The sequence below is a fragment of the Microcoleus sp. POL10_C6 genome, from assembly GCF_036701585.1.
In the GTDB taxonomy this organism is placed as follows: Bacteria; Cyanobacteriota; Cyanobacteriia; order Cyanobacteriales; family Microcoleaceae; genus Microcoleus.
The window spans coordinates 57349-100496 of record NZ_JAUBRB010000025.1 but is presented as its reverse complement, the minus strand read 5'-3'; the positions used below and the strand labels follow the sequence as shown (position 1 = coordinate 100496).

At 45.5% G+C, this 43148-nt stretch carries 26 protein-coding genes (1 of these 26 running past the window's edge); 16 read left to right on the top strand and 10 right to left on the bottom strand.

Translation table 11 applies throughout. The features are described 5' to 3' along the window. On the bottom strand, positions 1–2924 hold a 2924-nt coding region (locus QUA34_RS16185), incomplete at its 3' end, for a DUF4347 domain-containing protein (protein ID WP_333388193.1). Positions 2925–3837: 913 nt separating this feature from the next. Then, the gene (locus tag QUA34_RS16180) at positions 3838–4635 is read right to left on the bottom strand and encodes a cation diffusion facilitator family transporter (RefSeq protein ID WP_333388190.1); all 798 of its coding nucleotides are present in this window, start codon (positions 4633–4635) and stop codon (positions 3838–3840) included. Positions 4636–4690: 55 nt separating this feature from the next. On the opposite strand from QUA34_RS16180, the gene hpsU reads away from it, so the two are divergent. Then, the gene (hpsU, locus tag QUA34_RS16175; protein ID WP_333388187.1) at positions 4691–5368 is read left to right on the top strand and encodes a hormogonium polysaccharide biosynthesis acetyltransferase HpsU; all 678 of its coding nucleotides are present in this window, start codon (positions 4691–4693) and stop codon (positions 5366–5368) included. Between the two features lie 19 nt (positions 5369–5387). Here hpsU and QUA34_RS16170 read toward each other — a convergent pair whose 3' ends face one another. Together QUA34_RS16170 and QUA34_RS16165 are read right to left on the bottom strand one after the other, a co-directional pair. Further along, the gene (locus QUA34_RS16170; protein ID WP_333328854.1) at positions 5388–6716 is read right to left on the bottom strand and encodes a response regulator; all 1329 of its coding nucleotides are present in this window, start codon (positions 6714–6716) and stop codon (positions 5388–5390) included. Between the two features lie 5 nt (positions 6717–6721). Beyond that, positions 6722–11575, bottom strand: a complete 4854-nt coding sequence (locus QUA34_RS16165) for a PAS domain S-box protein (RefSeq protein WP_333388184.1) — start codon at positions 11573–11575, stop codon at positions 6722–6724. A 280-nt stretch (positions 11576–11855) separates the two neighbouring features. On the opposite strand from QUA34_RS16165, the gene QUA34_RS16160 reads away from it, so the two are divergent. The 3 genes from QUA34_RS16160 (at position 11856) to QUA34_RS16150 (ending at position 15204) form a co-directional block, all read left to right on the top strand. Next, entirely contained in the window at positions 11856–11990 is a 135-nt protein-coding gene (locus QUA34_RS16160) for a hypothetical protein (protein ID WP_333328859.1), read from the top strand. A gap of 567 nt (positions 11991–12557) precedes the next feature. After that, complete coding sequence (locus tag QUA34_RS16155; protein ID WP_333328862.1) at positions 12558–14069, top strand: mechanosensitive ion channel domain-containing protein; 1512 nt, start codon at positions 12558–12560, stop codon at positions 14067–14069. Positions 14070–14079: 10 nt separating this feature from the next. Continuing rightward, positions 14080–15204 carry a flagellar assembly protein H gene (locus QUA34_RS16150; RefSeq protein WP_333388179.1) on the top strand — a complete coding sequence of 375 codons (1125 nt, stop codon included), beginning with the start codon at positions 14080–14082 and terminating at the stop codon, positions 15202–15204. An 89-nt stretch (positions 15205–15293) separates the two neighbouring features. Here the strand turns inward: QUA34_RS16150 and QUA34_RS16145 are convergent, their stop codons facing one another. Then, positions 15294–15902 (bottom strand): TetR/AcrR family transcriptional regulator, encoded by a 609-nt coding sequence (locus QUA34_RS16145; protein ID WP_333388177.1) that lies wholly within the window; start codon positions 15900–15902, stop codon positions 15294–15296. Between the two features lie 115 nt (positions 15903–16017). On the opposite strand from QUA34_RS16145, the gene QUA34_RS16140 reads away from it, so the two are divergent. The 3 genes from QUA34_RS16140 (at position 16018) to QUA34_RS16130 (ending at position 19775) form a co-directional block, all read left to right on the top strand. After that, positions 16018–17445, top strand: a complete 1428-nt coding sequence (locus QUA34_RS16140) for an HlyD family efflux transporter periplasmic adaptor subunit (protein ID WP_333388175.1) — start codon at positions 16018–16020, stop codon at positions 17443–17445. Positions 17446–17617: 172 nt separating this feature from the next. Next, positions 17618–18802 (top strand): ABC transporter permease DevC, encoded by a 1185-nt coding sequence (gene devC / locus QUA34_RS16135; RefSeq protein WP_333388173.1) that lies wholly within the window; start codon positions 17618–17620, stop codon positions 18800–18802. A gap of 256 nt (positions 18803–19058) precedes the next feature. Continuing rightward, entirely contained in the window at positions 19059–19775 is a 717-nt protein-coding gene (locus tag QUA34_RS16130; RefSeq protein ID WP_333388171.1) for a DevA family ABC transporter ATP-binding protein, read from the top strand. Positions 19776–20039: 264 nt separating this feature from the next. On the opposite strand, the gene QUA34_RS16125 is transcribed toward QUA34_RS16130, so the two are convergent. Further along, the gene (locus QUA34_RS16125; RefSeq protein WP_333388169.1) at positions 20040–23714 is read right to left on the bottom strand and encodes a DUF4347 domain-containing protein; all 3675 of its coding nucleotides are present in this window, start codon (positions 23712–23714) and stop codon (positions 20040–20042) included. A 536-nt stretch (positions 23715–24250) separates the two neighbouring features. On the opposite strand from QUA34_RS16125, the gene QUA34_RS16120 reads away from it, so the two are divergent. From QUA34_RS16120 to QUA34_RS16110, 3 genes are read left to right on the top strand one after another with little or no spacing between them, the layout of a single operon-like run. Further along, positions 24251–24379, top strand: coding sequence for a DUF4915 domain-containing protein (locus tag QUA34_RS16120; RefSeq protein WP_333328881.1), 129 nt, complete (start codon positions 24251–24253; stop codon positions 24377–24379). A gap of 31 nt (positions 24380–24410) precedes the next feature. Further along, on the top strand, positions 24411–24542 hold the full coding sequence (locus tag QUA34_RS16115; RefSeq protein WP_333328884.1) for a hypothetical protein: 132 nt from the start codon (positions 24411–24413) through the stop codon (positions 24540–24542). Between the two features lie 41 nt (positions 24543–24583). Then, positions 24584–25300, top strand: a complete 717-nt coding sequence (locus QUA34_RS16110) for a DevA family ABC transporter ATP-binding protein (RefSeq protein WP_333328887.1) — start codon at positions 24584–24586, stop codon at positions 25298–25300. 116 nt (positions 25301–25416) lie between these two features. Here QUA34_RS16110 and QUA34_RS16105 read toward each other — a convergent pair whose 3' ends face one another. Further along, positions 25417–26433, bottom strand: a complete 1017-nt coding sequence (locus QUA34_RS16105) for a glycoside hydrolase family 104 protein (protein ID WP_333388166.1) — start codon at positions 26431–26433, stop codon at positions 25417–25419. 404 nt (positions 26434–26837) lie between these two features. Then, positions 26838–27746 (bottom strand): YihY/virulence factor BrkB family protein, encoded by a 909-nt coding sequence (locus QUA34_RS16100; RefSeq protein ID WP_333328893.1) that lies wholly within the window; start codon positions 27744–27746, stop codon positions 26838–26840. 111 nt (positions 27747–27857) lie between these two features. Here QUA34_RS16100 and QUA34_RS16095 point away from each other — a divergent pair, with 111 nt between their 5' ends. Both QUA34_RS16095 and QUA34_RS16090 read left to right on the top strand, forming a co-directional pair. Next, positions 27858–28943: a hypothetical protein gene (locus QUA34_RS16095; protein ID WP_333328896.1), complete on the top strand. Its 1086-nt coding sequence runs from the start codon at positions 27858–27860 to the stop codon at positions 28941–28943. A 365-nt stretch (positions 28944–29308) separates the two neighbouring features. After that, positions 29309–30202, top strand: coding sequence for a CNNM domain-containing protein (locus QUA34_RS16090; RefSeq protein ID WP_333388162.1), 894 nt, complete (start codon positions 29309–29311; stop codon positions 30200–30202). A gap of 147 nt (positions 30203–30349) precedes the next feature. Here QUA34_RS16090 and QUA34_RS16085 read toward each other — a convergent pair whose 3' ends face one another. Next, the gene (locus QUA34_RS16085; protein WP_333388160.1) at positions 30350–38836 is read right to left on the bottom strand and encodes a glycosyltransferase; all 8487 of its coding nucleotides are present in this window, start codon (positions 38834–38836) and stop codon (positions 30350–30352) included. A 115-nt stretch (positions 38837–38951) separates the two neighbouring features. Next, complete coding sequence (locus tag QUA34_RS16080) at positions 38952–39248, bottom strand: hypothetical protein (protein WP_333328904.1); 297 nt, start codon at positions 39246–39248, stop codon at positions 38952–38954. A gap of 415 nt (positions 39249–39663) precedes the next feature. Between QUA34_RS16080 and ftsH3 the strand changes: the two genes are divergently transcribed. The 4 genes from ftsH3 to QUA34_RS16060 all read left to right on the top strand — a co-directional run. Further along, positions 39664–41502, top strand: coding sequence for an ATP-dependent zinc metalloprotease FtsH3 (gene ftsH3, locus QUA34_RS16075; RefSeq protein ID WP_006633639.1), 1839 nt, complete (start codon positions 39664–39666; stop codon positions 41500–41502). Positions 41503–41649: 147 nt separating this feature from the next. Then, positions 41650–42012, top strand: coding sequence for a nuclear transport factor 2 family protein (locus tag QUA34_RS16070; RefSeq protein WP_333388157.1), 363 nt, complete (start codon positions 41650–41652; stop codon positions 42010–42012). Between the two features lie 240 nt (positions 42013–42252). Beyond that, positions 42253–42891, top strand: a complete 639-nt coding sequence (locus QUA34_RS16065) for a bifunctional 4-hydroxy-2-oxoglutarate aldolase/2-dehydro-3-deoxy-phosphogluconate aldolase (RefSeq protein WP_333388154.1) — start codon at positions 42253–42255, stop codon at positions 42889–42891. 108 nt (positions 42892–42999) lie between these two features. Continuing rightward, positions 43000–43148 carry the 5' end (the start) of a L,D-transpeptidase gene (locus tag QUA34_RS16060; protein ID WP_333084709.1) on the top strand. 373 nt of this gene lie beyond the right edge of the window, so the window shows 149 of its 522 coding nt (coding positions 1–149); it begins with the start codon at positions 43000–43002; the stop codon falls past the right edge of the window.

Sequence of the window (43148 nt, the reverse complement as noted above, 5' to 3'; positions counted from 1 at the left end):
ATGGTGACATCGGCTGTTGGTTGCGTATTTAACTTGACTGTGAATGTAGCAGTTCCACCCGCTTCTGTGGTAGTTAAAGGTGTCGTGGGTGTGATGGTTACTCCCGCAGTATCATTGTCAGTAATCGTCACACTTTGGTTAGTAGTAGTTCCTAATGCTATCCCTGTTGACGGCTTGCTAATTGTTAAAGTAGCTGTTTCCGTACCTTCGATAAAATTATCATCATTAACTGTGACAGTTACTTGCCCCGTACTACTCCCATCTGCTATAGTTATTTGAGCGGGAATAGTACCAGTAAAATCAGCAGCACTAGCAGTACCAGTTAATGCTAAATCAAGGGTTTGAGCGCCGACGACATTACCTTCGGCAGTGGCGGTAAAGGTAATAGCTGTTGTCCCGGCTTCGTTGGCAGTAGTTGTGCTGGCAGTGAGGTTAACTTTCGGTACGGGAATGGTAATATTAAATGATGTGGCTGGGCTGGAAGTGTCAACACCATTATTCGCTATGCCACCGTTATCTTGGAGTTGCACGTTAACGGTGGCGGTACCGGGTTTACCACTGGGAGTGTAGGTCAGTGTGCCATTGGTTGCTACACTTGGTTGAGTTGTAAATAAGGTGTTGTCGTTGTTAGTAACGGTGTATTTGCTAACTGTTTGAGTGGCTTCATTGGCGGGACCGAAGATAACAGTATTTGCCCAGTTGCTAACTGTTTGAATTGTGTTTGTCCAAGCTGTTAGGGTTTGATTTCCTAAGTTACTGAAACTGGGTTTATCATTGACGGGGTTAACGGTGATGGTGAAGGTTTGGGTAGTCGAGGTAGCGACGCCGGGGGTGCCGCCGCTGTCTTGGACTCTGACATCGAAGGTGGAGGTGCCGAAGGCGTCAGGGGCGGGTGTGTAAGTGAGGTTGCCACTGGCATTTACGGCAGGTAATGTGGCAAATAAGCTCGGGGTGCCGATGTTGCTGACGGTGTAGGTGGCAGTTTGGCTGACTTCGTTGGCTGCGCCGGGGTTGAATGTAGCCCAAGTCGTTAATGTTTGCGCCCCGCTGTCTTCGTTGATGGAGGCTGGGTTGGTGGCGGTGAAACTGGGAATGTCGTTGACAGGGGTGACGGTAATGGCTGCGGTGTCGGTGGCGGTGCTGAAAGCAGTCGAGCCCCCGTTGGTAGTGGTGTTGACAGTCCCACCATTAGCACCCGCCATTTGATCCCAGGCGCGGAAGGTGATAGCGTTGGTGACCGGGCCGTTGTAGTTAGCGCTTGGTTGGAAGTAAATACGGGTATTGGCATCGGCGGCGAGTAGGCGAGCGTTGGTATCGGATACTGCGCCCAAGGGATTCCAAGTAGTACCGCCATTTATGGTGTAGTACCAAGTGCCGTTGGTTGTATTGGCGGCGGTGATGGCTACACCTGCTACTGCGCCAGCGTCGGCGTCGGTGATGTTATTTTGCCCCGTGCCGATGGCAGCAATAGAAGAGATGAGGGTACCGACAGCGCCTGTAGGAGTACCGGAGTCTTCTGGGATGTTGTTGAGGGTGACCACCGTATCGGTGAGGGTGGGGGCGGTAGTAGGGTTGAGCGTCTCGTAAATGAGATTGCCGATTTCGTGAATATTTGTCTGACCTCCCGTTGACGCGGCAAAGCCAAATTTAAAAGTAGTTGGTACAGCCCCATTGCTAGCAGTAATGTCGAAGGGAGCGATAATGGTTTCACCCGCATCAGTAAAGTTGCCGTTGTTGTTCAAATCCATCGCTACCGACAGGCGATTTGGCTGGGCGGCATTGCTGGGTGTTAATTGAATTTGAACTCTTCTTCTGGCATTATTGCGATTTGTCTCCAAGGGTTTATCTATGCCACCCGAGACAGGTGCGGAGGTTATATATTGGTAATCATTTGATGCCTTGCCTCGAATTCCCACACGATCCGGATATTGAGTCGATGGTAATCCGGTTGAATGTTCGAGGATCGAAGAGAAACCGCCATAGGCATCAAATCCGATTCCTACATAGCCTCCTACCAAACCGGGTTGGTTGTTGGCTGTGTTGCGGGCATAGCCAAGGCTGCTACCACTAGCTCCGGCTTGGGTGGGGCTGGCATTACCGTCAATGAGGAAGAAACTCAATCCATCCGCACCACTTCCAATGGATGCATTGTAGGCAAACAAGTCAAAGGTAGCTTTTACCCCTGCTGTTGAAGAAATAGGCTGGTTGTAGATAACGAATCCAGCTTGATTGGGAGCATTTGAAGTTAATCGTAACACTCCACTGCCGGGAGCATCAGTACCTATATTCGGCAGTGAAGTGCTGGTACCGGAAGCGGTCAAACCAGGGTTAGCCGATGAGCCTGTCTTCCCGTAGATCCAAAGACTGCTAACGCTTGATCCACTAAAGCTTTCGTTCACAAACTCACCTAGGACAAAACTGTAATCCCGCATCACTTCTGGGGAAAATGTTAAGGTGGCTTGAATTTTACCTATGATAAAATCAAGGTTCCAGTCACCTCCTAATTTGGCATTGCCTGTGAGAGTAGTGGATGCGGCAACGTTGGCTTTCGTTAATTGACTCAGGCGTTTAACAAAAGCTTTTCCTTGCTCAGTTTGGGCAACGTTACAGCCGTAGAGGAGAAGATCTGCATTTAGTTTTAAGGCTTTGCCCCATTTTTGTAGGGTGGCTGCATGGCTTTCTAGGGTTGTTTTGTCCAGGGGTGAGTTACCCAGAAATAGGGTGCCGTCGCTACCGTGAGAAACTATATGAACTGCTTCAATATCTTTTTGCTCTGCCAAGGCGTTTGTAATTTGGTCGATCGCGCTGGAATTTTCATTTAAAATCACAATTTGAGCGGGATCGATGCCTTGGATCAGGCTTTGATAATCCTGTACAGAGGAGTCAACGAAAATAATTTGCTTGTTCATGTTTGGTACGTTCATAATTGCTGAAATCCTTGAGATCTATTGTTTACATTCAAGTCTGGTCGGGGTTTCAACCCCCACCTCGCTTAAGTCCTCGCTATGAGGACTGAATAATTTATTAGTCCTATTGCTCAAATAAATCGGGCTGTAAAATTGTTAGCCAGTTCCGCTGGAGCATTAAATAAATAATCTGGAAACATCAAAGGCATTGCGCCGAATTAGTAGCTCGATGCTGTCCATAATCCAAGCGAGGTTTCTGACACAGCAGATAACTTTGGCTTCGGGAAATAGTTCCAGAATTAATGCCAATTTGCTGCATCACAGGCGATTGGTGTCGGAGATCACTTCTCGATCAGTTGGCGGGTGGTAATAAGCTGTGCCTGTTTTTGTTCAGGGGAAATGAACACGGAAAACTCATTGTCTTCGCTCACTTTCCAGCATTCGATCGACTTGCGCCCCCAATAGGGGAAGTCATAGCGCTGTAAAACCGGAGATTTTGTCGTAGTAGTGCAGCCAGTAAAGTAGAGCCTGAGCGGGGTAGTCCTGATATGAAGTAGGCTTTCACTGGCCTGGCGTGGGAATGAACGCCTATAGCTTAGATGCAATTTTAATGTATCCCCCTAAAGACATATCTTTTATAGCATATGTTGATTTAACATTTCGCAACACAACATCCAGGTTTACGATCTCTTTACAATCTAGACATCGTGGGTTGGCTTTCCCTATCTCTAATCATTGCTTCGGGCCCCTGCCTCTGTAAAGTCGGAAAAGTCGGATCGTAAAGTCGGAAAAGTCGGATCTTTGTCTTGGTGATGAGTAGATAATAAGGTTTACGATATCTTTACAATCTAGATATCGCTGGGTTAATTACTTAGCTATTTTAACCGCAGATATCAGGGGATATATGCGGATATACGCAGATGAAGAGATGTTATTTGATGAGTTCTTCGAGGGATGGGAAAAGCAATTTTTCGGCGCTCACTTTTTCGCAATCACAACCTTGTTGAATTGCGGATATTGCTGATACTTTTCCTCGCAGCAATTGAATGCTTTCGATTAGTAATGGTAGAGTTAATAAAATTATTGATGCCGACACCAGCAAGCTAATTAAGCCGTCAGCCCAATTCCAGTGCAGCCACGCTACGGCGATCGCAGCTAAAATTACTCCCACCGACGAAAATATGTCGGCGACTGCGTGCAGAAACGCGCTTTTGAGATTCAAGTCACCGTGACAGCAGGAATGCAAACAACAAGCATTAATCGAGTTGATGCTTAAACCGACTATGGCGGTAATTAACATCGGGAGCCCTTCTACTTCGGGGGTTGGGGACTGCAAACGGGCGATCGACTCTGCTGCAATCCACAGGGCGATCGCCACTAAACTGATACTATTAATTAAAGCAGCAATGATTTCTCCTCGTTCAGGAATTGACGATTGTGCGATCGCACAATCTACGGATTTACTTTTGCGTTTGACTGAGGAGTACCAAGTCGCTGTCAAAGTTATTGCTAAAGCTGCTACATCTGAAAAAACGTGACCCGCATCTGCTAATAGGGACAAACTATGAGAATTAAGTGCAGCGATTAACTCTGCTACAAAAAAGCTGCTAAGCAATACCAATGCTGTTTGTAAAAGTCGCACTTTGCCAATTCTGGGATTTATATTCTCGCATTGTGCGGTATCCTTGGCGTTTTCAGAGTCAAAATTTTCCTTAACTAGAAATGTCATGCAGCAGCCCTTAAGGTTAAACTCGATTTTAAATTAAACATTAAATTAACTATCAATGACCGATTATATACCAAATCCGCACCAAGATCCGGAAAATTCGATCGCAAATTCCCCAAATTCGGGAATAAACGATCGTCCAATTAGCGACAATCACGCAAATATTTTAACAGGGGAATCTTTGGTTGATTTGCGGAAGTACGATCAATCAAAGTTTGATCGAGGAAAGCCTACTTGGCTAATTTTGCTTTGGTGGTTCGTCCAGGCGATCGCATTTCCTCTCACTCCACACCCTTTTAACGGCATCAGAAGCGGCTTGCTGCGGTTATTTGGAGCGAAAATAGGTTGTGGTGTGATCATTCGCCCCACGGCTCGTTTTACCTATCCTTGGAAAATTGCAATCGGAGACTACAGTTGGATCGGAGATGATGTTGTATTGTACAGTCTCGATCGAATTGCGATCGGCAAACACTGCGTCATTTCTCAAAAAAGCTACCTCTGCACCGGCACTCATGACCTTCAAGACCCAGCCTTTGGCTTAATCACAGCACCTGTGGTCATTAATAACGGCGTTTGGATTGCCGCCGACTGCTTCGTTGGCCCTGGTGTAGAAATCGGTGCCAACGCCTTAATCGGAGCTCGCAGTAGCGTATTTAAACATATGCCCGCTAGCTTTGTTTGCACGGGAACACCTTGTCGTCCCCGCTATCGGCGAGAAATTAACCAAAGTTCATAAGAGACATTGCATCGGGAAACTAAGCAGCTTGAATAGCTTGTGGCCGAATTGGAATTTCAATGACGAATTCTATTCCCTTTCCTTCTGTAGGCTGGCAGTATAATCTGCCCCCATGCTTTTCAACGATAATTTGGTAACTGATAGATAACCCCAACCCAGTTCCCTTACCGATAGGTTTGGTGGTAAAAAAAGGGTCAAATAGTTTCGGTTGTAAACTTTCGCAAACTCCCCGACCGTTGTCACTAATATGAATAGCAACCCAATTCTCGTGAATTACTTTTGTAGAAATTTGAATGCGGTTCGGGTGTTGTTTGATTTCTGCAAACGAACGCTGCTGATTAGATTCATCCAAAGCATCAATGGCATTGGAAATAATATTCATGAACACTTGATTTAATTGTCCGGCATGGCATTCTACTGGTGGAATGTGACCGTAATTTTTTATTATTTCAATCTCAGGATGCTCTGGTTTTGATTTTAAACGATGATGCAGGATGGTGAGTGTACTATCAATTCCTTCATGAATATTTACTGCTTTCACGTCTGCCTCATCTAGGCGAGAAAAGATTCGCATAGACTTGACAATCTCCTGAATGCGCTGCGTTCCTAAGTTGATTGAGTTAAGAACTTTTATAAAATCTTCCTCCACAAATTCTAGTTCTATTTCATCCATAGCTGCTTGAATTCGAGGGGTGGGATTTACATAATCTTCTTGATAGATGTGTATAATTTTTAGTAAGTTATGAGCGTACTCTTGGGCATAACCCAGATTGCCAGAGATGAAATTTATAGGGTTATTTATTTCATGAGCAATCCCAGCCGCCATTTGCCCTAACCCGGACATTTTTTCGCTTTGGATTAACTTAAGTTGCATTTGTTGTAAATCCTCGTAGGCTTGGCTGACTTCTCTAACTTTTTCCTCCAATAAGATGTTTTTTTCTTCTAATTTATCAGCAAGAACATGAAGCTTTAAATGCAGCTTGACGCGAGCTAATACTTCCTCCTGTTGGAAAGGTTTGGTAATATAATCTACAGCCCCAAGCTGAAACCCTTCAACTTTATTTGCCGTATCCGAGAGCGCAGTCATAAATATAATGGGAATCTGTTTAGTTTCTGGATTAGCCTGTAATCGACGACAGGTTTCAAATCCATCAATCTCTGGCATCATGACATCTAACAAGATTAGATCTGGGAGAGCATATTTGACTCGCTCTAGTGCCATCTTTCCAGATTTCGCGACCCGAACTTCAAATCCTTCCTGACTTAAGGCATCAGATAAGACACCCAAGTTGGCTGAATTGTCATCAACTATAAGAATTGTACCATTTGCTTTAATCTCTGAATTCATAAACCTTACTTGTAGGACTGAATAAACGTTAAAATCTCTTCGTCTTGAAAGTCCTTTGCCATCTGATGCAATCTTTTAGCAAAGGGAATATATTGGGGATCTATTTCTTCAAGTAATACCGCCTGCTTAACTATTTCTAGGAAATTTCCTTTCATAGCCAGTTCGTATAGAATTTCCATTTCTTTAGCTGGCGGCGCAATTAGCTCATCGGTGTCTGAGCCGATCGCCAGGGGATCTTCATTAGCTTCATAAACCCATTCTAAATCAAGATACTGTTGTAATTTTTGCAGGAGTTCCGTGGCTTGAACAGGTTTGGGAATAAAAGTGTTGCCTCCTGCTTCTAAACTTCTGTATTGATCGGCTTCAAATACGCTGGCAGAAGAGACAATAATGATGATGTCTTTGAAGTTGTCCGATTCTCTAACCCGCTTAATTAGCTCGAAGCCATCTAGTTCGGGCATTAGTAAGTCGGTAACGATTAAATCTGGCTGTACCTCCAGAATTTTTTCCCAGCCTTCCTGCCCATCGTTTGCTTCAGACACCTCAAAGCCGAGCGGACTGAGCAAATTGCTAACTACCGAACGGTTAGCCCATTTGTCATCAATAACCACAATCTTAGGTTGGCGGTCTTTGATGCCGATAATTTGGCCGCGATGGTCAATTTGAGAAGTTTTCACCCATTCATCGGCTTGAGATAGATTGACATCAAACCAGAAAATACTGCCAACATTCATCTCACTTTGAACCTGAATGGTACTGCCCATTAGTTCTACAATCCTTTGGCTAATTGCCAGTCCTAATCCCGTACCTTCCGTCTGCCGCCTGCGATCTCCTACCTGCTCGAAGGGCTGAAAGATAGCTTGGAGTTGATCTTGGGCAATGCCGGTACCTGTATCGCGTATTTCAAAGCGAATTTTTTCTTCTGTGGCAAAGCTGACTATAAAAGTAACAGTACCCTCATCCGTAAATTTAATAGCGTTACTTAAAAGATTAATTAACACTTGTCGCAAGCGTTTTTCATCCGCACGAATACCGATCGGGAGTTCGGGACTTGATGGAAAATGAAACTGAATTCCCTTTAGTTCAGCTCGGATACGACACATTTCTGCGACACCTTGCAGGAACGCCGGGAAATGAAAATCCGTAGGCATGAGTTCCACTTTCTGTGCTTCAATCTTCGACAAGTCGAGAATATCATTGATTAAGGTCAGTAAATGGGAACCGCACTGATAAATAACATCAATGCGCGATCGCTCTTCTTGATTCAAGGATTTGGAACGCTGAAGAATCTGGGCGTATCCCATGATGCCATTAAGGGGAGTCCGCAACTCGTGGCTCATATTGGCAAGGAATTCACTTTTAGCGCGACTTGCTGCTTCGGCTGCTTCCTTAGCTTTTGCCATTAGGAATTCTGCTTGTTTGCGATCGTGGATATCGCTGCAAGTGCCAACCCACTCCCGGATGCTGTCATCTTCATTCAGAATGGGTACGCCTCTAACTTGAAAATAACGATAGTTTCCATCCGCTGCGCGGATTTGGTATTCTATGTCATACAGGGTTTTCGTTTGCGCTGCTTCCATCCACACCTGAGCGGTTCGTTCGCGATCGTCCGGGTGAATTGCATCTAACCAGCCCAAACCAATTACCTCAGCTTCGGTTTGTCCGGTGTAAGCTCTCCAACTCGGTAGATCCGGGCATCTTCCTTCACCATCCGCTGTCCATACAATTTGGGACGTAGCAGCGATTAGCGAACGATAGCGTTCTTCGCTTTGTTTTATAGCATCTTCGGCTTGTTTGCGATCGTGGATATCGGTGCAAGTGCCAACCCACTCCCGGATGCTGCCATCTTCATTCAGAATAGGTACGCCCCTACCTTGGAAATAACGATAGTTTCCATCCGCTCCCCGGATTCGATATTCTATGTCATACAGGCTTTTCGTTTGCACTGCTTCCATCCACGCCTGAGCGGTTGATTCGCGATCGTCCGGGTGAATTGCATCTAACCAGCCAAAACCAACCACCTCCTCTACGGTTTGTCCAGTGTAAGCTCTCAGAGTCGGCATATCCGGGCATCGCCCCTCAGAATCCCCTGTCCAGACAATTTGGGACGTAGCAAGGATTAGCGAGCGATAGCGTTCTTCGCTTTGTTTGATCGCATCTTCCGCTTGTTTGCGATCGGTAATATCTCGCACCACAGATAACGCATACAGCTTGTCATCCTGCCAATAGGGGGTTGCTGTAACTTCCACATCAATGCACTTGTTATCCTTGTGGACATCAATGGCATGACAGAAGAACTGCTTACCTGCCTTCACAGTTTCTAAGAAGTCCACAAATAGGTGGTAACTATCTGGGTGTATGAAGCCTCCAGGTGGTAGTTGAGCGAACTCCTCATAAGTGTAGCCGTGGATTCTGGCTTGCGCCGGATTGATGGCGACTACTTTTCCGGTTTCTAGTTCTGTGATGATAATGCCATCGTTCACCGACTCAAAAATACTGCGATACTGAGTTTCTTTATGTCGCAACGCTTCTTCCGCTTGTTTGCGATCGGTAATATCTCGCGTTGTGGCGATGAGGCCGAGGATATTGCCATTAGCATCCCGCCAAGGAGCTTTTGTAGTTAAAAAGGTCCTAGGGGTTTCATCATGAGAGATATCTTCCTCGTAACTCTCAGTGATTCCTGTTGCCATGATTTGACGATCTTTTGCCATCATTTCACGGGCAGCGTTAGGCAGTAATTCCCAATCATCTTTGCCGATGATTTCCTCACTTGGCTTGCCCAAGAAGTTTGCCAAATTGGAGTTAATGGCAACATAACGCCCTTCTCGATCTTTAACGACAATGAAGTCGGGTGTACTTTCCAAAATAGAGTTTAGCAGTGCATTACGATCGCGCAGAGCTTCTTCAGCTTGTTTGCGATCGGTAATATCTCGTGCTATGGCGATCATGCCGAGAATATTGCCCTGAGCGTCCCGCCAAGGGGCTTTTGTCGTTAAAAAAGAAGTGGTGATCTTACCATTAGAAACATCTTCTTCGTAGGTTTCAGTAGTGCCTGCTTCCATGATCTCGCGGTCTTTTGCCATTATTGGAACGGCAGCAGCAGGGGGAAGGAGTTCCGAATCATCTTTACCCAGGATCTCCTCAATGGGTTTACCGTAAAAGGAGGTTGCCCCATTGGAATTAAGGGCAACATATCGGCCTTCCCGGTCTTTAACAACTATTATGTCTGGCGTACTTTCCAAGATAGAGCTCAGCAAGACGTTGCGATCGCGCAGCACAGCTTGCTGTTCGCGCAGAGCTTCTTCAGCTTGTTTGCGATCGGTAATATCTGTATTAGCTCCAATCCATTCGCGAATTGAACCATCCGCGTTCAGAATTGGTACACCACGACAACTCATGTACCGATATTCGCCGTCATACCGGCGCATACGTAATTCATCTTCATAGAGCGAGCGATTGGCCACGGCAGCCGACCATATACTACCAACATGAGCGCGATCATCTGGGTGCATGGCATCTAGCCAGCCCCATCCTTTATACTCCTCAAATGTCTGTCCTGTAAATGCACCTAAAGTAGGTTGTTCGCTGGCTAATTCGCCATCAGCATTACCGATCCAAATAATTTGAGCGGTAGCTTCGATTAAAGAACGAAATCGTTCTTCATTTTGTTTGAGGACATCTTCTGCGTTTTTGCGATCGCGAATATCCCGCGTAATAGTGGCAATCCCTACCGGTTCATTAGTCTCTGGATGTCTAATCAAAAATAGGGTGTAATCTACCAGGATGGGTTGACCTGTCTGGAAATGTCTGAAGCGAAAATCACTCCGCCAACTTCCCTCTTGCATTATTGCCGGCATAATAAACTGCTGTACGAAGTCCAAATCTTCTGCCATGAAGAAGTCGGTCATGTGTTTGGTTCGGGCTTCCTCCAAACTACTGAGTCCCACCAAATCCAGACCCGCCTGATTCACTAGCATCGGGCGACCATCCATTGAGGCCACGCCAATAAAGTCACGGCTATTCTCGATCGTTGTAGCGAGCAATTGCCGTTCTTCCTCTGCTTTTTTGCGATCGCGAATATCCCGCACAATAGTGGAAATAAACTCGACTTCACCCGCTGCGGTTTTGTGAACGATCAAAACCTGGGAGACTGGAATTTCTTCCCCATCGCGTGACAAAAACAGGGTTTCACCTGCCCAACTACCCTCTCGCAAGGCGCTGGGAATTATTTCGTTGTGGAACTTTGCTTTTGCCGAGGGAGCTAATGCAGAATCTATAGTAAACGGAGCTCGTGCTTCCTGTGGGGACATCCCCAGCATTTCCTGTCCGGCTTGGTTGAGATAGACGCTATGCCCAGCCGCATCCACAACTCCTACTAAGTCGGAAGTTGCTTCCAAAATTGCCGTCAGTCGTGCCTGCTTTTGTTCTGCCCGCTTGCGATCGGTAATTTCAATCACAAGGGCACCAACACCAAAAACCAGGTCATTTTCGTCCCGCAAAGGATAGTAAGATGCTTGCCAGTAGCGCAGGATGCCCGGTTGTCTCGGAGTTTCACCCACTACTTCATAGTCGAGAATTGGCTTGCCCGTATCCAGAATTTCTTGCAAAATTGGTCCCAGAGTCGCAGCCAATTCTGGCAGCACTTCACACAGCGACCTACCAATATGATCTGCCACACAAATGCCATTGAGCTCTGCCATAGCTTCGTTAATTTGGACGTACCGGAGTTGGCGGTCTAAAATCATCAGTCCGGCATTCGCTGCAGCAAAAAAAGCCTCGAAGTGAGCCTGTCGCAATACCTGTGCTGTTGTGTTCTCTTGCTGGGGCGGTTGGTTTTTATGTGGTGGGAATGTGCTCATGTTGGCTCGTGCATTTCAGCTATAATTTTAGAACTTCTTTCCAAATACGGGTTCGTAAGGTTTTCCTTTTTTCCTATTTGGGTACTGAATAAAACGTTCAGTAGGGCGACAATTAGGCTTTCAATCGGCGATATATGTATCCCTGGCGACAATATTTCCGTTAATTCTTCGGATGTATCGCCAAGCAGTTCTATTGCTCATCAATTCTATTCCTAATCAATCCTATGGGTAGTACATTGGTGACAACATAAGCTAGGGAAGTGTTTGTCAATCAGCAATTATGCTCAGCATTTACTCAGATTTGGGGGGAAACTTAGATGTGGGCGATCGAGCAATCATGGCGATCGCCATATTGATGACCACCTACCCCCAAATCGCCAATTTTCCACTCCTCAACAAGCAGTATTTTCAGTAAAATTACGGATTGACAAATGCGATTAAATTATAGTTTGTCCCCCATGTCAGTAGAATGCCAAGTATTCTTGGAACGTTATCAATTTTAGCTAGATGCGTTAAATTTTCACTTAGATATACACAAGAGGGACGCAACTGGCAGAGTAATAGCAATATCTCTCCCACCAGTCAAAATCATTGTAATACTTGGATATTTGACTTGTCCACTTAAATAGTCATTGAATAATCCCTGCTTAAGTTGATAACGGGACTTCACAAAAAAATAGTGGAGAGTATGATAAACTCGAATCGAGTTAATGTTGACTAAAGTTAGTAGAGCGATCGCTTTAACAATAGATGAGTCGGCTCTCTGATCGCGAAAAAGTGGCACACTAACCACAGGCCTGCGAAGACCAGGTATCCGAAAAATTGGCAAGAGGGATAACTGCGTATTATGAGGAACCACATCTCTATCTAACGACTTCACTTTTTTACTCTAAAAACAGGTTAAAATTTATGATAACGATCTCAGTATTGTATTTTGACATTGGGTACTGAGAACTTTATTTTTTACTACTTTCCTTAAAAAATGACCACACAAAAAACCTTCTTCCCTGAATTTAAATTGAATACAATCCCCGAAGAAGTATTGACACAGATATCGCAAATATTTACAGCTACCCTATTTAAAATAGGTGAAAATCCAGTATCGTTGCAGTCACTGGTGGAACTGATTGTATTGTTTATGGCTATCCTTGTCATAGCACGCTCTTTTACAAACTTTCTTAAGGAACGCTTGCTAGTCAGACTGGGAATTGACGAGGGAAACCGGGAAGCGATCGCAGTAATTATTGGGTATTTGATAGTAGCTTTGGGGGTGATAGTCGCCATCCAAAGCATCGGTTTCAACCTCGCTTCTTTTGCAGTAGTTGCGGGGGGATTGGGAGTCGGAATTGGCTTCGGAATCCAAGATTTAACAACTAATTTTGTCAGCGGCTTAACGCTGCTTTTAGACAGACCTGTGAAAGTCGGAGACTTTGTGGAATTAGAAGGATTAATGGGAATCGTCAAAAAAATCTCGATTCGATCTACCATCCTCCAAACCACTGAGGACTCAAGCGTCATAGTTCCCAACAGCAAAATGATTAGCAACAAAATTGTTAACTGGAGTTACGAAAACTCCCTACTCTGTCTGCGAGTTCCCGTAGAAGTAGCCGAGAATAGTAACCCGCTGTTAGTGACAGAAACTCTGTTAAATATTGCTTACAAAGAAGCAGGAGTTTTGTACGAACCGAATCCGAAAGTATTGTTTGTCGAGTTTGGTGATGATAGTTTTAAATTTGAACTTTTAGTTTGGACGGACAAGCCGACTGAAAGAGAAATAATTAAAAGTTCTTTAAATTTTGCAATTGAATACAATTTCCGCCACCAAAAGATAGAATTTCCGTTCAATGACAGAGAAATTTATTTGCAAAACCCCGAAGTTCTGTTGTCAATGTTCAACAAAAAAGAAACTGCAATTGACCTCCCGAACAGTTACTCGGAAAATGAGCCAAAACCGCCAATTTTTGCAGAGAAACTGAAAAAGCCATCGTCGCTTAGCTGTTTGCTACGAGAGGTAGAATACTTTGAAAATCTGACTGATCTTGAATTGCGGCAATTGATTGAAGTTGGATACCGCAAACGGCTGCGATCGCAAGAATATTTGTTTCACGAAAACGACCCCGGAGATGCTTTTTACATGATTCTTTCAGGTTCAGTAGAAGTTTTTGTAGAAGCTATTGACAAACATCTGAATAACCTCGGTACTGGTCAGTTTTTCGGGGAACTTTCTTTGATGTTGGGAATCCCCAGAACTGCTTCGGTGAGAGCTTTGGAAGAAACAATTTTGTTTGCCATCAATAAAGAAGGTTTCCAAAAAGTTTTAACGGAACGACCGGATTTATCTGAACAGATTATTCAAGAAATAGTCAAACACAAAGAAGAACTCCACGAGAGACAGCAATTATTGCGAGAAATGGAATTGGTAGATGCAGCAGAAGAGGAGGAAAATCCTGTAGAATGGGTGAGAAAACGGCTAAAAAATCTATTTAGCGTTTGAAATAATTTCTATGACGCGATTTATTCACGATCTCTTTGCCAAAGAATTTCTGGAAGAGTTGCTGTCCCCGATTGAAACGGTGAATATCGGCTGCGATGTGGCTTCCGAAGTTCGAGAAATCGATGTTTACTTCACTCCCAGCACCGCAATTCCCGAATACTCAGAAACCCTGGGATTGTTGGGAAAAAGGGCAAGCACAACTGCAATTTTTGAACCGTTTCGCAATCCGGCAAACGTCAGCGAAATTTGTAGCTGTCTGGGCAAGTTATTGGACGTGCGAGGTGAATTGGAGCGAAAATTTAGGAGAGAAAATACTCGCTATGATGATACTCAGTTACCCAAACTGTGGATTTTGATGCCCACAGCATCGAAAGCATTGGTAGATAGCTTTAATGCGATACCAGACACAGAGAATTGGATGCAGGGAATTTATTTTTTGGGTGAATGTTTGCGAACTGCAATTGTGGCGATTCACCAGTTGCCAGAAACTCCAGAAACCCTGTGGTTGAGGATTTTGGGCAAAGGGGGAGTGCAGCAAAGGGCTATTTCCCAATTGAGCGCTTTAGCAACAGACGATCCGTTGCGGACGATCGCGCTAGAATTGCTGTATCGGTTACAGTCAAATTTAGTAACCGATGCGCCACAAGAATTAGAGCCAGAAGAGCGGGAGTTAATTATGGCCATTGCACCACTTTTTCAACAACAAATACAAGCAGCACAGCAACAAGCTAGAGAAGAAGGACTAGAACGAGGACTAGAACAAGGACTAGAACGAGGCAGACAAGAACAACAGCGCTTAATTTTAGAAAACTTTCTGCGAGTTAGATTTGGAGAATTAAGCCCCAAAATGACTGTTTTTCTATCTCCAATATCCAAGTTGGCGGCGACAGAATTTACAGTGCTGTTGCTGGCAATCTCAATGCTGACAGTTGATGAAACAGGGCGCGAAGCAGCGGTTAAATTGTTAGCTGAAAGTGCGTTGCAAATCCGATCGCCTGAATTGGGCGCTATTCTGCCTACAGCCGTTACTAATTTATTGGCATTGCCTGTGGCAGAATTGACATTGTTTGTAGAACAACTGCCACAGTTATCGGCGGAGGAATTGAGGGACAGGTTAGGAAAAACACCTGACTAAAACCTGCGATCGCAGCCATAAAGGGATCTCGCTCTTTATGGCATTTAAATCATTCTCAAATAAAATTCCTAGATTCTGTCGATCGCACTTTAAGAATTAGACTGCGGGGATAAAATCAAGTGCAGCAGACCGTCGATCAGTCGATCGCGCTCCATTGGGATAATCTCTTTACCGTGCATCATATGCTGCATTAACTGAAAATATACCAAAGCTCCGATAAAAATCCGCGCAGTTGCCTCGGGATCGGGCAATTTTAACTCTGGATGCGAGGCCAAATATTCCGCTAGCCGCTCGATACCCGGTTTAGCTAAGTTTTTCACAAAAGTCTGCGCTAGCTGGGGAAAACGCCCTGATTCGGCAATCACTAACCTCACAAAATTGAGATATTCTGGTTCCTGGGTCGCCTGATCCAATATAGTTGTGGCAGCGAATCGCAGCGCTACGGCCGGCTCTTCATCCAGAACTGTAAAATGGACTTTTTCTCGCGCCAGCCGCTGTACCAAAGCCGCGAATAATCCTTCTTTATCTGCAAAATAACTGTAAACCGTGGCTTTGGAAACTCCGCCCGTCTTCGCTACCTTGTCCATACTCGTCCCCGCGTAGCCGTGGGCTAAAAATTCTTGCATCGCACCTTGCAGGATTTGCTCGCTCTTGTCCCCTCCTGCTGCGTCTGCTTCGATCGGTTTTGTCCTTGCCATACCTTGCTTCTGTAATTTTTATTTGGGCTCTTGACATCATTATACTAAACGGTTTAGTATTAGAAGATATCGGAACTAAACCGTTTAGTTTTATTTTCTCACAAAGAGGTATGTCATGGTACACCAACCAACAGCGGACGGCTTATCCTCAAATCCATCCCTAGTTAAACAACTCCTAGTGGTGGCAGCAGTAGCAACCTTGGGGGCAGCAGGAACCACCGGCTACACGATCTGGCGATCGCGCATACCCGACCCCAATGCAGTAGCCGCAGCAGCAGCCGTCGCAGCATCCCAATTAAGGACTGTTACAGCCTTGGGACGACTGGAACCCAGAGGAGAAGTAATTAAAATCTCCGCCTCCGGTGCCGCGGAAGGAAACCGGATCGATCGACTTTTGGTGAAAGAGGGAGACACAGTGAAAACAGGCCAGGCGATCGCAATTTTGGATAGTCGCGATCGCCTGCAAGCAGCCCTCGACCAAGCTCAAGAACAAGTGCGCGTCGCCGAAGCAAATCTAGCAAAAGTGAAAGCAGGAGCCAAAAACGGCGAAATTCAAGCCCAGAAAGCCACTATTGCCCGCTTACAAGCCGATCGCAGCAACGAAATCACAGCGCAACAGGCGATCGTTGCCCGTCTAGAAATCGATCGCAGCACCGAAATTGCAGCGCAACAAGCCACAATTGCCCGCATCAGGGCCGAACAACAAGGTGAAATTCAAACTCAACAAGCCACAATTGCCCGTCTACAAGCCGAACTCCGCAACGCCATAAGCGAGGATCAGCGCTACTCCCAACTCTATGAACAGGGAGCAATTTCCGCCTCAACTAGCGACAGCAAAAGCCTCGCCGCCGAAACAGCCCAACAGCAAATCAACGAAGGAAAGGCAAAACTGAATCAAATTCGCCAATCCCGCCAACAACAAATTAACGAAGCCCAAGCCAAACTAAATCAAATTCAACAATCCCGCCAACAGCAGATTAACGAAGCGCAAGCCAAACTCAGCCAAGTTGAGCAATCTCGACAACAGCAAATCGACGAAGCCAAAGCAAATCTCGATCGCATCGCCGAAGTGCGTCCCGTTGATATAGCAGCAGCCGCCGCCGAAGTCAGTTCCGCTGCTTCAGCAGCCAAACAAGCCAAAGCCAATCTGGATCTAGCTTACATCCGTGCTCCCAGAGACGCCCAAGTCCTGAAAATTCACACGCATCCGGGGGAAAGGGTAGGAAACGACGGCATTGTCGAACTCGGACAAACTCGCGAGATGCTGGCTGTTGCGGAAATCTACGAAAGCGATGTGGACAAAGTACGCCTCGGGCAAACCGCCAAAATTACTAGCGATGCTTTGACCGGCGAATTGCGGGGAACTGTCGAACATATTGGTTTGCAAGTGCAGCGGCAAAACATTGTTAACACCGATCCTTCTGCGAATATTGATAGTCGAATTGTGGAAGTAAAAGTGCGTTTGGATGAAGCTTCCAGCCAGAAAGTAGCGGGATTCACCAATTTGCAAGTCAAAGTGGCGATCGGGGAAATTAAAAATTAAGTAAAAAATGTTACTTGTTCCCGGTAAACAACTCTCTCCTTCTTCCTTTCTCTTCCTTCGTGTCCTTCGCGTCTTCGCGGTTCAATAATTACAGATTCTTGCAGTACGAAGAGAGTAAACCATCAGCCCTATCTCTTCAATCCCAAATCCCAAATCCAAAATCTAAAATCCTATGCTTGGACTCATCCAACCCTTACAACAATTAAGACGCAGAACTTCCCTCGGATGGCTGCAACTGAGTCACGACAAAGGGCGAATGCTCGTTGCAGTAGCAGGAATTGCCTTTGCTGACGTTTTGATGTTCATGCAGCTAGGCTTCCAAAATGCGCTTTACACCAGCAATACCCGGCTGCACCAAAGCTTGGAAACAGACTTAGTTTTGATTCACCCCCAAGCGCGAAATTTGATTAATTTGTCTTCCTTCCCCAGGCGCAGATTGTATCAAGCAATGAACGTACCGGGAGTGAAATCAGCCGAGCCGCTTTACGTGAAAATTGCTAACTGGAAAAATCCCGAAACTCGGCGCGAAACGTCGCTGATGGTGGTGGGTTTCAATCCCAACCACCCGGCGTTTGCGCTTCCAGAAGTTAACCAAAATTTGAGCGCGATTAAATTGCCGGATACTGTGTTGTTCGATCGAGCTTCTAGGGGAGATTACCAAGGAACGATCGCGCAACTCGATCAAGGAAAGTCTGTTAAAGCTGAGGTCGAGCGGCGCAAGATTACCGTCAGCGGTTTATTCACAGTTGGAGCATCTTTTGCCGCCGACGGTATTTTGATGACTAGCGATCAAAATTACCTGCGCCTGTTTGCGAGACAAAACGCCGCGAGTGTTAATGCCGGATTAATTCAACTGCAAGCGGGTGCTGACCCCGTGGAAGTTCAACAAGTTTTAAAAGCATATTTACCGCCGGATGTCAAGGTATTAACCAAACAAGAATTTATCGATTTTGAGAAAAACTATTGGGCGAAGAATACTGCGATCGGCTTTGTGTTTAATTTAGGCGTGGCGATGGGTTTTGTAGTGGGTGTGATTATTGTTTATCAAGTTCTCTCAACCGATGTCAGCGACCACATGGGAGAATACGCTACTTTCAAAGCGATGGGCTACCGCAATGTTTATTTACTCGGCATCGTTTTTGAACAAGCTCTAATTCTTTCCGTCCTCGGTTTTTTGCCGGGAGTAGGAGTTTCTCTCGGACTCTACTCTTTAACTCGCAAAGCTACAAATTTACCCCTTTATATGACGCTGCTGAGAGCATTTATAGTATTGCTTTTGAACGTGATTATGTGCACTATTTCGGGAGCAATTGCCACTCGCAAACTGCAAGCAGCCGATCCAGCAGATATGTTTTAAGGGGAAATGAAGAAGACAGTCAGAAGGGAGTAAAATCCCGGTTATAAAACCCTTTATCAGACTGGCTGGTTGAAACCTTTCCTACACAAATAAAGTCCGCCTCTACAGACTAAACAATAAAGGGAGTATAAAATCCCGATGGTATAAATTCCTGACTGTAAACATATTTTTTGTGATCTTTCTGTTTTTTATTTCTCGGCATTTTCTGCAACTAAAGCGATTAGTTCTTTAATCTAAAACCAGAAACTAATAAGTTATGAATTCTACTACTCTCGACCCCACAACCAACGCATTACAGATTCCTGTACCTATAATTTCCGCACACCAACTCGACCACTACTTCGGTCAAGGTCAACTGCGAAAACAGGTACTTTTTGACATTAATCTCGACATTAATGCAGGTGAAATTGTGCTAATGACGGGGCCTTCCGGTTCGGGAAAAACTACGCTTTTAACTTTGATTGGCGGACTGAGATCCGGTCAATCGGGAAGTCTCAAAATTATCGGTCAAGAGATGTGCCATGCGAGTTCAGATAAATTGGTAAAGGCGCGACGGAAAATTGGTTATATTTTTCAGGCGCACAACTTACACCGCAGTTTGACGGCGCTGCAAAACGTGCAGATGGGTTTGGAAGTTCACGGGAATTTATCGCGTTCCCAAATGCGCGATCGCTCTGCAAAAATGCTAGAGTTAGTAGGGCTGGAACAGCGGCTTAACTATTATCCAGATGATTTGTCGGGAGGACAGAAACAAAGAGTTGCGATCGCCCGCGCTTTGGTCAGTCCACCACAAATTGTTCTAGCTGACGAACCGACAGCCGCCCTGGACAGCAAATCCGGTCGCGAAGTGGTGAATTTGATGCAGCAACTAGCCAAAGAACAGGGTTGTACTATTTTGTTAGTAACCCACGATAACCGTATTTTGGATATTGCCGATCGCATCCTTCACATGGAAGATGGAAAATTAGCCTAATTTTTAAATTTCCCCAGAATAGACATCACCCATAACTCCCCCATTTTCAATTTTGGATGTCAAAATTTAAAGCCGAAAACTTGCCGATATTTTAATATTCGCACTCACTACAATCCTAACACCTCACTCCTCCCCTGTCAAGAGGTTTTTGATAATTGCTCCCTGATTATTTTGAGTGATTGCTAACTGGCTAAAGCTCAAACCTCCGGTTAGTGCGATCGCCTCCATGTGATGGCCTAGCCTATAGTTTCTTCCCCAGCAATTTTACAAGAAAGAGCTACTCTTAAAAGCAGTTGGATTCACATTATAAACCAATCCCAAGTAGTCATTCCCAGATTTAATCGCCGTTGCAGTTAGAGGCATCACCCCATCTACGATGACATTAACCGACTCAAAGGTTAGTTGACTGAAATTGGCACCAATCAACTTGATTTTATCGTCGGCAGTAGAGAAGTCAGTAATCACATCAGCTTGAGATGGGTCAGTAGCCGTATATTGTAAGACAAAGGTATCAGGCCCCAAGCCACCGGTGAGTACATCGAAACCTTGATCGCCCCATAACTTATCATCCCCATTCCCACCAATCAAGACATCATTTCCCTTCCCCCCGTGTAAGAGATCATGATCATTGCCACCAATGAGAGTATCATTGTCATTATTTCCACTCAAGAAGTCATCCGCATTACCACCAGAAAATTGGTCCGATCCTTTACCCCCAAAAAATTGATCGTTCCCATTACCACCATCAATGGTATCAGCGCCTCTGTTACCATGAATCGTATCATTACCGTCACTTCCCGTCAAGTTATCATTACCTGATAACGCGAATATCGGTTTGCCAAAGGCTGATTGTGGGATACTGGTATCATCATCATCAGTCAGTAGATTGTTGCCATCTACTTCTTGATTTTGTGGTAAATTAGTTGGTTCACCGCGATCGATATTACTGACTGATGGCGTGTTAATGGCGATCGTTATGGGTGTCGGTGTCGGTGTTTCTGTGGGAGTTGGTGTCGGTGTTGGTGTTTCCGTTGGTGTCGGTATCGGTGTTTCCGTTGGTGTTGGTGTTTCCGTTGGTGGTGTCGGTGTTTCTGTGGGAGTTGGTGTCGGTGTTGGTGTTTCCGTTGGTGTTGGTGTTTCCGTTGGTGTTGTCGGTGTTTCTGTGGGAGTTGGTGTCACCGTTGGTGTCGGTGTTACCGGTGGAATTGGTATGGGCGTTGGTGGGAAAACCGGCACCGCAATATTAACGTTAAAACTCCCTAAACTGGTAGCCGCATTGAAATTGCCAAGACTATCTTTAACTTGACTTGCTTGCAACTCAACAGTATAAGTTCCATTGTCAGTATTATCCCAACTTCCCCGAGGCGGAATAAACGAATAAGTTGCTGTCCGAGGCGTACCATTACTATTAGTATCGGCACTGACAAATTTGGCAGGAATGTCACCGCCAGACCAATTTATCAAAATATCAGAACTGTCCAAACTTGTAACATCGACAGCATTATTATCGCTGAAAGTAACTGTCAAACTTTGACTGGTTCCTCCGGCTGTCGTAATATCAGCAACAGGATTTATGGTGACGGTGGGTGCAACGGCATCGACTAATACGCCTGTGGTGCTACCGACGCTATTTAAAGTTAGGATCGCGTTGGCCTTGGTGGCATTTTGAATGGTAGCATCCGTGGGTAAAGTTAAGGCCGTACCAACTGTGATGCCGTCGGTATCTAGGTTGCCAGAAGCAACAGTATAGCGGAAGGTATGGGTGGTGGCAGAGGCTCCTGTACCATTGAGGGTAGCGTTGAGGGTGCCGCCAGTATCTAGAGTAATCGGTAAGTTGGCACCGCCAGTGATGGTTACGGGTTCGTTGAAGGTAACGGTAAAGTCCAGGTTTTCTCCAACTCCATAGGTGTTATTGGTGGGTGCGCTGACACTGGTGATGGTGGGGGCGGGGTTGACGGTAATATTGGCAGTTTCGTCAGCCACGCTGAATACGCTGGATGTGCTGTTATTGGTTAAGTCTGCTCCTGTGTCTGCGGTGCCGCCGTTGGTGCCGGTGATTTGGTCCCAGGCTTTGAAGGTAAAGGCGTTAGTGACAGTACCATTGTAGCTGGCATTGGGGACAAAGCGGATTTTGGTATTGGCATCGGAGGCTAGGAGACGTGCATTGATGGGCGAGGCGGTAAATGTATTCCAAGTTGTGCCATCAGTGGTGTATTGCCAAGTGCCGTTAGTTGTGTCCACGCTGGTGATCGCGATGCCTTGTTTGGCATCGGTGTCACTGTCGGTGATTTTTGTTCCCCCCAGATTCGCGATCATTGTGCTAATTAGTGTGCCGGTACTGGCGCTGTCTCCTTGGTTTTGGGCGGTGAGGGTGGGGGTGCCACTGGTATCTAATAGGGGGGAGTCGTTGACGAGGACGTTGATGGTGATGGGAGTGCTGACACCGCTACTGTCTTTGGCGGTGTAGGTGAAGGTGTCTACGCCGTTGAAATTGGCGTTAGGGGTGTAGAGGATGTTTTTTTTCGGGTCGATCGCGATCGCATTGATGACAGAACACCCAAACGGGTTAGCTGTGGCGTTAAAGGTAGTATCAACCGCCCCAGTAGTCGGGTTGAACTTCGCAACCTTGGCAGATAGGCTCATGAAAGACCAGCCACCAACTATGGAGTTGTCACTGCTATCGAAAGCGATCGCATTGAATTGAACACCCACATTGGGGTTAAAGGTAGTATCAGTCGCCCCAGTAGTTGGGTTTAACTTCGCACTTCGGAAGGGAGGATGACCGGCGTGTAACCCCCCGGAAAGCCAGCCACCGACAATGAGGTTGCCACTGCTATGGAGGGCGATCGCCGTGACAATCCAAAAACCCGCATCATTGGGGTTAAAGGTAGTATCAGCAGCCCCAGTAGTGGGGTCTAACTTGGCAATGTGGTTGCGAGTTTGGTCACCGATGGTGGTGAAGTCGCCACCGACATAGGGGTTGCCACTGCTATCGATGGCGATCGCCCGGACCCAACCACTCGCATTGGGGTTAAAGGTAGTATCAGCAGCCCCAGTAATCGGGTCTAACTTGGCAATGTGGTTGCGAGTTTGGCCACCGATGGTGGTGAACTCGCCACCGACATAGGGGTTGCCACTGCTATCGATGGCGATCGCGTTGACAGAAGGAGAATTATTACCATCCGCATTCGGGTTAAAGCTAGTATCAACAGTCCCATCAGAGTTTAACTTCGCAATGGAGTTGCGAGTTTGACCGCCGATGCGGGTGAAACTGCCACCGACATAGATCGAATCACCAATAATCGCGGTGCCGTGGCTAGGGCCGGTGACAATACTATCAACACTGAGTCTGCCGGTTCCCGTGTCGTTCGCTAAAACATCGATCGCGGTGGAAGTAGGGATAGCAGTAACATTGATGGCTTTGCTATCTGCGGTGCCAGTGAGTCCGGCTAAAGTGTAGTCATAATTGGGAAAATTCAGGGGTTGGGTTTCAATTTCCCCAAATTTCACTTCTAACTCCCCGTCGCCGCCAAAGGCCGCAGAACCTGTTAAGTCGTTAGAAGCTGCTACATCTGCGCCTGTTATTTCGCTGAGATGTTTGACAAAATTGAGGCCAGTTTCTCCCGCGCCCACATCGCATCCATATAATAGGATATCGCCGTTTTCAGTTAGGGCATTTCCCCACTGTTTTATCTGACTGCTGAAATTTTCTAGGTTATTCTGATTGAGTATGTCAGAACCGAGTTTTAAACTACCTTCGCTACCGTGGGAAAGGATGTGTACGGCTGCAACATCTTTTTGATCTGCCAAGGCTTGAGTAATTTGTGCGATCGCGCTCGAATTTTCATTTAAAATCACAATTTGAGCGGAATTGACGTTTTGAATCAGGCTTTGATAATCTTGTATAGACGAGTCAACGAAAATGATTTCCTTGTTCATGGTAATCACCTATTGGTTTTTGTTAAGTCTAGGACTTACGCATTCAGCGCAATTACCAACAATAAATGAGGCTTTTGGTGATACCAAAAGCCGAGAACAACGAAATCTCGGATCGGTGCGTAAGTTCTAACTCATTCACTGCAAAAGTTTTTGCTTACCGGATGATTATTTCATCTAATCAATCACAACTTTTGCCGACTCAGTAAATAATTATGCTATACTGCTATTAAAGCATTTACTACAAAATCAATAGTGATTTATTTACTTAAATTCATGAAATTTCAATTATCTTAAAAGATTTTGTAAATATTAATCCATTGGTGTTCAACAATGACGATCGCACCGGAGGGAAAGGAAGCGGCTGGCGGCTGGGTGCGGTGATTAATTCTCGGATTTTCTCAATGCGAGCAAAACATAGGTGCTCAGCCAGAAACCAACAGAATCTAGGCTTTTTGGCGAATCTTTGATCGCGCAATGGGACTTTACTGTACGAACGCCTCTATTTAAGCTCAAAATATCAACTTTGGCTAGACAATTTGCTAGCTGCGGGTGGGCAACATCCAGGTTACGATCGCCTATATATTCCAAGAATCGGCTATACTACAGGAGATATCGACATTCACGATATCGCAGTAGATAAAAATCATCAAATCATTACTCTCTGACGTGCAAATAATTCCCGCAGCGCCAAAACCAATGGCTTTAGGTTTTCCAACGGAAGAAATTGCTCAGTTAGTTACGTTGGAATTTTTACCGCAGATGGCATATTTGGGAATTTTTACCGCAGATGGTAGCGGATATACGCAGATTAACGCAGATAAATGTTGATTGAGGACGAAAGTCCTCACTACCAACCTGACTTTTAACTTATGAAATCCACTAATATCAGCACGACAACTAACAAATTACCGATTTGTGAGCCTGTAATTTCTCTGCACCAACTCGACCACTACTTCGGTCAAGGTCAACTGCGAAAACAGGTACTTTTTGACATTAATCTCGAAATTGATGCAGGTGAAATTGTGCTGATGACCGGGCCTTCCGGTTCGGGAAAAACTACGCTTTTAACTTTGATTGGCGGACTGCGTTCAGGTCAATCTGGAAGTCTCAAAATTCTCGGTCAAGAGATGTGCCATGCGAGTTCAGATAAATTGGTAAAGGCGCGACGCAAAATTGGCTATATTTTTCAGGCGCACAACTTGCACCGCAGTTTGACGGCGCTGCAAAACGTGCAGATGGGTTTGGAAGTTCACGGGAATTTATCGCGTTCCCAAATGCGCGATCGCTCTGCAAAAATGCTAGAGTTAGTAGGACTGGAACAGCGGATTAACTATTATCCAGACGATTTGTCGGGAGGACAGAAACAAAGAGTTGCGATCGCCCGCGCTTTGGTCAGTCAACCGCAAATTGTTTTAGCTGACGAACCGACAGCCGCCCTGGACAGCAAATCCGGTCGCGAAGTGGTGAATTTGATGCAGCAACTAGCCAAAGAACAGGGTTGTACTATTTTGTTAGTAACCCACGATAACCGTATTTTGGATATTGCCGATCGCATCCTTCACATGGAAGATGGAAAATTAGCCTAATTTTTAAATTTCCGAAGAATAGACATCACCCATAACTCCCTCATTTTCAATTTTGGATGTCAAAATTTAATCCCAAATTGCCCAACCCCAATCTAAACTCGTCCTTGAACTTTTGACTAATTGCTAACAACCAATCCTTGCCGGTAAATCCCCAAATTTTGCAGGTACATTGCTTCGAGTTTGGGCATCGATGATTCTACAGAACCGCCATAACGCCGAAAAGAAGGCCAGATGTAAGCGAGTTTTCTGACTGCTGACTCCAATCGACCCGCTTCTATATCTTCTAATGCACCTTTTTCTCGGATTAACTCTATAGCCATCAAATCTTGATTTTCTGGGCTGAAATCGGGGACGCCAAATTTTTTGGCAAATCTGTCCCAAGTGGTGCTGAGAAACTGATATCGCCCCGCTGCGTCGGAACAGAGTTTTTTGCCGTAGCGACGGCCGCACCTCATTTCTCTGGGATGATCTTGAAAGCTGACAAATTTCGTGCCGGTGTACTGGGTGCGGTAGCCGTCGGGGCTAGCGGTTCCTTCGGCGGCGGCAATCGTGTCGAGAAAGGCTTTGACTCGACGTTCGGGGCTGATGCTATCGAGTCTGCTATCCTGTTTGGGCTCTGGTGAATTCAGGGTTGCTGTTTTGGGCGATCGATCGCGATCGATGTTATCCTCTCGTTTGTCTGGTGAATCGAGCGCCGCCACTTCCGGCAGGCGTTTCGGGGCGGGCGAGCTTCCTGCCGAGACCGATTGTCCCCACAGCAGCCTCGGCGTCATTCGACCTAAGAAAAAGCACAAACAGATTAAGAAACCCCAAGAGAGTTGAAAACGAAGGAGTTTGGAGTGATTCCGGCGCAGAACCGGCCACCGGTGAAGGGGGAGTGTTGCGGGCAAAATTTTCGTTTGCTGGCCGAAGGCGAACAGCGATTTCAGCGCTAGCAAGGTTTGCTGGTAGAAACGCGGTGGAAGTTTCCGAGCTCTCATCGCTGCGGCGAAAGTCTCCACATCTGTCAGAGTAACTTGTGCCAGCGGTTTTGCGACAAACACTCGAAAATGGTTGGCCGCCTGCCAGCTCAAGCGCCGGTTGCGGGGGGATTTGCGGTTTACCCACAGGCGAATTAGCTCCATGTCTGACATAGGGAGCAGGTGGCTTCCCAGATGTTTTGATGCGTACAAAAGTACCTCCTGATATCAGTTCAGGTTGAAATATCCCAGTTTGTGGACTTGAGATTGGTTTCACCGTTGAAATTGGGGACTGGCAAGGAAACAAATCTCTTTCGGGGCGATCGCAAACTTCAAATTTTTCGGTCATCACCGAAGGGCAGCGATAGGGATCAAGATAAACTGGTTTCAACCATATCCAGTGATACTACTAAGTGTTCGCCCGGTCAAGTTCACGGGCAGATTTGGCGATGGGTTGAGTCTAAAATTTAGTGATTCGACAGGCCTCGCCGTCCCAACTGACATAGGTTTCAAGGTACTGGCATCCGGCTGGCTCAAAAGCGAGCGATCGCATTTTTGTCTATCTAATATTAAGAATTCTACCGGTGTTTGGACCCGGAGGATTCCTCAGCTTGAATGCTGAGCAAATTTTTGCGTTTTGCCAGCATCAGGGAACCGTAGCGGTTAGCCCAAACTTGAGTAAACTCAGCACCTAAGAAGAGAATCTGAGCCGAATAATTGATCCAAAGTAAGATAATCACGAACGAGCCAGCAGCACCGTAGGTAGAGGCAATACCGCTACCACCTAGGTAAACTCCAATTAAGGATTTGCCGATCGTAAATAGCACTGAGGTGATGGCGGCGCCGATCCAAACATCATTCCAGGCAAGATTGACATCGGGCAAAAGTTTGTAAATTAAGGCAAAAAGCAGCGTAACTACGCCAAAGGAGAGAGCAAAGTCCACAATCTGCCAAATGCCGACTGGTAAGTGCAGCAAGCCGTTCAACCAATAGCTAACGGCGGCTAAGATGGCACTAATTACTAAAGATACTAGCAGTAGAAAGCCTATGCCTAAAATCATTGCAAAAGACAATACGCGATCTTGCAGAAATCCCCAGATCCCGCGTCCGGGAGGCGGTGAAACATTCCAAATAGTATTGAGGGCTTCTTTGAGATTAGTAAACACATTGGAAGCCCCCCACAAAAGTGTAGCGATACCGACTAAAGTAGCAATCATTCCCGACTTTGGTTCGGAGGCTTTGAGGATTAGTTCTTGGACGGTTTCGGCGCCATCTTTGCCGATTAAGCTTTGGAGTTGGGCGACGATTTGACCTTGGGCTGCGTCTGCACCAAAGACTAAACCGGCGATCGCAATTACGATAATTAGCAGCGGGGCCAGGGAGAAGACTGTGTAATAGGCTAGGGCGGCGGCTAAGGTTGGGGCTTTATCTTCTTGCCATTCAGTAAAAGTTTCTTTGAGCAGCGATATGACTGTTTTTAATTTCACGGCATTTGGTTTCCTTATACTTTAAGTATAAGGAATTATACAAGGTTAAGAGTTTTTTAGCCTCAGCCACAAGATAGATTTATCGATTAGCAAATTCGGAAGATTATTTTTATGTCAGATTCCCACACAACAGTTAACAACACCGAGGTAAAAATGTCCAAAAAAGCAATTTCTTGGGCCAAAATGAGCGCATTAGTAGCGGTGGTCAATTTTTTGCTGGTGCTTTTCCATTTCAGTTACCTTCAGTTGCGTCCTGTTTATCAGAGCTATTTTCCGGGGTTAGTTAAAATTTATGACCCGATTAAAGGCATTGATTCGAGTTTGCAAAATCCCGCATATTTGAAAAGCGCTGACCAGTTTTGGCGAATAGATACGTTTTTTATTTGTTTTTTTGGTGCGGAATTTTTGATTAAAAGTCTGTTCCACACCCGCCGTAAACCGGGGGTAACTTGGTTTAATTTTGTGCTGAGGCGCTGGTACGAAGTGTTTCTGGTGATCCCGATTTGGCAGGGGTGGCGGATTCTGCCGGTATTGGTGCGGCTGCACAAGTCGGGTTTGGTAAATCTCGATCGCGTAGTTGCTCAAGTTACCTACGAACCGGTGGCTTATTTAGCCAATACGATGTCGGAATACATGATGGTGCGGTTTATCAATCAAGCTAAAAGTTCGATCAAACAGGGCGACGCGGCGCAGATGTTGCTGGCGCAGCAGCCGTACCTTCACGTCAATCAAGAAAATACGATCGAACAAATTACCAAGCGGATTTTGGATCTGACAATTTACAAAGTTTTGCCGCAAGTGCAACCGGATTTGGAAGATTTGCTGCACCACAATTTGGAAACAACAATCAAACAGTCGGATTTCTATCAAATCCTGCAAACTTTCTCTCCGATTAACATTTTGCCGACGGAGATGACGGAACAGTTAGCGAATTATTTGGCTCAAACTGCTGTTGATGTGGTAGCTACTACTTATGAAGACGATAAAGGTAGAAAAATTCTCGATAATTTCAGCCAAGAATTTAATCAAAGTTTGCGGCGGGAATTGCAAGATGAGAAAACTCTCGCGGAATTGCAGTCGCTGCTGTCGGATTTGTTAGAAGAAGTGAAGTTGAATTACATTCAAGGCGGGTTGAAGTCCGATCCGGTGCAGACTTTTACGGAAATTAACTCGCTCCGGGGAGTAAGGGAGAGTTGATACAGCAATGAGTTGCCGTGTTGTGAATTAGATTCTTTTTTTAACTCACATCTTGCACCATTGTCAAGAACAGGAAAGATGCCTGTTCCACAAAAAAATCATCTCTTGTGGAACAGGCATCTTGCCTGTTCCTAAACAAGTAATTGAGAATCGTGCAATATCTCAGTTAAAACGAACCACGAAGACGCCAAGGGCGCGAAGGAAGAGAGGAAAAAGAGTTCACAAGTTCTACGGGTAAGGTGTGCCTCGGCGCACCTACGAATAAGGGTAGTGGGGATATCCGAAATGTCGGGGAATAAAGCTATCTGAATCCAAGCTAAAATAAAAGAATTAAGCTAAAACCTCTATCATATTAGATATCTATCTTGAACAACCTTACTTGCCTGGAAATAGAAGTCGCTCAAACAATGCTGAGATTAGCAATGTTGGTGGGCTTAACACTTTTAATTGCCTTTTTTGTGGCGTCAGAACTAGCATTAGTATCAGCCGATCGCCATCAAATCCGCCAACTTGCCCACTTGGACGATCGCCCAACCGCTAAAACCGCCGAACTCGTCCACCAAGCTCAGAACAACATACCGCATTACCTGTCTGTGACTCAAACTGGCACAACAGCAGGGAGTTTGCTTTTGGGTTGGTTGGGTGAGGGAGCGACTGTACACTGGATCGAACCGTGGATCGACAAATTGCCGATCGGTCATTTGCCGGCCGTGCTGACTGCTCATTCGATCGCAGTTCCCGCAGCTTTTATCTTAGTAACTTACGTAGAAATAGTCTTAGGAGAACTCATCCCCAAAGTATTAGCAACCCACGCCCCAGAACGCACTGCTTTGCTGCTGATGCCAGCCCTCGAACTCTGCTCAAAATTACTGTGGCCGCTGCTAGTAATTCTTAACAGTACCGTGCGACTGCTGACTGGTTGGATTACCAGTAAAGAGTCTCAACCGCTGCTGCCACCTTCCCAGGCCACTCTCGTCCAAAAAGATGCTCATTCGGCACTAATTTCTGGCCTATGGGAAGTGACAGCAGTGAACGAAAAACTCGGGTTAAACCTGCCAACTAACCAAGCTTACCAAACAATCGCCGGATTCGTGATCCACAATTTAGGTAAAATTCCCAATCAAGGCGATCGGCTATTGTGGGGTGAGTTGGAAATAGAAGCAGAAAATGTAGTAGAAGGCAGTTTAGAAACAGTGCTGCTGCGTCAGGTAACTCGCCCCTTGTTTGAGACTCAGCAGCCAGAACTTGTGTTAAATTGAATTACTACGGCTAGGGACAATGATTTCTCCAATCTTTCTCTTCCCTTCTATTCTCTTCCTTCGTGTCATAAGCGTCTTCGCGGTTGGTTTCCATCCTGAGATTTGAGATTAGCAACTAATCCCAAATCTCAAAACCTGCGCCTTTCATCACCCAACAGCCACCTTAACCGCACCCCCAGCCAACTGCTCGTAATCCTCCAACAACCACGCAGGCAAACAAGTATTCGCATCCTGCACCCGCAACTGTCCAGGGCGACAATACAGCATCGCCGCCAACAAATTATTCACAGCTTGAGGCGTTCCAAACCCTTTACTCAACTCAACAACCAAGGACTTAAAAAACGCGCGCTCGCTCTCATTCTGCGGCTCGTTAATAAACCCGCTGCCCAACATTGCTTTGTAACCCTTGCCAAAATCGCTCCGGTACAAAACTTCTACTTGTTCGCCGGAAACGCTCAGCCACAAATCGGCAATTTGCTTACGAATTTGTCGCAAATCTGCTATTACCAATTCAGCCGTAGGGTCAATTTCATAGAGATTGACGGCAGCAGTTAATTCATTGAGAAACTGCGGCATATAATCTTGTTTGACCACTGTTTGTTCTGTGGTCGCAAATGCGCTTTCAAACACCTTTTCATAATCTTCAAGCAACCACTGCGGCAAGCGGGTGCGAGCATCGGGAACCCGCATTTTACCAGGAACAAAATACAGCATCGCCCCCAGCAGAGCATTGATAGCTTGAGGCTGCACCAACCCTTTGCTCATTTCAGTCAATTTGTGCAAAAACTGCTGTTCGACTTCAGTCATCGATTCTGCTTGCAAGCCGCAGCTAAGAATTGCTTGATATCCCTTGCGAACTTGTCCTAGGTAAAAATTTTCTAGTTTCTCTGAAGGAACAGTCAGCCAAAAATCAGCCATTTGTTTTCTGATTTGGCGGAGTTCCAAAACTACCGATTCGTCTGACGGATCGATGCGGTAAAGATTGACGCATCCTAACAGTTGATTCACAAATTGCGGCGATTGAATGTATTGAGCGAGCAAGTCAGAAGTTGAATCAGACTTGACGGCGGCTTCACTCTCAAAAACTTGTTCGTAATCCCCAATTAACCAGTGCGGCAAACGGTTGCGAGCGTCGGGAATTCGCATAGTTCCCGGCGGGAAATACAGCATCGCCGCCAGCAAGGCATTGACAGCTTTGGGATGCACTAATCCTTTGCTAATCTGGGTTAATTGCTGCAAAAATAGTTGTTCGCTTTCGATCATCGGTTGACGTTGGAAATCGCTCTTTAGCAGGATTTTATAGCTGTTACCTGAAGCGCTTTTGTAAGCGGTTTCGAGGTTTTCGGTGGGAACGTTCAGCCAAAAATCAGCTATTTGTTTGCGGATTTGACGGAGTTCGGATATTGCTGAGATGTTTGAGGAGTTTCGTTGGTAAAGGTTGACGGCATTCGAGAGAATCTCGTCAAAATCTGGCTGCTTGGGAATGCTATCCTGTAAGCTGCGGGATGCTTCCAGGTGGCTGGTTTGCCATTTGCCAAAGAGTTCCTGGAATAATTTGCCGATCGCCCCCGAGTATGCAACACTGTCAAAACAAGCCGGATTAGCTTGCATTTTCTGCTGAATTTCCTGGCGATAGCGTTGCCGAAGTTCACGATTAGTGCCGAGAGTAACTGCTAGCTGAATGTAAGATGCTTCGCTATTGGCAATTAAATCCGGCATAGAGAGCGATCGTACCACCGCCGCCCCCATTCTTGATCGCAAAGTATCGCCATCCCTAACCACCGTTGGAAGTCCCACCTCTAACGGATCTACAAGAGAAGTAGTCCCCGCATAGGGATAGGAATCCAAATAAACATCCCCCAACTTCAGAACTTCTTTAACATCCGCACGGTTAGGAAAACTCTTCAACACCCGCAAACGATTACTCTCAATGCCATACTTAGCAAAAACGGCTTTCATATTATTTACAAAAGCCCCCCCAGGATAATGATTAGTCCAGCTAGGGCCGAAGGGCATTAAAAACAGCACCGAATTAGGAACAGCAGCAATAATCTTTGCCCATGTTTCCCTTAACTCCGGCAGTAGCTTATACAAATTAGCACTTGAAATAAAGACAACCGATTCCTCGGAAATGCCGATACTATTTCTGGTGAAATTAATGTTAGGAGTGTAAGGTTCGAGGGTATAGCTAAAACAGCAGCCAGGCCCGTCAATAGTTGCTAATTCCTCGCGATAATGCTCCTGTCCTTCAGGTGCAGGTTCCATCAACTTACCAGCAATGTAATAGTCAATGTGTCGCATTCCTGTGGTAATGGGAGAATTAAAACAGGTAGTTTGTACCCGCGCCAATCGATGCAATGCTAGTAAACTAATCGGATGAGTAACCGCAGTAATATTGGTAGCAATCAGCAGAATATCTAAGTCATCAGCGCGGATTGTCTGAACTTGACTTGGCAAGTCATTAGATAGTTTAACCAGCCTGTCAGCGCGACTCTGACAATACTGTTCTAGTTTATTCCCGTCGAGATTGAGAGCGTATAAAATAATTTCAAATTGCTCTCGATTCAGATATTCAAAAGCGGGTAACGTGGCGAAAGTTTCCGTCATCGCCCCGAAATGTTTAGTCAGGACACCAAGGCGAATTTTCTGCCTGTTCGCAGGTCTAGCCGGAAAAATGCAATCAATCGCAGCGCCACGATTTTTCATGGCATATGCAATAATATCGGCCCGCTTTGTGTATATATCCTTGAGATTTTCACTATTGAAGTACAGAGGAATAAAGTTAGCGCTTTGAGTGAAAAACCAGGCGATGTCCTGCCAGACTTGTGAGTTTTGGTTCTTGAAGATATTGCTATGCAAATAACTGACCCATCCCTGCACATACCGACAATAATTGTCAGCCTCTCCTATTTCTTGAAAGAGAGTAGGCGCAGCAAACATAAATTTGAGATAGTCGTTGACAAACCAATTAGGTATAGCTGCATTTTCATAGTTCAGCAGTAACTGATCTGCACGACGATAGAGGGCGGCTGCTAGTAGGTAGTTAATATCTTTGGGATTTTTAACTCCCTGGGAGAGATGTGCTGCTAGTCGATCGATAACAGTCTTTTCGGCATCTGTCAGCGCTTCATCTTTGATATTGCTGTTTAGCAGTAGCTGATGCGCCTTACCTGCATCACCGCTATAGGCATTTGCCAGTTGTTCTGCGGGCAGATTCAGCCAATAATTGGCAAGTTGCTGCCGGGATTGGCGGATGTTAGCGAGGTTTACTTCATTAGCTTGGTCTTTTTGATACTCTCCCACATATTGGGACAGCAAAGTTAAAAATTGTTCGGGTTTGTTAAATTCAACTAATTCATTAGCTATTAAATTGCCGTGTTGCTGCAAAATCTGCTGTGACCAACGCACTTCTTCTGGCTTGTAAAGTTGAGAGTGGAGGTGAATAACTGTGGCTCTCATTAAGTCTAATTTTGGGCGATCGCCAGCCATTTTTTGGGTTCTGCTAGAGCCGTCGCCGTGCTGCCTGTAATAGAGGTAAGGCTTAGGTAATCGATCGCCTAACCAGCCTTTTTCATAGGCAGAAATCCAAAATTCCCAATCTTCGCATCCCAGCTTCATCACTTTTTTTAACCCGCCTACTTGCTCGTAAATCTCCCTTCTAAAGAGCGAAGTAGCAGGGGCTTGATTGTCTCTCAAAAACCGATTAGCATCAAAGTCACCGTGAACAACTAAATCGCAGTTTGCTCCGAAGTGTTGCACATCTGTATAGACAAAACCAACCTTGGGTTTTGCTAATAAAATTTCCACGCACTCCTCTAAAAATTTGGGATGAATTTTATCATCAGCATCTAGGAATAAAATAAACTTTCCTGACGACTGCTGAACGCCAAGATTTCTCGAATCAGCGGGGCCCGTGTTGGGTTTATCTATGAGGCGAAGTGATTTTTGAGGATACAGTTTAATTAAATATTTTCCGAAGTTGCTGGTATCATCAGTGCTGCCATCATTGACAATGATGCACTCCCAGTTTGGATAAGTTTGACTGACAACACTTTCAACAGCTTCTCTGAGTAAAGTTGCGTGATTGTAGCAGGGAATGATTACGCTGACGAGTGTTTCTGCGGAGGTGCGGAAGGGCATGGCATTTAGTTGTGATGGAGAGATTGAAACAGGTAATGTAGTGGCTGGTTTTACACCTCGGCGGGTGATCCCATATTCATCCCATATTTGCCGAGTTTCTTGCTGCGATATTGGCGATGAATGTTCCAAGCCTTGTGGATTTTCGCAGTACAAGCCGAGAATTTCTGGCAAGTGGACAATATTTTCGCTTTTGCCAATCCGCAGCCAAAATTCGTAATCGCCAGCAGCCGTAAATTCGGTTCGGAAATAGCCGTATTTTTCGTGCAGCGATTGTCTCCACATCGGCTGGGGGCCAATAATGCAGCGCCGTTCGAGTTCGCTGTAGTCAAAGGCTGGCCAATTCCAGCGCTTTTCTGCTTGGGTTTTGACAAAAGTATCGTTGGCTGTGCTGGTGATTAATTGGTCAGCATAAACCAGACTTACTTCGGCATTTTCATCCAAGTATTTCGCCATGATTTCTAGGGCATCGGGGCGGTGTCTGTCATCGGTATTAGCATTAGTCATGTAAGCTCCGCGCGACATCTTAATGCCTCGATTCCAGGCTGCATATAATGTCTCGCGTTCAGAAGTGCGATCGTACACAATATTCGGATATTTCGCTTGAAATTCCCGCACAACAGACTGTTCATTTTCTTGGGAACCGCTGTCAATTACTATGATTTCGAGTTGACCTTGTTTGTACAGCGTTTGCTCTACCAAGTCCTGCAAGCAGCCGCGGATAAATTTTTCGGAATTGTAAGTAGAAACGATCGCAGATACTTTAAAAGCGGAGGGGACAGGCTGGGAGTTCTCAGCATTCCCGAATTCCCCCTGCAAGCCTGCATCAGTTGGCTGTTGAACGGAAGCATTCTCCGAATGTGCGCGCTCAGCTACTTGAAGCAAAAGTGAGCTAACAGTTGCAGCCATTTTCGACCAAGAAAACTTATTAGCTTGCTCTAACCCCGCCGCAATTAATGAGTTGCGGATATTGGGCTTCTGTATTTCCCGCAAAGCATTGACAAGCCCAATAACATCATCCCCGTTTACATAAACCGCTGCTTGTCCTGCTACTTCTGGAATCGAACCGTTTGGAGAGGTGATGACTGGACAACCGCAAGCCATTGCCTCAAGGACTGGCAACCCAAAGCCTTCATATTTCGACGGATAAACTAACACGGAAGCACCAGAATAAGCAGCTCTCAGTTCGCTGTCGCTTAGTTGCAGCGTGTGGACAGTATTCCCAGAACAGTACAATTCCAGCTCTGGTTCTAATATAGGTTTGCCACCTGCACAGACTATATCAAAGTCAAACTTGTTGGCAAGTTGAGAAAAGGCTTTGAAGAATAATATCCCGTTCTTGTAACCATGCCAGCCTACCCTTTCGCCTACCAAAAGAAAATAGGGCTTGGTAATGCTGTATTTTGACTTAAAGCCTGAAATTTCTTCTCTATCGGCTGGCGAAAAATTGGCATCAATGCCACAGTGCGCTACAGCGACAGAACTTGAAGGAATATGAGGAAAAACCTTAACTAAATCGCGGGCTGTATTTTCGGAAATGGTGATGTAAGCCCAGGCATGGCGGATACCGTTATGCTTTTCTCTCCACTCGGGATGACCAATATTTTGTCCCATCAACTCTGGGATCATGTCATAGGCCATGAATACCGATGGCGTTGAAATTGGTGTCGTGTAGTAAGTAGAAATAAATAAATCGGCTTTTTCTTCATCGCAGATTTGTTGGAGCATCGCGCGATCGCGATCGGTATTACCATAATCGTAAAGAGGAATAGTTCGATAACGGATACCGGGAATTCTTGGGGCAGTTCCGTTTCGATCTAAAATGATAACATTTTGAGCAAACTTCGTATTGGCCCATTCTTGCCAGAGGGATTTCCAAACGCGAGCAATGCCTGTATTATTATGTTGAAAAAATACACCATCAACCAGTATTGTTAACCCGCTTCGCGAGTCACCATCCTCTTCTATTTCAGAAGGCGGTATCTTTGCTTCTTGTTGAATATTAGTAATTTTTCTACTAGCTTTTAAGAAGTCTTTCGGTAAAAACGACTCCTTATTAACCGCCGCTAATTCTCCTTTTGCCAATTGCTCAAATAAATCTTCCGGCAAGTGTTTTTCTGTTAGTAAATGAAGAGACGAACCATTTGAGTAGAAGTTGAGATTAAACTTGGCAGCAAGGATTGAAAGAGATTTAGCTGTATAAAGAGAAATGTGCTGACCTTCGTGAAGCACATAGTACCACCATTCATTAGGTTTAGGATTGCTTTGTGGCAGCAATTCTGTACTCAGTAAAATATTTCGGGAAATCTTTAACAATTCTTCCAGCTCATCTATGGGGTGAACCAGATGCTCAAATACTTCAAATGCCGTGACTAATTCAAATTGGTTATTTGCGGCTGCATCAATCTCAAATCCTTGAGCAAATATATTTTGACAAAACTTGTCTAGCCAGTAAAAGTCAAATCCCGAATCTCTCATCAGCCTGACAAATAGACCATAGCCACCGCCGTAGTCGAGAAATCTTGCTTGATGATTAAAGAAGTTAAATAATAAATTTTTGGTTATTTGTGAAAATGACAAATTTCTGAACGCTAAGCCTACATCACTGCTAGCTATTGGCTGAGAATAAGCTTCGTCTAACCAGTAGGGTTCCTCAGTTTGAACAAATCCGCAGTTTGAACATTGAAAATAATCTACATCATATTTTCCCATGACTTTACCCTGGGCAAAATGATGGGAATCGGATTCGCAAACTTTGCATTTCAGGGGCATATGATATAGTAAATTCTTAACTTGAGAAAGGAGAGATTGATGATTCCATCGGTCTATAGTTAGCTGCCTAATATCTGGCAAATAAAAATGGGGCATTCCATCTTTCTCATTTACTGAGCTATAGATGCGAACCTTTTCTTGCCTCTGCGATTCACTTTTAATTAATAAGTCTAAATGATACACGCACAAGTCTAACAATCTTTCGCCCGGTTTCGTGAGCCCGTGAATGGTTTCGTGAATCTGACCGCTATAAGTTAGAGACTGGTTATATCTAAATATCCGGCGCTGCCAGTCAGGATAATGGGGAGGGCTTGATACATAATGATTTTTGCTAAAGGGGCTAATCCATTTACGAGTAATCCAAAAGTTATCTGTTTTTGCGGTACTCCCATTTAATTTTAACTGCTGTAGGAAGTCTAAAGTTTTTTGATCTATAAATTCATCGGAATCAATTACCAATACCCAGTCTGTTTTAACTTCTTGTAAGTAAATATTTCGTTGCTGAGAGTGATTTTCTGGCCACGGTGAATGTATAATTCTAGCTCCATAAGAGGTAGCTATTTGACAAGTTGAGTCTGTGCTGCCGCCATCAACTATTATTAATTCGTCATAAATTTTTCCCAGAGATTCCAATGCTAGAACTAAAGTTTTTTCGGAATTTTGCACCATCATGCAAACAGAAAGGGTTTGTGTTGAGGAGGGTAATGACATACCACATTGAAGGTTTTGGGAATCACTCTCATTAGAGGTTTGAACCACAGCCTTCCCATCGCTTACTTTCTCCCTGGAATCCTCCTGATTACTTGTCTCATTTTGTTCAGTTTCATTAGTTGCCAAAAATAATGATGCTGGCTTTTCTTTTTCGGGTTTTTCCAAAATAGCAAGAATACCGTTGTTAGTAAATTGAGTTCGACCCGGATAAAGCTTTTCTAAATTTTGTTGAGTATTGTTTTCGATTGGGATTAAACCAATAGGTTTTAGCCGCTTTACTATGAATGAACTTTGGTTGATAAATTCTACATAATCTTCAGTAAAAAACCGATTAATGTGGGGAGCGTTGTACACATAATATGCGATCGCATCTGCTGTTTCCTTATCGGTATGCTGATACAAGTAACGGCACAGTTCTGGGGGTCTCATCAGTAAATGTCCCCAGGGCGGAATCGGAGAATTCTGAAAGTTGAAAGTTTTTCCCTGGTTAGGTTCAGTTATGGGGGGTAAGTGATGGCCGTCATGAGCTGACCAAATTGGTGTAAATATAGAAAATAGCTGACCTCCGGGCTTCAGAGCCAAAAACATTTTTTCTAAAGCTAAAGGAAATTTATGGATGTGTTCAAAAGCAGCGATTGAGAAAATTAAATCGTATTTTTGGTAGTACGCGGGAGGTAATTCTTCGATGTAGCCCGCAAAAAAGTTATAATTACTCAGCTCTCTCTCGGTAAAACCAAAAGCAGAATAGTCTACTTTGCCAAGCTTAGAACCTTCAGCAGCACTGGCAACTCTATCTAGGTAAACTTCAAAATCTGGGGCTTCTAGGGCAGACCACGATTTAACATTTAGATAATCTAGTACAAACTCTTTAGGTAAGCTTCCCCCTACTTCGAGAACATCCTTACCTTCAAATCCAATAATTTGTTGACACAAATGAGCAAAGGGAACGTGATAGCTGAGGTTGAACTTTGCTTGACACTCTGAGATATTAGATTCAGTTAATTTTTGGGTCATCTATTAACCTCCGTTGGCACCTTAAATTTTAACTATTAGCTCTATTTTTTTCCTTCCCTTTGCTGTCGCGCCTGGCCCAACAGCGCCTTATAATCAGCTCTGTTAGGATTTAGCTTCACCAACTTCTCCAAAGGCTCGATCGCCCCACCTTATTATTCATCTGCAACCGCACATTTGCCAATCCCTCCAGAGCCGTCTGATTCTGCGGTTCCCGCTGCAAAACCGTCTCATATCCCCGTTCCTGGGCCGCCAGCAAAGATTCCTGAGAAACTGCTACCGGAGCCGATTTTTGTTGGTGCTGGCTGCTCAAACCGCTACTGAACAGACTCACAACACCAAAAATCGCAGAACCACCAAAGCCAACCATTGATACTAACGCAAAAATCTGCTTAAGACGATTTTTGGTAAACACACTTGGCTTCTGGGTCAGTCCTAGTTTACCTTAACAGTTTAAGAGAACTTAGGCTTAACTACCAAATAAACCGGGTTTTTCCCTCCAATTAAAGACTAAAGTGCAGTATTTCCGTCAAAAAACCTGGTTTCTGCGTTCAGGACTATTTAATCGAAAAAGGGATTAACGCGATCGCCACCACTTTTTATAATCTTGACAAATTACATTTTATAGTGTAAAAAGATACCCAAAAATTAGGACAACACCCCAATTAGCTGACGCCGCCCAGGGCAGTTCCGTTCCCGCGACCTCAGACCGCCGCAGCATGGCCGGGATTCCTCACCACACAAAAACAAGTTACAATTACGTTAAGATTGATGAACATAAATAAAAATTCCCAAATCACAGGGACTAAAAATTAGGAGGATCGACCTCGGTGAATAAACGGTGGAGAAACGCTGGCCTGTACGCACTGCTGGCTATTGTAGTCATTGCCTTAGCAACGGCTTTTTTTGACAAACAGCCCCCAAGCCGCGAAGTTTGGAAGTACAGTCAATTCATTCAGGAAGTCGAAGGCAAGAGAGTAGACAAAATAAATATCAGTTCCGATCGCAGCAAAGCCCTGGTCACAGCCCAGGACGGCAACAAGGTACTCGTTAACCTGCCGAACGACCCCGAACTGATCAACATCCTGACCAAAAATAACGTAGATATTTCAGTTCTGCCCCAAAGCGACGAAGGCTTCTGGGTAAAAGCCCTCAGCAGCCTGTTCTTCCCGATTCTGCTTTTGGTCGGACTGTTTTTCCTGGTGCGGCGCGCCCAAAACGGGCCCGGCAACCAAGCCATGAACTTCGGCAAATCCAAAGCTAGAGTCCAAATGGAGCCGCAAACTCAGGTGACTTTCGGCGACGTGGCAGGCATCGAACAAGCCAAGCTAGAGCTCGCAGAAGTCGTGGACTTCCTGAAAAATGCAGACCGCTTCACTGCAGTCGGAGCAAAAATTCCTAAAGGCGTGCTGCTAGTGGGCCCTCCCGGAACTGGCAAAACCCTGCTGGCAAAAGCAGTGGCTGGAGAAGCAGGCGTTCCCTTCTTCTCGATTTCCGGTTCAGAATTTGTGGAAATGTTCGTGGGTGTCGGTGCTTCCCGCGTCCGCGACTTGTTTGAACAAGCTAAATCGAACGCTCCTTGTATCGTATTTATCGATGAAATTGACGCCGTAGGCCGCCAGCGGGGCGCTGGTTTGGGCGGTGGTAACGACGAACGGGAACAAACCCTGAACCAGTTGCTGACCGAAATGGACGGCTTTGAGGGCAATACTGGCATCATTTTGATTGCTGCCACGAACCGTCCCGATGTGCTCGATGCGGCGCTGCTGCGTCCGGGTCGCTTCGATCGCCAAGTTGTGGTCGATCGCCCCGACTTCGGAGGCCGCCTAGAAATTCTCAACGTTCACGCCCGCGGCAAAACTTTGTCGAAAGACGTGGACTTGGAAAAAATCGCCCGCCGGACACCCGGTTTCACCGGTGCGGATTTGTCCAACCTACTCAACGAAGCAGCAATTTTAGCCGCCCGTCGCAACTTGACCGAAGTCTCAATGGATGAAGTCAACGACGCGATCGACCGCGTGCTCGCAGGCCCAGAAAAGAAAGACCGCGTGATGAGCGAAAAGCGCAAAACTTTGGTAGCTTACCACGAAGCCGGTCACGCTTTAGTCGGCGCGCTGATGCCCGACTATGACCCCGTGCAGAAAATTAGCATTATCCCCCGCGGCCGCGCTGGCGGTTTGACTTGGTTCACACCCAGCGAAGATCGGATGGATTCTGGCTTGTATTCTCGGTCTTACTTGCAAAATCAAATGGCGGTAGCTTTGGGCGGCCGCATTGCTGAAGAAATTGTCTTCGGCGAGGAAGAAGTGACAACCGGCGCTTCCAACGACTTGCAACAAGTAGCCAGAGTAGCGCGCCAAATGGTGACTCGCTTCGGAATGAGCGATCGGCTTGGCCCTGTAGCTCTCGGTCGCCAACAAGGCAATATGTTCATGGGTCGCGATATCATGGCTGAACGCGATTTCTCCGAAGAAACCGCAGCGACGATCGACGATGAAGTGCGTTTGTTGGTAGAGCAAGCTTACCGTCGCGCTAAAGATGTACTCGTCGGCAACCGCCATGTCCTTAATGCTTTGGCAGATATGCTAGTTGAAAAGGAAACTGTGGATGCTGATGAATTGCAAAATTTGTTAGCTAATAGCGATGTGAAAATGGCGACGATCGCCTAATCAATTTTGGATTTCGGATTTTGGATTTTAGATTAAATCTAAAGTTTGAAATCAATAATTGGGGTGATTCTGGGATTGTCGGGAATCGCCCCGATTTTTTTGTGGGCACACAGGAAGCAGCGAAAAAAAGCATTGGAGTAGCAAACCATGATCGTCACTGAAGATAGAGCGCGTGAACTTGCACTTGATTGGGTAGAAGCTTGGAATACTCATAACCTCGATCGAATCATGTCCCATTACGCAGAAGATGTAATTCTGATATCGCCTGTCGCAGCGCAACTGCTAAACGAACCATCTGGGACAGTGACAGGCAAAGAAGCGCTACGAAACTACTTCAAAAAGGGGCTGGAAGTTTATCCTGATCTCAAGTTTGAGTTGCTTGATGTGATGTGGGGAGTTTCCAGTGTTGTCCTTTACTACATCAACCAAAAAGGCACGAAGGCAGGTGAGTTTATGGAAGTCAGTTCCACCGGAAAAGTGACTAAAGTTGTTGGTCATTACAACGGGTAGAGCGAGGTTATGCAAATGGCGGTAATATGGATGGCACAACCGAGCGATGCTGAGGCTTTACTTACTATAGCTAGGGAGTCAAACGCAGTCCACTGGCCTGTGGTGTAAAGAAAATAACGCAATTTTAACGGCCCCCTCGGAAACCCACGGAGGTGGATTTTGTTTGTATAGACGCGGTTTCAAACGCTCGGTCTTCCGATATGAACTGTATTGAATTATCTGGCGGCAAAATCAGTTAGCATGAATCATCAATCTTGGTTGACACTACTAAAAAAACACCGGGCGATCGCAGTTATCCGCTCCTCCGAAAAGCAACTTGCTTCACAGATGGCAAAAGCGGTAGCAGCAGGAGGAATCCAGTTTATTGAAATTACTTGGAATACCCACAAAGCCGCTGAATTAATTGCCGAACTCCGGTCTGAATTCCCTACTTTTAGTATTGGCACTGGCACTTTATTAAACTTAGAACAGTTGCAGCAAGCAATAGATTGTGGCGCTGAATTTCTGTTTACTCCGCACACCGATTTAACTATGATTAAAACAGCAGTTGATGCCGGAGTGCCGATCGTCCCCGGTGCTTTTTCTCCCACGGAAATTGTCACCGCGTGGCAAGCGGGCGCTACCTGCGTTAAAGTGTTTCCGATATCGGCTTTGGGAGGCGCGGCTTACCTGAAAAGCTTGCAAGGCCCCCTGGGAGACATTCCTTTAATTCCCACTGGCGGGGTGACGTTGGAAAATGCCAAAGTATTTATAGACGCCGGGGCGATCGCCGTGGGTTTAGCCGGAGACTTATTCCCTAAACACTTAGTGGAAAATCGCGATTGGCGCGCGATCGTCCAAATTGCCCAAACTCTCGCCCAAAACTTAACAACTTGTTAAGTCCAGTTTCCAAATCCAACATTTCAAATCTAAAATCTAAAATAGGACAAGCCAATCTAAAGTCTAAAATCTAAAATCTAAAATCTAAAATAGTACGAGGTGTGAGAAATGAACAGCATTATCAACTCAACTTACTTCCGTCGCGCGGGAACTTTCTTTGCCGGCTGCGCCCTCACTTTTGCTACATTCTGCGGCGGTTCAATGACCGCATTTGCCAGCGAACAGCACAACATAATTGCCAATAAAATTATGTTGTT

Excerpts from the sequence above, each read along its gene's own strand:
- QUA34_RS16180 (WP_333388190.1), bottom strand. The coding sequence starts at position 4,635 with ATGACATTTCTAGTTAAGGAAAATTTTGACTCTGAAAACGCCAAGGAT.
- QUA34_RS16160 (WP_333328859.1), top strand. The coding sequence starts at position 11,856 with ATGCTCAGCATTTACTCAGATTTGGGGGGAAACTTAGATGTGGGCGAT.
- QUA34_RS16145 (WP_333388177.1), bottom strand. The coding sequence starts at position 15,902 with ATGGCAAGGACAAAACCGATCGAAGCAGACGCAGCAGGAGGGGACAAG.
- QUA34_RS16115 (WP_333328884.1), top strand. The coding sequence starts at position 24,411 with ATGGCTTTAGGTTTTCCAACGGAAGAAATTGCTCAGTTAGTTACGTTG.
- QUA34_RS16125 (WP_333388169.1), bottom strand. The coding sequence starts at position 23,714 with ATGAACAAGGAAATCATTTTCGTTGACTCGTCTATACAAGATTATCAA.
- QUA34_RS16130 (WP_333388171.1), top strand. The coding sequence starts at position 19,059 with ATGAATTCTACTACTCTCGACCCCACAACCAACGCATTACAGATTCCT.
- QUA34_RS16170 (WP_333328854.1), bottom strand. The coding sequence starts at position 6,716 with ATGAATTCAGAGATTAAAGCAAATGGTACAATTCTTATAGTTGATGAC.
- QUA34_RS16165 (WP_333388184.1), bottom strand. The coding sequence starts at position 11,575 with ATGAGCACATTCCCACCACATAAAAACCAACCGCCCCAGCAAGAGAAC.
- devC (WP_333388173.1), top strand. The coding sequence starts at position 17,618 with ATGCTTGGACTCATCCAACCCTTACAACAATTAAGACGCAGAACTTCC.
- hpsU (WP_333388187.1), top strand. The coding sequence starts at position 4,691 with ATGACCGATTATATACCAAATCCGCACCAAGATCCGGAAAATTCGATC.
- QUA34_RS16150 (WP_333388179.1), top strand. The coding sequence starts at position 14,080 with ATGACGCGATTTATTCACGATCTCTTTGCCAAAGAATTTCTGGAAGAG.
- QUA34_RS16085 (WP_333388160.1), bottom strand. The coding sequence starts at position 38,836 with ATGACCCAAAAATTAACTGAATCTAATATCTCAGAGTGTCAAGCAAAG.
- QUA34_RS16070 (WP_333388157.1), top strand. The coding sequence starts at position 41,650 with ATGATCGTCACTGAAGATAGAGCGCGTGAACTTGCACTTGATTGGGTA.
- QUA34_RS16110 (WP_333328887.1), top strand. The coding sequence starts at position 24,584 with ATGAAATCCACTAATATCAGCACGACAACTAACAAATTACCGATTTGT.
- QUA34_RS16140 (WP_333388175.1), top strand. The coding sequence starts at position 16,018 with ATGGTACACCAACCAACAGCGGACGGCTTATCCTCAAATCCATCCCTA.
- QUA34_RS16065 (WP_333388154.1), top strand. The coding sequence starts at position 42,253 with ATGAATCATCAATCTTGGTTGACACTACTAAAAAAACACCGGGCGATC.
- QUA34_RS16155 (WP_333328862.1), top strand. The coding sequence starts at position 12,558 with ATGACCACACAAAAAACCTTCTTCCCTGAATTTAAATTGAATACAATC.
- QUA34_RS16105 (WP_333388166.1), bottom strand. The coding sequence starts at position 26,433 with ATGTCAGACATGGAGCTAATTCGCCTGTGGGTAAACCGCAAATCCCCC.
- QUA34_RS16095 (WP_333328896.1), top strand. The coding sequence starts at position 27,858 with ATGTCAGATTCCCACACAACAGTTAACAACACCGAGGTAAAAATGTCC.